Consider the following 57671-nt stretch of genomic DNA (forward strand, 5'->3'; position numbering starts at 1 on the left):
AAATCATGGGCATATTCAGCGCGGACACCAGGAGTCAGGCGTCCCCAAGTGTAGTCGATGGAGTAATTGGCGCGCAAACCAACCACGCCCGTGACAGTATCCACGGTCTGATCACCGTAGGTCAGCCGGTAGATGCTATCGCCGCCTTCAGAATAAGCATCAAGCCAGGAGCGCGACATTTCCATCCGGCCATAGGGCGAGACCAGCCACGTCTCTTGACGAAATTCATAAGCAGCCGTCAGCGATCCGAACAGCTGATGGCCATCCCGTTTGCCGTCGGTCAAGCTGCCATCCGCCGTGATGAAGCGCGTTGAATCAAAATCCAGAATGCTGCCGCCGACAAGCGCATCGATAAAGAAATTGTCGATCGGCTTGAAGCTACCATAGACAGCGGCGCTGTAAGCATTGGCGCGGCTTTCCGTGCCATTGTCGCCGATATCTGTACGATCCCGCCCATAACCGACACCGAAGCCCGCCACGAAGCGTTCCGAGAACCGGTAGTCGATGCCGCCACTCACGCCGACAAGCGTATAGTCCAGATCGAGCTTGCCGCTATCGCGCTGGCCGAAGTTCACAAAGCCGCTGCTCCAGAATGCCAATGGTCCAAGGTCTGGATCGATAGTCGGCGCAGGCTGCTCCGGCTCTTTCAAACCAATAGCCTTGCCCGGAAAGCTATCGCGCTTTTCGGGGGCATAGCCGAGGGGTGAAATCCCTGCCGATGATGCTGACGAAGAGGGATTGGCCGGGTCTTCCGGTTGCTGCGCGGACGATGAACCACCAAGTCGCACGCCGAGGCTGGACTTCCGCCGGTCGCCTTCATCATGCAACTGCTCAAGCCGGTTTTGGAAATTCCGGGTTTGAACCTGTGCAAAGCGTCGTGCGGCACTTGTCTGTGCGTTCAACAAACCGATCACTTCGGGATCAAGCGTTGGATCGGGGAAAACCATGGCCGCACGGTTGACCACAACCGTGTAGCTGCGATTGGCCCCACTTGGCGCAGTTACGACAATCGAAACCGTGTTCGAACCAATAGCCAGTCCTATGGGAGCGCTTGAATTTCCCGACGCAACACTGCCCCCTGCAACGGTTACGCGCGCGGAGGGCTCGGAAACCGTTGGGGCGAAGCTTATGCTCTCGACCGTGTTTTCAACATTGAGAGAATAGCTGAGCGTCTCTTTGTCAAATGCCGGGTCCAGCGATCCAGAACTGGGAACGAGGCTAGCAAGCGTTGCATCCGCTGACGCAGCTCTTGTGACATTGACCGTATAGCTGCGCGTCGTTCCATTTTGCGCTGTGACAACAACCGTCAGGGTCGTGGTACCGGTGCCGAGCGACAGTGCAGCGCTCGCACTACCGGATAGTACGGTTGCCCCATTGACCGCAATGGTGGCCGTCGCGTCTGCTGATGTGGGCGTCAATTGGAGCGACGATGTATCTGTGGGGACCGTCAACGAATACGTGGCTGTGCTCGGCGAAAATGCAGGGTCCAGAGTTCCGGCGCTGGGAGCCAGCCCCACGAGATCGGCATTGCCCGACTGCGCGCGGATGATATTGACAGTGTAGGTTTTCGTCGTGGTTCCATTCTGCGCGGTTACAGTTGTCGTGACCGTATTGCTTCCAACGGCCAGATTAATTGCAGGGGTGGCCGTTCCATTGGGTATAGTTGCCCCGTTGATGACAACCGCACCCCTCGTATCCGAAAGCGTTGGGGTAAAAGTAAATGTCTCGACGTCGTTTGCTACATTCAGCGTATAAGAGGTCGTGTTGGGGTCAAAGGCAGGCGCTAACGTTCCGGCACTGGGAATGAGGTTCTGCAAATTCGCATCGGCTGACTGCATTATCGGTACATTCAAGACATTGGATGCAATATTGCCAATTCCGTCGGCATTTGTGACAGCTCCCGCAGGGAGACTTACCATAACCGATCCGCTACCCGAAACAACAACGTGAAGCAAATAGACCAAACTGGTCCCCGTCGGCACCAATATAGGGGTCGCTCCGACAGTACCCGTTGTTGACAAAATAAAGTCATTTTCTGAAAGCCCCGTCACTCCCTCAGAAAAAGTAACCACGAGCAGCTGGACATTATCGAAAGGTGACGACGAATTCGTGATGCTCAATGTGGGCGTGTTTACATTGACAAGTACACCGTTCGTCGCGCCAACATTAACAAATGTGCGATTGGCTGACAGCCCGCCGATGGCTTGAATGGCGCCGCCATTCAAGTCTATCGCTGAGCCAAGACTAATCCCGTCTGCATCCTTATCGCCAGACTGGACAGTATAGGAAAAAGTTAGAACGTTAGTTCCGCTTCCTGATTGATAAAATGCACTGCGTGTGGTTGCGCCGATAAGAACAGGTATAGACGGCAGCCCTCCCACATTTACAATTTCATCAAAAGTTACTGAGAACGTCAGCGTATCGCCGGTTTCGTAGTAGCCAGACGCAGGAACACTCACGGAAGTTACCTGCGGAAACACATCATATATTGTGAAATAAGCAGTGCCTTGTGAAGACCCTCCGGTCGTTCCACCGGTTTCTGTCACCACGAAATCGAATGAATCAACGCCCGTGTATTCAGCAATAGGCGTATAGGTAAAACTTCCACCGGCATTAAGCACAACAGTTCCCCTCGAAGGAGCCGTGACGAGGTTGAACGTAAGCACGCCTCCGCTCCCCGTGGCTGTCAGTGTGCCCGGCACTGCTGTATTTTTCGGACCACCGAAAGAGTTCGAGGAGATAATCGGGGCAGAATGCGCCGATATCGAACAGAACATTATTGCGTAAAGCCCCAGCAACATCGCACAAAAATAACGCCATCCCGACGCGCCAAGCACCCCCGCCAGTGTCCCCGACCGCATAACGTCCCCCTTGCCCCGAATTGCTTATTTTATTTGTCACTAAAATGTATTTACGACAAGAGATCATCGAATAGACATACAGAAACATTTAACAAAATACGGCACATGTCGTATTTTACATTGCCTTCAGAAAACAATTTTCAACATTGCATGGAAACCCGAGTATTACCGCACGCATGAGTGGAAAAAACTGCGCGCGCGTCCTGTCAGAAACCCTGATCAATCGATCATTATTTTTGACATGACATTGCTCTGCGCCGGGAGTAACTGCTCGTTGAATAATAACGGGTTTGGCGGGTCATTATGTCAACGGGCATGCAGGAAACGAAGCCGCTGGTTGGAATTGCGCTGGCATCGGCGGGCTATGCCTGCTTTGCCCTGCAGGATGCCTTGGTAAAATGGCTTGTCGCCAGTTATGCCGTGCCGCAAATCCTCTTCATGCGCAGTCTGGTCATTGTGGTGATTACCGGCGTTCTGGTGCGCCATTATCGCCACCCGTCGATCATGCACAGCCCCTATCGCGGAACACTTGTGCTGCGCGCCGGGCTTATGCTGTTCGCGTGGCTTTTGTTCTATATTGCAGCCAAGTTTCTCGGTCTTGCCGAACTGACCACACTTTATTTCTCCGCGCCCATTATGGTCATGTTCCTGTCCATTCTCGTTTTGAAGGAGCGCATTGGAACCGGGCGCTGGATCGCCTGTTTCGGCGGCTTCGTCGGCGTTCTCGTCGCGGCCAACCCCGGCCATTCGCCAAATCTGATCCCCGCCATCATGTGCGTGGTGGCTGGCTTTTGCTGGGCATGGAGCACGATCCTGATCCGGCTTGTCAGCCGCAGTGAAACAACGCTGACCCAGATGTTCGCAACGAGCCTGATCTTCGGCATCGCCTGCGCCGTTTCCTTTCCCTGGATCTGGCAATGGCCCGACGCCATGGGCTGGGCGCTCATGTTTGGTCTCGGACTGATCGCCACGCTTGGCCAGTATCTTCTTTATGAAGGTTTCCGCCACGCGCCCGCATCCGCACTTGCACCCGTCGAATATACCGGCCTGATCTGGGCCTTTGTCTACGGCTACGCGATCTGGGCAGAAGTCCCCGCAACGAACGTTTTCGTCGGCGCTTTGCTGATCGTCGCTTCCAGCTTTGTGCTTGTCGGGTGGGAACGCTACGAAATCACCATGAAGCGCAGACGCGCAGTCTGACAGGTGTGAGACACAACCGGCCCCGCACTAACTGCCGAGAACATAGAGCCAGAACGACATAGTGACTGCTGAAAGCAGTGTGCCAATGAGAATGGCGTTGGCCGCCACACCGGAGGCGCGATTATAATAGGTCGCGAATATATAGACATTCACACCGGCGGGCATAGCCGCGAGCAGCACGCCATACCGCGCGGTTTCCACCGGCACCTTCAGCACCCAGATCATCAGGACATAGGCCAGCGCCGGATGCACCATCAGCTTGATGATCGATGCAATGAGGGCCTGTTTCCAGTTTTCCGAGAGCTTGAATTGGGTCAGCGCACCGCCGATGCCGAACAGCGAGACTGGCACGACCGATTGCGCCATCATCGAGAAAAATGCATCCGCAGGCTCTATAAGCTGAAGACCGAGGCTCGAGCCAATAATGCCAGCGGCAATACCCCATATGAGCGGGTTGGAACCAATACGGCGCAGAGCAACAACGATTGTCTTGCTCAAAACCTCACCGTCGCGGCGTACCAGCTCCATCGTCATCATGCCGACCGTCAGCAGGATAGCCCCGTGCAGACCGATGATCGACAAAGTGACCGGCAGCGCCTGATCGCCATAGGCACGCGTCATGATCGGCAAGCCGATCAGCACTGTGTTGGTGAATGTACCGGTGAAACCGACAGACACGCTCTCGCCCGGACGGTTTGCATAGACTTTGCGGGCAATCGTTATGCCAAGCACAAAGCAGATAATCGCCGCCACATAAAACGGCCCGATGATCTTGAGATCGAAGGCGGAACGAAAGTCGCTCGTGGTAATCGAGTAAAACAGCAAACAGGGCGTTGCAAAATTATTCACGAAGGAGATGAGACTGCCAACACCAGCAGCCGGGAATAAACCCGCCTTCACCGCAAGAAATCCAAATGCCATAAGTGCGAATATCGGCGTAATAACGTATATGATATCGATCATTTCAAGACTTCATGGCCATTCTATTGCGCATTTCCCTTATCTTTACCAAATAATATTATTTTCTCAATAAAGGAATATGAATATTATCTTCGATAAATTTAAAGGCTTAGAAAAGAATTTACACGCAACTTTCTCCCAACTTTGGCCTGATCTTGCAGATCAACAGCGGCGGCAACCATCATCAATATTTAACTATATGCGACGCTTTGCACATTTGACCGACAACCGCCCCGTCCTGTCAACATAATATAAAGGCTTCCTGATACTAATATCGCCTCAAGCAGGGGTTGTAGACCTTCAAGAGCTGACATAGGCAAATGGTGCGCCGGATGAAGACGCTTCCGTCGATCTGTGCACCAAACGCGGGGAAATGAATCATGAATGAATCTATTCGGGAACTTCTGACCAAAGTTGGCGGATTGCCCATAGCCGTGACCGACATCGCAGACGATGCCGATCTTTATACGGCTGGCCTGTCGTCCTTCGCCTCGGTACAGCTGATGCTTGGCCTTGAAGACAAGTTCGACATCGAATTTCCGGACCAGTTTCTCAATCGCAAGTCTTTTGCGAGCATCAGCGCGATTGAACAGACGATCACCACCATCCTCAAGGATAATGAGGCCGCGTAATGAATGCAGGCGGGGGGAATAGTCTTTCCGAGCGTGTCGGTCGCGTAGCAGCCATCGCCGGAAAATTTGCCGATAGCGTCGACAAGGAAGGACGCTTTCCGCAGGAAGCCATCGATGCGATGAAGGCCGAGCGCCTTCTCGGTATTCAGGTGTCGCGCGATCTGGGCGGCGAAAGCGCCGAGATCGACCAGATTGCAGAACTGTGCTGCATTCTGGGACAATCCTGTGCTGCAAGCGCGATGATCTTCGCGATGCACCACATCAAGCTTTCCAGCCTGGTAGAGCATGGGCAATCGGTTGAATGGCATCGCAACTTCATGCGTGACGTCGCGGACGAGCAGTTGCTGCTCGCCTCGGCGACGACGGAAGGCGGCATTGGCGGCGATTTGCGCAATTCCATCTGCGCGATCGAAATCGACGGCGACACCTGCCGTCTGGAAAAGAACGCCACGGTTATTTCCTATGGCGTCTATGCTGATGCCATCCTGATCACGTCGCGTTCACACAAGGATGCGGCCTCGTCCGATCAGGTCATGACCGTTTTCCGGAAAGACCAATACACGCTGGAAAAGACCAATGAATGGGACACGCTCGGCATGCGTGGCACCTGTTCGGAAGGCTTTGTGTTCCGGGGCGAAGCGGACAAGGTGCAGATCCTGCCGCATCCGTTTGCCGAGATCGCCGCGCAGTCCATGCTGGCCCAGTCCCATACATTGTGGAGTTCGCTCTGGTATGGCATCGCCGTCGATGCCGTGAACCGCGCACAGGCTTTCGTGCGCGCCGCAGCACGCCGCAATCCAGGCGCACCGCAGCCGGGCGCTTTGCGCGTCGCCGAAGCCTCCAACATGCTGCAAATGCTGAAGTCGGAAATCGTCGCCTGCCTCAAGACCTATAAGGACGCGAAGCACGATGCGGACAAGCTTGCTTCCATGGGCTTTGCCATCGCGATGAACAATCTGAAGGTCGCTGCCTCGCAGACGATCTTGCAGGTCATCAACCACGCCATGCTGGTGTGCGGCATCATGGGCTACAAGAACGGCACGCCCTACAGCCTTGGCCGTCATTTGCGCGATGCGCATTCGGCCCAGCTGATGATTTCCAACGAGCGCATCCTCGGCAACACTGCCACCATGCTGCTCATTCACAAACAGAACACCAGCCTCTTGGGATAACGCCATGGACGCGCAAAGATCTTTTCTCAACCGGCTTTTCGATGCCGGACTGCTGATTGAAACCGGCGTGGACGGCCTTTACGGACGCTCCGGCCAGTTTGAAGATGTCATCGTCGCCTTCGAGCGCCTCGTTGATCGCACCGGCGGTGCTGATGGCGCGGAAACGATCCGCTTCCCGCCCGGCCTCAATCGCGCTTACTTTGAAAAAAGCGGCTATATGAAGAGCTTCCCGCAGCTGGCCGGCACGGTGCACAGTTTCTGCGGTTGCGAGCTGGACCATATCAACCTCATCAAATGCATGGATTCTGGCGAAGACTGGACGCTGGAGCAGAAGGCAACGGACATCGTCCTGACACCCGCCGCCTGCTATCCGCTCTATCCAACGATTGCCAAGCGTGGACCGCTGCCGCAGGGCGGCGGCCTCTATGACCTGCAATCCTATTGCTTCCGTCATGAACCTTCGGTGGACCCTGCCCGTCAGCAGCTGTTCCGCATGCGCGAATATGTGCGCATGGGCACGGAAGCCGATGTGATGGAATTCCGCCAGCTCTGGATCGAGCGCGGCACGGACATGATGAAGAAGGTCGGCCTGCCCGTTGAAATCGACGTGGCGAACGATCCCTTCTTCGGACGCGCAGGACGCATGCTGGTCAACAACCAGCGCGACCAGAACCTGAAATTCGAGCTGCTGATCCCGATCACCAGCGTCGAAAAGCCCACCGCCTGCATGAGCTTCAACTATCATCAGGACCAGTTCGGCGTGAAATGGGGCTTGTCGCAGCATGACGGCGAAGTTGCGCATACGGCTTGCGTCGGCTTCGGACTGGAACGCATCGCGCTGGCGCTGTTCCATCATCATGGCCTCGACGTCAAAGCCTGGCCGGAGAGCGTGCGCAACGAATTGTGGGGTTAAAGCATAATCCGACCGGAGTGAAACGAAGGTCGATAAGATTGCGCTTAAAATAGAAGGGATTAGAGCGCAGATCTGACGCAATCAGATCGGAACGCGCTCTAAAGCGACATGCAGGCAGTCTTTCCGCATATCTCGCCAGAAGGCTACGCGCCGCATGCGCTGCATGCGCAGACACGCATTTGGCCTGAAACCAATTGCTATGTCGATCTCTGGATCGAAGTGCTGGCATCGCTTCGGGTCGCTCCCGAAGCCATGCTGGGCTTTACCCTGACGCAGGATTTCGAGGGCGACCAGTTCACCTTCTTCAAGGTGCCGCTGGAAGACCTCGAAGCGCTCTACGGCGTGCGGGCGACAGAACTTGCCATCTTCGACAGTGTGGAAGGCCATATCGCGGAACAGATTGTACGCGGGCGGCTGTGCATGGTCGAGATGGACAGCTATTTCATGCCTGATACGCATGGCGTGAGCTATCGCACCGAGCATGGCAAAACCACCATTGCGATCAACCGCATGGATGTAGAGAACCGTTCGCTCGATTATTTCCATAATGGCGGCTTCTACCATCTGGAGGGCGAGGATTTCGACGGTGTTTTCCAGCGTCATCTGACGGAAGCCGACCTGCCCTTCCTGCCCTATACGGAATTTGCCAAATTCCCGAAGGATGTGCCCAGTGAAGCGCATCAGCAGCGCGTAGCGGAAATTCTGCTGCCACGCCACTTTGCGCGCAGACCCAAGGATAATCCGATCCGCGCTTTCGCCACCGTGTTTCCGGCACAGGTGGAAGCGATTGCCGAACGTCCCTTCGGTTTCTTCCACAAATATGCGTTCAACACGCTGCGCCAGCTCGGCGCGAATTTCGAACTGGCCGCAAGCCATCTGCATTGGCTGGGCGAAGGCAAGCGTTTTACCGCTGCTAGCGCCGACGCTATCCAGATCGCCGAGACGGCCAAGGCGGTGCAGTTCCAGCTTGCCCGCGCAGTGATGCGCAAGAAGTTCGATACGCTGGCAAGCGCGCTGGTGCCTGCCGCCGATGCATGGGACCGCATGACAGGAGCGCTCGAAACAGAACTTGGTCGCGATGCTGCCTGAACCAACTGCCACGAGCCGCCCGCTCACTGAGGGCTGGCGGCTTTTCCTGACCGCAGCCAATGAGGCCGCGACACCGGGCGATGTCTTACGCAATGGGGCATATCGCGATGCGCCGGTTCCGGGCACGGTGGCGGAAGCACTTGAAAAGGCCGGACATTTCAGCCGCACTGCTCCGACACCGCTGAACAATCAGGATGCGTGGTATTTTCTCGACCTCTCTGAGCCGCCCGGTGAGGCAATGCTGCATTTTGCTGGCCTTGCCACGATCTGCGAAGTCTATTTGAACGGCGCTTTGGTGCACAAGAGCGACAGCATGTTCCTCGCCCACGACCTGCCGGTCACGCTGACGGGTGCGGATGAGCTGGCGCTCTGCTTTCGTGCTCTCGGTCCCCGGCTGGAGCAGAAGGGCCCGCGTGCACGCTGGCGCACGCAATTGATGAACACGCAAGGCTTGCGTCTTATCCGCACGACAGCGCTTGGTCATATGCCGGGCTGGTGCGCGGAAGTTCATGCCGTGGGGCCCTGGCGTCCAGTGGCGATCAGCCGAGCCGATGCAGAAGCTGTTACCGACATTTTCATCCAATCCACGCTTCATGAAAATGGCGACGGAGTACTTACCGTCAGTTTTACCTACGCGGGCAAGGCTGAAAATCTGACCCTGCATTGCGCAGGTTCGCAGATCACCTGTGACAGACAAGCAGACCATCGCTGGCAGGCGAACCTGACCATTCCCGCTGTGGAACCGTGGTGGCCGCATACCCATGGCTCGCCGACGCTCCATGATGTGGAACTGTCCATCGACGCCAAGAAGCAGCCGCTTGGACGCACCGGCTTTCGCCGTATCGGCGTTGATCGCGGACCTGACGGGAAATCATTCGCGCTGGTGATCAACGGCGAGAAAGTCTTTTGTCGCGGCGCGGTCTGGAGTTCTGCCGACATTGTCCGCCTGCCGGGCGCACGCGCCGACTATCAACCGTGGTTGCAGCTCGCGCAGGATGCGGGCATGAACATGCTGCGCATCAGCGGCATTACGGCCTATGAAACCCCCGACTTTTATGCCCTTTGCGATGAACTCGGTATCATGGTCTGGCAGGACTTCATGTTCGCCAATTTCGACTATCCGGTGAAAGACGAAGGCTTTGTCGCCAAGGTGCAGGATGAAGCACGACAGCTTCTTTGCGCCATCCGCCATGCACCCTCGTTAACGGTGTTGTGCGGCGGCAGCGAGATTTACCAGCAGGGCGCCATGATGGGCCTGCCCGAAACGATCTGGAAAGGCGCGCTGACAGAAGAAATTCTGCCTGCCATCGTGCACGAATTCTGCCCAGACATTCCTTATGTGCCGAATTCGCCCTGCGATGGGGCGCTGCCCTTCATCAGCAATGAAGGCGTCAGCCATTATTATGGCGTCAGCGCCTATTGCCGACCACTGGACGATGCGCGCCGCGCCGAAGTGCGCTTTGCGACCGAAAGTCTGGCTTTCTCCAATGTTCCAGAAGCGCGCACGCTCAAGGCGCATTTAGACGTGCCCGCAGTCCATGATCCGCGCTGGAAAGCCCGTGTTCCACGTGATCGCGGCGTCTCGTGGGATTTCGAAGACGTGCGCGATGCCTATCTGGAAATGCTTTATGGCTACGACCCTGCCCGCTTGCGGCGGGAGGACATGGAGCAATATCTCCATCTTTCCCGTGCCGTCACGGCGGAAGTGATGGAGGCGACCTTTGCCGAATGGCGGCGTCCGGCAAGCACCTGTTTTGGCGCTCTGGTCTGGACATTTCAGGACGTGTTGCCCGGCGCTGGCTGGGGCGTGGTCGATGCGACCTGCGAACCGAAACCCGCATGGCATGGGTTGAGACGCGCCTTTCGCCCGGTGCAGGTTGCCTTGACCGACGAAGGCGTCAACGGGCTGGCCATTCATGTTCTGAACGAACAACCCCATACCGACGATCTGACACTGGAACTTGCCTGCCTGCGCGGCGGTGTACAGCCGGTCGTGAGCGGTCGCCGCGATCTTTCGCTCTCGGCACGTTCAGCCGTCACAATACCGGCGACCGAATTGTTCGGCGCATTTTTCGACACGACTTATGCCTATCGCTTCGGCCCCCCGGCCCATGACGTGACGGTTGCCCGGTTAAAACGTGGCGACGCCACGCTTGCGGAGGCTTTTCATTTTCCGCAGGGGCGCACCAGAGCTTTTCACGACGCCACAATTGAATGCAGTGTCGTGGAAGACGGAAACAACTGGTTTCTCGATCTCAGCACATCCGTGCTGGCGCAATCGGTCAGCATCGACGCGGAAGGCTGGAGAGCCACAGAAAACTGGTTCCATCTCGCTCCCGGCGAGACGAAACGTGTGGCACTTCTCCCCCGCCATGATAGCGAAGGCAAACCGTCCGGCGAAATTCGCATTGCCGGATCGGCGCGAACCGTCTGGTTTTAACCAGCGTTCAAAGCCAGCGAGCGGACAGCATCGATATAGACCGTGCGCGCATGTTCCGGCGTCAGATTGTGATCGGCGTCGGGAATGACCGCAACCTTCACATTGTCGAAGCCCTGCACCTTGTCGCCCGCCTGATCGAAATAGTAATTGAAATGCTCGCGACCAGTGTCTTTTTCGGCATAGACCAGCGTCAGCGGCACCTGCCGCAACTTCAATTCATCGAAAGCGGAATAGATCGCCCGGCCTTCAACCGTGCGACTGCGCAGGAGCTTGCGCGCCAGCCCAAGCACCCGCCCACTGACACCCCGCACAAGATTGCGCAGGATGGCGCGAATATCGAGTTCTCCACGGAACAGACGTTTGAACGTATCGAGACGCATGGCGCGGCTGCCATAGTCTTCCAGCGTGCGATTGCCTTCCCGGACGACATCATCGACTGAAAGCTCTGGCGACCAATAGAATGTCACCGGATTGACCAGCACCGCGCCCGATACCCGCTCGTCCAGCACCGCACAGTGCAGCCCAAGAAACGCGCCGCTGCAACGCCCGGCCAACACCGGACGCCCAAGTCCAATCCCGTCCAGATAATCGAGCGTATCGGCCACATCGGCCTCCGGCGCGTGCGTATAAAGCACCTGTTCCGGCATGCCCGGATTGGGCGGGCTGTCACCAGCATTGGCAATATCGAAGCGGAGCGACGGCACGCCATCTCGCGCCAGCTTGCGCGCCATATCAACGGTGGTCCGCCCCCACCCGACGCGCCGATCATACGAGGAAGAGAGGAACAGGACCGTCTTTCCCTTCCTTTCTCCCAAGGGCTCGCAAAGCACACCCGACAAACGGTTGTGCGCGCCGAATGCGACCGGCGTTTCGACGAAGCCGTCGCCCGCGATCTGCCCGCCAAGACCGCTTTCATCGGCACTATTCCGGGCCGGTCTGGAACCGGCAAGCGCCACCGCCCAATCGACCAGTCGATCCGCAACATTTAAAGGCAATCGCGAAATAACCGGATTGGAAATCAGCTTGTCGTAATCGGTGAAGGCTTCCACCGTAACTTCCGCGCCCAGCTTTTCGAGATGCTCTGCCAGTTCCGCATCATTCGGACGGTCGATCCTTGCGAGCAGAAGGCATTTGTCCGCAGGCTTTTCTGGCAACGAAAGAAGATTGATCTTCTTCACTTCAGTCGCAATTTCGGGCGTCATCGTCAAAGACGCGATGGAAACCGCCCCTTTGATCCGCTGCGTATCGGGAAGGCCCAGATCGGCATCGACCATGCTCGACCACACCGCCAACTCACGCGTGTAAAACCGACCGGAAATCACCGGAGACAACAGCGCCAGCGCTTCCAGACCTTCGATACGCGGCCCGGTTTCGGCGGCGACCGCCGCGCCAAGGCTCTGTCCAATGACCACGACGCGGCTTGCGCCCGACAAAAGCCGCGCCTTGTCCGCCGCTTCGATCAGCGTCTTTCGCCAGAGTTCCAGCCCAGAGGAAAAGTCGATGTCATCGCGCCCGTCGCCAGTGCCCGGCCAGTCAAAGCGAAGCGACGCAATTCCACGGCTCGACAGCCTGTCGGCGATGATGCGCCAGAATTTCCGTGTGGTGCAAAGCTCTTCCAGCCCCCAGGGGCTTGCAAACACGACAACCGTATCGAGACATGTGCCGGAAGCGCGTTGAAACAGTCCCAGAGTGTCAGAAAAGACAATCGGGCTGGCCGCCGCCATGCCACCCAGGGGCTTGGAAGATGAAATACTCTCCGCGCCGTCGCCCATGCCCGATATCCCCCGTTATATAAACAATATCTGCAATAACGGAATTTAAGCGAGGAACCAAGAGGGCACAGCGAATACCTTAAAACGACTAAACCCTAGGATGTAAATCATAAGCTTATTTTACAGACCATCACGACATCTCAACACCTGCGAAAAGCGCGTTTTCCCGCCAAAAACGTTGTAATAGCAGGCGCTTTATTATAACATTCTTGTGAAAGTTTCCACTTGCCCACAATCTTGATATTCGCGTTAACCGCTAATCAGTAATTGCTATGCAACCAAAGGATCATCAAATTCGGGCTTGGGTTTTTAGAGGCTAAGATGTGTTACGCGACTATGATGCGCCGATGTGCGTTGATACGATCTGGGCATATCGGCCGCTCGGTTCCTATCGAGTCTCTGCATTTGTAATGACCACCTAAGCAGCCAGGTTTTTCTGTCGGATCGTAACGGACCGACTTTAAAGCCAAGCCGATCACTTTGGGCAGTTCAATGCCCTGACCTCGTTTAATAGGGCTATCGGGGCCAATCCACTCCATGATTACCGTTCTCAATTGTATTGCCACGCAGCATGAAGCGTGGCTGACGACGTTGGCAGCTTTGATCTGCCTCGTCGGTTCAGCGATCACGCTTAATCTCGTCCGCAAAGCAGCGAAATGCCATGGCGCGGTTCGCTATGGCTGGCATTTTCTGGTGGCCATCGCGTCGGGCTCGACCGTCTGGAGCACGCATTTCGTCGCCATGCTGGCCTATGAGCCGAGCGCGCCGGTGGTGCTGCTGCCAGACTTGACCATCCTGTCGCTGGTGATTGCCGTTGTCGGCACCGGGATCGGCTTCGTGGTCATGACCGGGGGCTTTCCGCGTTTCGCCCCGGTCATTGGCGGCGCTATGGTCGGCGCTTCGATTGCCGCCATGCACTATATCGGCATGCTGGCTTATCGCGTCGACGGGCTGATCGAATGGAACATGGATTACTTCTATGCGTCCATCGTGCTTGCCGTATTGTTCGGCTCGCTGTCCGGTCAGGTTCTGATGCGCTTGAGCTATCCAACCTCGTATCGTCTGGCAGTTTTGACCTTCACGATCGCCATTGTCAGCCTGCATTTTACCGGCATGGCCGCAATGACCGTCACGCCGATGAACTATCTGCAAGAAGCAGCACTGGCCGACAAGTTCGCTCTTGCCGTTTCGGTCGGCGGCGTCGGTCTGCTCGTGCTTTGCACCGCGCTTGCCAGCTATCTGATCGACAGTCACGTCCAGTCGTCCAACTTGCGGCAGCTGCAACATATTGCCCGCCATGACTCGCTGACCGGATTGCCAAACCGCACCCAGTTTGTCGAGCGCCTTAACCGCGAGAAGATCAATGCCGATAACGGCCATTATCGTATCGCGCTGATCGGCATCGATCTGGACCGCTTCAAGGAAGTCAACGACCTCTATGGTCATGCTGCTGGTGACAGGCTGCTCTGCGAGATTTCCGCCCGCATGACCGAGCATCTGGAAAGCGGTGAGCTGATCGGTCGCTTTGGCGGCGATGAATTCGCAGCCCTGAAGACATTTGAGGACGAAGACGACCTGCGCAGCTTCATGTCACGCCTTAATACCGCGCTTTGCGATCTTGTAGACCTCGGCAATGCCGTTGTCCGCCCCGGTGCGAGCCTTGGTATCGCGATCTATCCGACAGATGCCGACGATGTGGAAAAGCTCTTGTCCAATGCGGACATGGCGATGTACCGCGCCAAGCAAAGCATCGAGGACAAGATTTGCTACTATGAAAGCAGCATGGATGAAGCGGCACGCAAGCGTGCAGCGCTGGCCCGCGACATTTGGACGGCCATCGACGAAAACCAGTTTTTCCTGAATTTTCAGGTTCAGCGCAGCATGAAGGATGGCGGCGTATCAGGATATGAAGTTCTGCTGCGCTGGCGTCATCCCGTGCAGGGTCTGGTTCCGCCAACCGTGTTCATTCCTATAGCCGAGGAATCCGGCGTCATCACCCAGCTTGGCGAATGGGTGCTGCGTGCGGCCTGCCGGGAAGCGGCAAGCTGGCCCGTTGCCCGCAGGATCGCGGTCAATATTTCCCCGCTACAGCTCAGCCATACCGGCCTTGTGGAAACGGTTCGGGATATCCTGACCGAGACCGATCTTTCGCCAAAGCTTCTGGAACTGGAAGTAACCGAAAGCGCGATCATTCGCGATCAGGCGCGTGCCCTGCAAATCTTGCGCGAAATCAAGGCACTTGGGGTCAGCATCGCGATTGACGATTTCGGCACCGGCTATTCGTCGCTGGCGACGCTGCGCTCCTTCCCCTTCGACAAGATCAAGCTCGACCGCAGCTTTGTCACCGATCTGGAGCAGAATGTGCAGTCGAAGGCTTTTGTGCGCGCCATTCTGGCGCTCGGTCAGAGCCTCGATATTCCCGTGCTGGCCGAAGGTGTCGAGACGCAGTCGCAGATGGATATTCTGCAAGAAGAAGGCTGCAATCAGGTGCAAGGCTTCCTGCTTGGCTACCCTGCACCCGCAATTCAGCTCGGCCTCAATGAAGAGGCTGAAGCTCAGGCGGCCTGACGCTGTTACACAGCAAACCGCAGGCGTCAGTCCTGCGGTTTCAAAGGTTCGGTTCAGAAGCAGCCCGGTGCTATTACCGCGGCCCGCGAATCTGCCTATAATCGCCGCATGCCCATTCGACACTTAAGCGAAACCATCATCAACCAGATCGCGGCGGGCGAGGTCATCGAACGACCGGCCAGCGTGATCAAGGAACTTGTCGAGAATGCCATCGACGCTGGCGCGACCCGTATCGAGGTTGTGACCGGCGGCGGCGGCAAGACGCTGCTGCGCGTCACCGACAACGGCTCCGGCATTCCCGCCGACGAGCTGCCGCTTGCGGTTTCGCGCCATTGCACATCCAAACTTTCCGACGACGTGCACGATATTCGAGCGCTCGGCTTTCGCGGCGAAGCCCTGCCCTCCATCGGCTCGGTCGCCAAGCTGACGCTGAAATCGCGTCCGCAGGACGCGGATGCCGGTTTCGAGGTTTCCGTTTCAGGCGGGCATCTCGAAGGCCCGCGCCCTGCCGCACTCAATCGCGGCACGATAGCCGAAGTGCGCGACCTGTTTTACGCAACGCCCGCCCGCCTCAAATTCATGAAGACCGACCGCGCCGAAGCTTCCGCCATCACAGATGTGTTGAAGCGCATCGCCATTGCCTTTCCGCATGTGCGCTTTTCGCTGTCAGGCACCGACCGCTCGCCATTGGAAATGCCTGCGACCGGCACGGGCGCCGATGCCACACTGGAACGCATCGGGCAGGTTCTGGGGCAGGATTTCGGTGAAAACGCGCTGGCCATCGATGCCGAGCGTGATGGTGTGCGGCTCGCAGGATTTGTCGGCATACCGTCCCACAATCGCGGCAATGCGCAGCACCAGTTCGCTTATGTGAATGGTCGCCCGGTGCGCGACAAGCAGATTTTTGGCGCGCTGCGCGGGGCCTATGCCGATGTCATTGCCCGTGACCGCCATCCGGTCGCCGTGCTGTTTCTGACGCTCGATCCGGCACTGGTCGATGTGAATGTGCACCCGGCCAAGGCCGATGTGCGCTTCCGCGACCCCGGTCTGGTGCGCGGCCTTATCGTCGGCGCGATCAAGCAGGCGCTTGCCCAATCCGGCATCCGCCCGGCAACCAGCGGTGCGGAAGCCATGTTGCAGGCCTTTCGCGCAGAAGGATTTCAGCCACAGTCCTCATCAGGCGCGCGCGCCGCATCCAGCAGCTTCGCCTCCACGAGCTGGCGACCGGATCGGCCAGCGCCTCGAAGCGAATGGTCGCCGCAGACCGCACATCCGGCGCATAGACCGCTTGATTTCGGCAGCGCATCCGGTTTCCATGAAAGCGAGCAGGCGACAATCGACGTCGTGAATATTCCGACTGCCGATGCGCGCGCAACGATGAGCGAAGCCCCGGTCGAGTTGCAGCAAAAGCCGCTGGGTGCTGCCCGCGCACAAATTCATGCCAATTATATTGTCTCGCAAACCGAGGACAGCCTTGTCATCGTGGACCAGCACGCAGCCCATGAACGGCTGGTCTATGAAGCGCTCAAAAACGCGCTGCATTCCCGCCCGATACCGGGACAGATGCTGCTGATCCCGGAAGTGGTTGATCTGCCCGAAGAGGACGCCGAGCGGCTGGCAAGCCATGCCGAAACGCTGGCCCGGTTCGGGCTGGGCGTCGAGCAGTTTGGTCCCGGCGCCATCGCTGTGCGCGAAACGCCAGCCATGCTGGGCGAAATGAATGTGCAGCAGCTGATCCGCGATCTCGCCGACGAGATTGCCGAGCATGAAACCTCCGATGGATTGAAAGCCATGCTCAACCATGTCGCGGCCACCATGGCTTGCCATGGATCGGTGCGTTCCGGACGCCGCCTCAAGCCGGAAGAAATGAACGCATTGCTGCGCGAAATGGAGGCAACGCCCGGTTCCGGCACGTGCAATCACGGACGCCCGACCTATATCGAGCTGAAGCTGAGCGATATCGAGCGGCTTTTCGGCAGGCGTTGATGTCTTTTCTTACAGCTGCTCATCCAGCACCGCTGGACGCCAAGGTCGGCACTTGCTAGAATCCAGCGCAAAGGTTTTACACATATGAACAGATTTGAATCGCCCCGCTCATCCTCCGAAGCTGTCCTGCGTTATCTCGACGGCGACTATGAAATCGTCAAGCACGGTTCCTATGTGCTTTGTGCCGTTACCGGCGCGCAAATTCCATTGGACGAGCTGAAATACTGGAGCGTTGCGCGGCAGGAAGCCTATGCAACCGGCCATATTTCCTTCGAGCGCGAGCTTGAGTTCAATCCGGAAATGCGCAGCCGCAAGAAGGCCTAGTTTGCTTATAACGACCGGCTTTTAAAGCGCTCGATCACCGTATCAAGGATATGATTGAGCGCGTCTGTGCGCTCAAATTTCAGATCGATATCGAGAACCGCCAGTTTCGACAGAAATTCAGCCGGTACACCGACCATCGTTGCCAGACGCACGTGGTCCTTCGCTGTGGTGATCAGGCCCAAACCGTTACGCCGGGCCGTATCGATCAGATCGCGAATTTCGTCAGGCTCGAAGCTGTGATGATCGGGGAACGAGCGTGTTTCCGCAATCGTACCGCCTGCCTGCGCAAGGCTGGCATAGAACTTGTCCGGATTGCCGATACCGGCAAAGGCCAGCCAGCGCTTCTCCGCCACCGTTGTCGTCGATGATGGAATGAGCTTTGCCTCATAGATCGGTCGTCCCGCTCGGGCCGCCTGACGGATCACGAAATCCGCCGCATCGCCCTTGCCGATCCGCAACAGGGCATCGGTCTTGCGCATCTGATCGGTCAGCGGCGCACGCAACGGGCCTGCCGGGATAACACGGCCATTGCCGATCCCGCGCCCCGCATCCACCACCAGCAGCGCAAAATCGGCATGAAGCCGGGCGCTCTGGAACCCGTCATCCATGATGATGAAATCGCAGCCGAGCGATTGCAGATGCTGCGCGGCCTTCACCCGGTCAGGAGAAAGTGCGACCGGCGCATGGCGTGCAAGCAATAGCGGTTCATCACCGACATAACGGGCGCTGTCATGCCCCGGGTCCACCACATGCAGGCCTTGATAGCTGCCGCCATAGCCGCGTGAGACGATGCCCGGTTTCAGCCCGCGTGCCTTTGCGCCTTTGGCAAAGGCAATTGCCGTCGGGGTCTTGCCTGCGCCGCCAACCGTGAAATTACCAATGCAGAGAACGGGCAGAGCAATTTTGGGCGGTTCAGAGCGGATCAGGCGTCGCCCGGCGATGGAGCCGTAAATCCAGGCGGCGGGGGCCAATGACCGGGCGCGCCAGTCGGGCTTTTCCCACCAGAATGGCGGCGCTTCGCTCGCCATATCAGATGCCGCCGTGGACGTAGGCAACCTCGTTGCGATTGCCGGGAAACTGCGCCTGCAACACAAGCGGCTGGATAAAAGGTTCCAGCGCGACAAGCGTGCGATCAAGCGCACCGCGCATATCCTTGACGGTGCTGACGCCCGCATTGATCATGCCGCGCAGATGCTGCGGATTGTTGAACAGGAAATTGATCGCCCCGGCGAGCATGTTCCGGTCCTTCACGATGCGCGCACCGCCATTCTTGATCAGGCGCTGGAAGGACTCGCGGAAATTCTGCACATTCTTGCCGGTCAGCACGGCTGTGCCCATCATGGCCGGTTCCAGCGGATTGTGTCCGCCTTCCTTGGTCAACGAATTGCCGATGAAAGCAATCTCGGTCAGCTGGAGATAAAGCCCCATTTCGCCAATCGTATCGCCCAGCAGAATATCGGTATCCGCCTCAATCGGCGCGCCAGTGCTGCGCTTGGTGACTTTCAAACCCTTTTCCGCCAGCATCGCCTCGATTGCAGGCGTGCGATCCGGATGACGCGGCACGATGATCGTCACGAGGTGCGGATAGCGTACCTTCAGCATCTGGTGCACTTCGGCAGCGATTGCCTCTTCACCATCATGGGTGGAGATCGCCGCCCAGCTACGCCGTCCGGCAATCTGCCGCTGTAATGTGGACAAGGCCTGCGGATCGGCAGGCGGAGGCGCGGTATCGACTTTCAGATTGCCCGAGACACTGACCGGACGCGCACCGAGCGCACGGAAACGATCGCCGTCGAGTTCCGACTGGGCCACGACATGGGCGAAATTTTCGAACAAGGCTTCGGCCAGCGCAGGCCGCTTCTGCCATCTGGCGAAAGAGCGATCCGACATGCGGCCATTGACCAGCACCTGCGGAATATGACGACCGCCGAGCGACAGCACCGTTGCGGGCCAGATTTCGGATTCGCAGCCAATGGCGAGGTCCGGCTTCCAGTGATTGAGGAAATGATTGACCGCCGGTTGCAGGTCGAGCGGCGCATATTGATGGATAACCTTGGAGCCCAGCTGATCGGCCACGAGCTTTGCGGACGTCACTGTGCCCGTCGTCATCACGATATGAATGCCGGTTGCGGCAATGCTTTCGATCAGCGGTGTAATGGCAACGCTTTCGCCAACGCTGGCGGCATGGGCCCAGATGACCGGTCCTTGCGGGCGGGCGACGGCTGACTTGCCATAACGCTCACCACGACGCTGCCGCTCTTCCTTGCCGCGAGATGCGCGATAGGCAATGTAAGGCCCCATGAAAGGATAGGCGGCGGAGCCGAACATGCGATAGGCTGACAATAGATTGCGCGCCCAGCGTTCGCTCATTTCGCTTTCTCCAATGCCGCATGGGCGCGCTCCGTGGCATCGTTCAGCAGGCGCGTCAGTTCCATGCGTTTTTCTTCCAGTTGCGTTTCATCGGCGTCGGCATCCACCCAGACATTGTCGGCGCGCACAACAACGGACCGTCCAAAAGGCAGTGGAATCGTCGTCTTGTCCCACGACTTCTCCAAAACATGGTTTCTTGAGAAGGCATAAGCAACCGGAATGATTGGTCGCCCGGACAATTTCGCCAACAAAATGATCCCCTCGCCCGCCTCGCGCGGCGTGCCATGGGGAATGTCGGCGATGATCGATGCCGACTGTCCTTTTTTCAGCGCGTTCTTCAAGGTGAGGAGCGCACGCGCACCGCCCTTTTCCGGCTTCGCACGCGAACTGCGTCCGCCGGAACCGCGCACCGTCATCAGCCCCAGCTTTTCCGCCACGCGGGCGTTCAGTTCCGCATCGGCGCTGCGCGAGAACATGGCAACAAGTTCGATCCCCTTGGGGCAGATGAACGGTCCCATGAGGTGCTGGCCGTGCCAGAAGGTCACGATGAAAGGATCGTCCTTGCCGACCAGCGCCTGCGGGTCGGCCGATCCTTCCAGACGTGTATTGGTATAATAGACGAGCTTGAAATAGCTCGTGATAAGCCAGACCAAAATCGTTTTAACGACAGCCGACTGCGTCAGCGGCCCGCGCACACGCTTCCAAAGACGCTTCGCAAAGCCGTCTTTTTTCTTGCGCCTGACGGGTTCTACCGCTGACTGGACCGGACGCTCTTCGCCTTCGGTTGTATGTTGGTCTGGACCGGGCAAACTGCTCAGTCCGCCTGCAGCGTCACACCTTCGGGATCGAGCAACCGATGCAGGTGCACGATGAAATAACGCATATGGGCGTTGTCGACGGTCTGCTGGGCCTTGGCCTTCCAGGCGGTCTTTGCGGATTCGTAGTTGGGATAGATGCCGACGATATCGAGGTTTTCGAGATCGCGGAACTGCACGGTCCCGAGCTTCGACAGCTCGCCGCCGAACACCAGATGAAGAAGCTGCTTTTTGTCGCCTTCGACACTCATGACAATAATCCCTGAACAATTTTGGTTCGCGGCATGATTAACCCAACGGTCACTCCGCGACAACACTCAACATTTCACGCAGCAAATTCCCGCTGGCCGCGACAAGAGCCCCATGGCTCCGCGTCGGACCGCCATAAATGAGCGGAAGAGCATCGTTTGTCAGAATAGCCCCGCCCGACTCACTCAAGATGAGATCGGCTGCAGCCAGATCCCAATCATGCGAATTTGGCCGAATGAAGGTGCCCGCGATCTCGCCCCGCGCCACCATCGCAATACGATAGGCGAGCGACGGCACATAGGCGTGCAGCTTGACCCTGTCACGCCATTTTTCCGGCAGCGCGGCGGTCATGTTGCGCGCCGAAGCGATGGTGACCTTCTCGCCTTCCGGCGGCAATTTGACGTGGATCGGCGCATCGTTTTGCACCGCGCCAAGTCCGTGCCCGGCCTCGATCAGTTCTTTGCGAACCGGGCATTCCAGAACCCCGGCAATCGGCCTGCCATCCTCGACAATCGCGATGCTCACGCACCACTGGTCCTGACCGGCAATATAAGCGCGGGTGCCATCGATGGGATCGACGACGAAAGCCCGCCGCCGCTTTGCCTTGGCGCGCTCGTCGCCGGTTTCTTCGGAAATCCAGCCATAATCAGGCCGCGCCGTCAGAAGCACGTCTTTCAGATAGCGATCAACTGCAAGATCGGCCTCGCTGACCGGCGAATGACCATCCTTCAACCAGACTTCAGGCGAGCGCCCGAAATAACGCATGGCAATGCGCCCGGCTTCACGGGCTGCATCGCGCAACAGCGCCAGTTCGTCACGCGTTTCGCTGTGTTTGTCAGTTTCCGGCAAGTGTCATGCCTTCGATTACGAGGGTCGGCGCGGTCATCCCGAAATTGCGGTCGATATCCGACGCCGGTGTCAGATTGAGGAACATGTCCTTCAGGTTCGACGCGATGGTGACTTCGCTGACCGGATAGGCAAGTTCGCCATTTTCGATCCAGAAGCCGGAAGCGCCGCGGCTATATTGCCCGGTGATCATATCCACGCCCTGGCCGAAAACTTCAGTCACATAGAAACCCGTGCCGACAGCGCGGATGAGATCTTCCGGCGATTGTGTGCCCGGCTCAATGGCAAAATTGGTCGAGGCAGGCGAAACACCGGAACCCGAACGCACACCGCGCCCGTTGCCAGTCAGGCCCAGTTCGCGTGCGCTGGAACCAGACAACAGCCAGTGCTTCAGCACGCCGTCCTCAACCATGGTCAATGGCTGGCCCTCAATGCCTTCACCGTCGAAAGGACGGGACGATGATCCGCGCATGCGCAGCGGATTGTCCGTCACCGTGATGCCCTGCTTCAATATCTGCTTGCCCAGACTGTCGCGCAGAAAGCTCGTCTTGCGCGCAACCGATGCACCATTGATGGCGCTGGCCAGATGCCCGGCAATGCCCCGCGCCAGTCGCGGATCATAAACCACCGTGACCGGTCCCGTCTTCGCCTGCCGTGCGCCGAGCCTGCGCACCGCGCGCTCCCCGGCGCGACGCCCGATGGCGTCTGGCGTATCGAGATCGGCAAAATGCAGCCGCGAGCTGAAATCATAGTCGCGCTCCATCTTGGTGCCTTCGCCAGCAATGGCCGAAACCGACCGTCCGAAACGGGTGGCGGCATAATGACCGGCAAAGCCGGTGGAGGTGACAAGCACCAGCCCGCCGAGGCTGCGCGATGCGCCCGCGCCGCCGGAATTTGTCACACCCTTGACCTCACGCGCAGCTGCTTCTGCCGCCAGCGCATCCTGCGTCAGACGTTCGGTATCGATTTCGGTCGTGTCGTAAAGATCAAGATCGCGCGGCGACTTCACCAGCAGCGCCGGATCGGCAAGCTGCTCATAGGGGTCTTCCGGCGCAACACGCGCCATGGCGACGGCGCGCTCCGCCAGACGGTCGGGATCGGCGCCCGCATTGGCCGAAACACTGGCGATCCGCCGTCCGACAAAAACGCGCAGCGCAAAATCGTCGCTCTCCGACGATTCGGTTCCCTCAACCTTGCCAAGTCTCACCGAGACGCTGACAGAGCGGGCACGCATCACGACAGCGTCAGCATGATCGGCGCCCGCACGTTCGGCAGCTTTCACCAACTGGGCCGCACGCTCGACCAGCTTTTCCGACGAATTATCTGAAATCATTGCACAATCCCGCTTTGGCAAGCTCGCCTCCGCCTGACCGGACATTGCAATGTGCAACGGGTCGTGACCGGGACTTGCTAAAAAAATATCGTCAATTTGGTCGACATCGGGCTGATTGCAGCCATATCTTGTTTCTATATTGCCGAAATCGAGGGGCATCAAGGCAGGCCCGTCCACATTTCTCCAAATCCTCAAGTCGCGAGACCCGTCCGTCTCCGAACCACAAGAGCGCGCAGCATGATTCCGACCGGTGGAAATCTCTACCTACAGGCCCTAATGATCCTTGGCGGCGCCATCATCGCCGCGCCACTGTTCAAGCGTCTGGGGCTTGGCACAGTGCTGGGCTATCTGGCTGCCGGCATCACGATCGGACCCGTCGCGCGCCTTATCGCCGACGGTGAGGAATTCCTGCACTTTTCCGAACTTGGCGTGGTGTTCCTGCTCTTCATCATCGGCCTCGAACTGAAGCCGTCGCGGCTCTGGGCGCTGCGTCATGCGATCTTCGGGCTGGGCGCGGCACAGGTTCTCTTGTGCGGCGCGGTTCTGACGGGGCTCGGAATCTATCTTGCGGGGCTAAACCCGGAAGCTGCCATTATCATCGGCTTTGGCCTCGCCCTGTCTTCGACAGCCTTCGCCATGCAGGTGCTGGAAGATCGCGCCGAGACCAACCAGAAGCACGGGCAGCGCGCTTTCGCGATCCTGCTGTTTCAGGATCTCGCCATCGTTCCAATTCTGGCGATCATTCCCGCCCTGTCGCCCAATGAACCGTCGCAGGCAAGCGCAGGTTTTCACCTAGCAACCGCCGTTGCCGCCATTGCCGCGCTCGTCGTTGCCGGGCGCTATCTGATCAATCCGATGTTCCGGATCATCGCCAATACCGGCGCGCGCGAAGTGATGATCGCTGCTGCCCTGTTTGTCGTGCTGGGTTCTGCGGGACTGTTGCAGGCAGCTGGTCTGTCCATGGCCATGGGCGCGTTCATCGCTGGCGTGCTCCTGGCGGAGTCCTCCTATCGCCACGAGCTGGAAGCCGATATCGAACCGTTCCGCGGTATTTTCCTCGGTCTGTTCTTTGTCGCCGTGGGCCTGTCGCTCAATCTCAGCGTGATTCTCGAATATTGGAAGACGATCCTTCTGGCCGTGCCGGTTTTCATGGCGGCGAAGATCGCCGTCATCTATGTGCTCTGCCGCATCTTCCGGTCCAGCCACAATGATGCCGTGCGCATCGCCTTCCTGCTGCCGCAGGGCGGCGAATTCGCCTTCGTATTGTTCTCGGCAGCTTCCGCCGCCGCAATCATCTCAAGCGCTCTTGGCTCCGAACTGGTGGCAGCTGTCACCGTGTCCATGGCGCTGACCCCGCTTTCCGTGGCCATCGGCTCGAAGCTTCTCATCAAGGACAAGCCCGTCGATGAAATCGAAGAGGATTTCGAAGGCGCAGGGTCCGACGTGTTGATGATCGGCTTTTCCCGTTACGGCCAGATTGCATCGCAGATCCTGTTGGCTGGCGGCATCGACGTGACGGTGATCGACAAGTCGCCCAACCGTGTGCGCGCCGCTGGCAAGTTCGGTTTCCGCATCTATTTCGGCGACGGCACCCGCAAGGACGTGCTGGAAGCTTCCGGCATACGCAAGGCCAAGATCGTTGCGGTCTGCACCCATAACAAGGAAACGACGAACCATATCGTCAATCTGATCCAGTCGGACTATCCGGATGTGCGTCTGTTCGTGCGCTCCTATGACCGCGAGCATACTTTACAGCTGCGGGCGCAGGGCGTGGAGTACGAACTGCGCGAAACCTTCGAATCTGGTCTGCTCTTCGGGCAGCGCGCGCTGGAAGGTCTGGGCATGGCGGAGAACAATGCCTATGCCATCCGCGAAGATGTGCGCCAGCGCGACGAGGATCGCCTGCATGTGCAGGCCTCTGAAGGCATCATGGCCGGACGGCATTTGTTGTTCAACAAGCCGGTTACGCCTGAACCTCTGGTCAAGCCAACGCGCGAAGGTCAGCGTATCGACAAGACGGTCGATGCGCCGTCACCTGCCGCCAATGATGATACGATGGAAGATGCAATCCCCGCCGAATAAGGTGGCAGTCTAAGACAGAGTCGGAAGATTATCGCCCTCGATAATGCGATCGAGGGCCTGTTTCAGCTCTTCGCGAACACCGACGCTCTGGGCAAGTATCTGATCGAATTTCAGGAAATCGAGCAGCCCGATCCGGCCGACATCCGGTCGCAGGAAAATATGCGGTGGCCGAATGCGGAACTTGTTCTCGATGATCGAGCACATGGTCAGCTGGTTACCGCCGATAACCGCTTCGAATGTCGTCGGCATATAATCGTCGTCACCGGGCGGCGCGCCTACGACATCAATGCCGATGACGATATCCGCCTTGTCGAAAAGCAGATCGAACGGCACCGGGTTGAACAGGCCGCCATCGACCAGAATGCGGCCATTGCGGCGCACAGGTGCGAAGACCGGGGGGATGGCACAGGAAGCGGCGATTGCAGAACGCAAATCGCCATCGACGATCTGAACTTCCTTCGCGGCGTGAAAATCCGCCGCGGTGATGCTCATCGGAATCTTGAGGTCTTCGACCTTTTCCGGCAGCGATGCGGGCAGGAACACATCGATGATTTTCTCGATGTTGAACTGGCTGACGCGAAAGCCGCCCTTCAGCAATTCGACCCAGCGGGATGGACGCGTCTGCCACATGCGGCGCGCCACTTCCGAACGACGATTGAAAATCGCCGCCATATAGTCGTGTATTTCCTTGCCGCTCATGCCGTTGGCCATGCCAGCGCCGACAATCGATCCGATGGACGAGCCGGCAATGGCGACAGGCTTGATGCCCAACTCATCGAGAGTTTCGATGATATGCAGATGCGCAATGCCCCGCGCTCCGCCACCGCCGAAAGCGACGGCAATGCGGGGCGTGGATGGCATGGCGTTATCCAAGCGAGTTCCTCAACTCTTAGCGGGTCCATAAATCAATATCGCCGGTTCGGCTTCGAGCAGCTTCTTGGCAATGGCCTTGACCTGATCGAGCGTCACGGCATCGATAAGCACCGAACGCTTGTCGATATAATCACGCGGTAGTCCCGCATCCTGCAAGCTGACCAGCGTTTCAGCAATGGCTCCCGAAGAATCGAGATTGTTCACCGCATAAGATCCCTTGAGGAAGCTCTTTGCGGCAGCAAGCTCTGCTTCCGTCGGACCGTCACTCGCCATGGCAGCCACCTGCTCGCGAATGATCTTGAGCGAGTCCTGCGCCTTTTCCGGGCGCGTCGCCGTTGAGATCGCCAAAGCGGACACGTGGTCGTGCAACACCAGCTGCGAAGAAACCGAATAGGCGAGACCGCGCTTTTCACGCACTTCGGCATAAAGCCGCGAGGTGAAGCCGCCGCCCAGAATGTGGTTCATCAGATAAGCGGCAAAGAAGTCCGGATCCTTGCGCGGGATTGCCGGATAGACAAACCGGATCGACGTCTGTGGCATATCGAAGGAAAGGCTGGTGGTGGTGCCGAGAGCCAGTTTGACATCAGGCACCGGAACCAGTTCCGCCGCTGCGGGCAGATCGCCGAACACCTTGTCGAGCATCACGCCAAGATCCTTGGCGTTGATGGAACCGACCACGCCGACGATCAGCCGGTCGCGGGCAAAATTCTTGCGATGGAACGCCACGAGATCGTCACGGGTTATCGCCTGAAGCGATTTGACCGTGCCTTCATCTGGCCGCGCATAGGGATGGTTGCCATAAAGCACTTCGGCAAAACGGCGCGATGCGATGGTGCCGGGATTGCGCTGCGCCGCCTCAATGCTTGCCACGACCTGACTGCGAATGCGATCAACGGCAGGCTGGTCGAAGCGCGGCTTGTTCACCGCTAGCGCCACCAGATCGGTCACAGCATCGCGGTTTTCGGCCAGCATGCGAACACCGCCAGCAACAGCATCCTGCGTGGCGGTGAAGCTCATTTCCGCGCCCAGATTATCGATCCGTTCCTGAAACGCATCGGAATCGAGATCACCGGCGCCTTCGTCGAACAGACCGGTCATCAGATTGGCGAGGCCTTCCTTGCCAGCCGGATCCTGCGACGTGCCACCCTTGAAAGAGAAGCGCATGGAAACCAGCGGCACCGAATTGTCCTCCACCAGCCAGGCGCGGATGCCCTTTGGCGAAACGACTTCCTGTATCTCGATGGCGCGCGCCGGCAGCGCGCAAATTACGAGAAGCGCCATGGATGCGACCAGAGCGCTTGCGAGCGAACGCGGACCGCGAGAGGCAAAAACGCGTTTGAAGTTCAGCATGATCATGGTCTTCACTGGATCGCTCCCTCTGCACCATTGCCGCTGGCACCGTTTGCGGGCGCGTTGGGGTTCTCACGGGCATTTTCCGGCTCGGCATTCGGTGGCAGAAGATAACTGGTCACCGACTGGTCCTTGACGAGATATCGCTCCGCCACGTCACGAATCTGATCGACCGTCACGGACTTGATGAGATCCGGCCATTTCTGGATATCTTCAACCGACTGGCCGACCGAAAGCGTCGAACCATAAATCCGCGCCATGCCAGCCTGGCTGTCACGGGCAAAAATCACCGCCTTCAGGAAGCGATTGCGCGCCTGATCCAGCTCGGTCTGGGTCACGCCGTCCTTGACGATCCGCGCCAGTTCGGCTTCCACCGCCTTCTCGACATCGCCAAGCGTTGCGCCGTCGCGCGGCGCACCATAGACGGAGAACGTGCCGTCATCGAGCGCGTCACCGCTATAGGTCGCCCCCGTATTGGCGGCGATGTTGTTCTTGACGATCAGCGTCTGATAGAGGCGCGAACGGGACGAACCGCCGAGAATTTCACCCAACAGATCAAGTGCCGGCGCATCACCCGGCTTCACATCGGGGAACCGCTTTTCATTGGCATAGGACGGAACCAGCCAGGACATGCGGAACGACGGCGTGCTGATGCGCGCATCATGCAGCGTCACCACGCGGGCCGCGTGTTTTTCGGGTTCCTGCGGGCGGTCGCGCGGCAGAACTTCAGCGCGCTTCGGCACATTGGCCCAGGTCTTGAGCGTCAGTTCACGCACGCGTTCCGGCGTCACGTCACCGGCGATGACCAGCGTGGCGTTGTTCGGGGTGTAATATTGCTGATAAAAGTCGATGGCGTTCTTGAGGCTCAGCTTTTCCATTTCCTGACGCCAACCGATAACCGGCTTGCGATAGGGGTGGTTGTAGAAGAGCACTGCATCGGTGTTTTCGCTCAACATCGAACCCGGGTTGGAATCGACGCGCATGCGCCGTTCTTCCAGAATGACCTCACGCTCGGTCGTCACGGCCTCTTCGTTCAGAACCAGATTTTCCATCCGGTCCGACTCGAAACCCATGATCATTTCCAGCGCTTCTGGCGAAACCCGCTGGTAATAGGCGGTGTAGTCATAAGAGGTGAAAGCGTTTTCCTCGCCGCCGATCGATGCGACCTTGGACGAAAACTCACCTGCCGGATGGTTCTTCGTGCCCTTGAACATCAGATGTTCAAGGAAATGCGCGATGCCGGAAACGCCAGCCACTTCGTCAGCCGAGCCGACGTGATACCAGATCATCTGCGTCACAACCGGCGCGCGATGATCGGGAATGACCACGACTTTCAGGCCATTGGGCAAGGTGAAATTGCTGACACCATCGGACTGGGTGATTTCAGGCAAAGCGGCCTGATCGCCTTGCGCTTGCGGCGCAGGGGCCAGCTTAGCGGCATCAGTTTGGGTGGCTGGTTGATTTTGAGCTTCAACGGAGCCGGTTGCGAGCGGCAAAGCCAGCGCGAAACCAAGAGCGGTCGATAACAATAGGCGTCGGAGGGAGGTGTTATTCACCAAGCGACATCTCCAATCGGTTTCATTTCCGCCCGGCCTTTCCGGGCGGCATGCTTCAAATCAATATCGGCGATGCTATCGCCGAACAGAAAGAACGCGGCGGCAAACACCGCTGCAAATCATCTCAATCGGCTTTGAGTTGGATGAGCCGAATGATTGTGCCGCCATAGTTGCGCTCGTCAAGCACAACAAATTGTTCGTCAAGCTCAAGCGAAGCTTCAGCTGCCTCTTCAAGCACCAAAAGTGCGTCAGGATTAAGCCAGCCGCCCTGAAGCGCCGACAAAAATGCTTTTTCTCCCATGCGCCGTCCATAAGGCGGATCGGCGAAGATCAAATCGAATGGCTCCATCGTGCCGACAATGCCAAGCTGGCAGGCGTCACGACGGAGAATCTTCGTATGACCTTGCAGGCCAAGCACCTCGACATTCTGGCGCAACAGCCCACGGCCCTCCGCAGATTCCTCCACGAAGGTCGCATAACGCGCACCGCGCGAAAGGGCTTCAAGACCGAGCGCGCCGGTGCCTGCGAAAAGGTCAAGCACACGCGCACCTTCCACCTTGTCGGGGAAGCTGTGCGCGAGAACATTGAACAAGCTCTCGCGCGTGCGGTCCGTGGTGGGGCGAATGGCGTTGGTGGACGGTGTTACAAGCGGGCGACCGCGAAACTTACCGCCGACGATCCGCACCGCCGCCTCCCGATCTGCCACCGCCGCCTGGCTTACCGCCAGTGGGCTTTCCGCCGGTCGGCTTGCCACCCGGACGTCCGCCTGGCTTACCGCCCGATTTACCTGCTGGCTTACCACCATCAGGTCCACGCCGTGGACCATCGCTGAAACCGCGTGGACCGGCACCGCTGCGTGCGCCCGAACGCGTATCGCGATCGGAACCGCCGAAGCGACCCTCGCCGCGTGCACCGCCCGGCTTGTCGGACTTATATGGCTTGTCGGATTTGAACGTCTTGCGACCCTCAAAACCACCCTGCGAGCGCTCACCGGAAGCGGCATCGCGCAGTTCGGCACGCTCGCGCTTGCCGGGACGACGTTCCTTGTGACCGTCCTCACGCTTTTCGCGCGTTTCCGGCCGTCCGCCTTCAGAACGGGAACCTTCAAAACGCGGGCCCTCAGAACGAGCGCCGTAAGAGCGGCCTTCTGCGCCCGGCTTTCCGCCAGCACGCGGACCGCTTGAACGCGGGCCTTCCGAACGCTTGTTGTAACGGCGTTCGCCGCCCTCGTCGCGACTCTGCTCTGCATCGTCCGAACGACGCGGACGCACCTGCATATCACCGCTGAACTTCGCGCCGCGATGCGGCACCTGATGTTCGACGCGGGCAGGCTTGGCAGCAGCCTTTTCACCCTTTGGACGCGCACCGGGCGCCATCCAGACATTGGCGTTGCCCCGACGGCGTGGTTCAACCTTCTCCGTCTTGTCCTCGCGTCCGCGACGACGTTCCGGACGGCTGGAAATCCATTCGCGCTCACGTGGTGCGCGGCGGGTTTCGCCTTCCTGCTCCGGTTGGGCTTCTTCCATCTCACGACGAGTGCGACCCTGCACGGCGGCATTGGAGAACTCGTTGAAGATCGGCGCGTCGAAATCGGCACCGGAATCCTCAACCAGCTTGTCGCCAAGCTGGTCGCGCAGCGTGCGACCCTTGATTTCGCGCACAGCACCTTCTTCAAGATCACCCAGCTGGAACGGGCCGAAAGACACACGGATCAGGCGACCGACGGTGAGACCGAGTGCGCCGAGAATGTTCTTCACTTCACGGTTCTTGCCTTCGCGCAGACCGATATTGATCCAGACATTCGCGCCCTGAACGCGTTCAAGCTCGGCTTCGATGCTGCCATAGAACACGCCATCAACAGCGATGCCGTTCTTCAGTTCATCGAGCTGCGGCTGCGTAACCTTGCCATGGGCGCGCACGCGATAACGGCGCAGCCAGCCGGTGGACGGCAGTTCCAGAACCCGCGACAGCCCGCCATCATTGGTGAGCAGCAGAAGTCCTTCGGTATTGATGTCGAGACGACCAACCGACAGCACACGCGGCATTTCAGCTGGCAGTGCATCGAACACGGTTGGGCGTCCTTCCGGATCGCGATTGGTGGTCACGAGACCAGCAGGCTTGTGGTAAAGCCACAGGCGGGTACGCTCGGCCTGCTTCAGCGGCTTGCCGTCGACGGTAATGACGTCAGTGCGCTTCACATTGACCGCAGGGCTATCCAGCACCTTGCCGTTTACCGCAATACGCCCGGCGGCGATCATCGTTTCCGCTTCGCGGCGCGAAGCGATGCCGACACGCGCCAGACGCTTGGCGATACGCTCGCTCGTATCTTCTTCGACTTCCACATCGCGCGGGGCACCCCGGCGCGGACCAGCGCGGCGTGCATCGTCCCGGTCGCCATCATCGCGGCGCGGACGGCTGTCGCGACCCGGGCGGTCCGAACGGTCAGACCGCTCGGGACGATCAGAACGATCAAATCGTCCCGAACCACCTTTGGGGCCACCTGAGCGCCCGCCGCCGACGCCACCGGGGCGTCCGTTACGGCCATGAGGCGGCTTGCCGCCCTTGTTATCGTCGTCTTTAGTCATCTGGTATTGGCCTCTCAGCAGCGTTTCCGTGTCACCTTGCACCGTCGAAAGCAGGCAAAGGAATGTCTGGAACGAAAACGCCGTATAAATCTGTTCGCAAATCGGTTTCGATTTCGAGAATTATGCAGTAACAAATCGCTCCAGTGCTTGCGAGCGAAATTTCCCGATCCATGCAATGAAATGGAGTGCACATGAAAAAGGCGGACTCCGCAACCGTTACCGACATAGCAACGCCGATGAATGCCGCGCTGGATGAAGCGCGTGCCGCAGGTGCGCGCGGCGAAGTGCCGATTGGCGCCGTCGTCGTGCATGAAGGGCAGATCATCGCCCGCGCCGGAAACCGCACGCGGGAGCTCAACGACGTGACCGCCCATGCCGAGGTGCTGGTCATCCGCCAGGCCGGTGAAGCATTGAGTTCAGAACGGCTGATCGACTGCGATCTCTATGTGACGCTGGAACCCTGCGCCATGTGTGCTGCCGCGATCTCTTTTGCGCGCATCCGCCGCCTTTATTACGGCGCCTCCGACCCCAAGGGTGGCGGCGTCGAGCACGGCCCTCGCTTCTACACTCAGCCGACATGTCATCATGTGCCAGAGATCTATCCGGGCTTCTCGGAAGGCGAAGCGCAGAAAATCCTCAAGGATTTTTTCCGCGAGAAACGCTAGCCCCTCGGTTTATGCCCCGTCATATGACGCAAGGTGTCGTCACGCAGTGCGAAATGGTGGAAGAGCGCCATGAATACGTGGCAAACGACGACCGCCAGCAAAGTCCAGCCGAGCGGCCCGTGAAGCGTGCTGCCAATGCTGTTCAGCGTTTCGTTCTGCACGCCAGCCGGATCGAAGATCGGCATGCCGAGGAAAGAAAAGCTCCGCCCCCTACCATAGGCGCGGATCAGCGCCAGCGCCGGAACGGCAAACATCAGCGCATAAATGGCCAGATGACCGAGCAAAGCCGCCTTGCCCATCAGGCCGTCCTTATGCGGGCGACGACCGATATTGGAAAGGCCCCAGACGCCGCGCAGCAGAACCAGAACCAGCAATGCAAAGCCGAGTTGCTGGTGCGCAGACCAGAAAAACGTGAAAACCGCGCTATCCCGCGCCAAGACACGCAGAATAGCCGACATGAACTGCCATAAAAACAGCAACGCCATCAGCCAGTGAAAGCTGCGGGAAACCACACCATAACCGTTGCGGCTGTCCCAGATCGTGTTTGCGCTGCTCATTGAACTATACCTTTGAACCCAATGCCCTATCATGCTGCATACAGACAAGAAGTCTTTGATCGAAATCAAATAGAAGTCATAATGCTCAAGATGACAAAAATGTAATGTATTCTCTAAGGGTACTGCCTACCCGCTCAGAAAACCTTCATTACTATACTCAAAATAAAACAGCCATAGCGCTTATACCGCCATGGCTGCTTAAACTAATATAGAGAACTTCCGGAACTTAGTTCCAGGGCAGATAATCGCGCCAGCCCTTGGACTTGCCAGCGGCCTTCTTGCGCTCGCGTTCCTTCTGCGCCTCGTCCTGCCCCAGTTCGCCGGTGGCGGCGGTGGATGCCGGTTCACGATAGGCCAGCGGCGGCTCGCTCAGATATTTGCGGTTCGTGGCCGAACCCTGCGCCTGCTGTGCACGCTCTGCCTTGATGGCCGCCATTTTCTGCGGATCAACGGTTGGCAAACGGGAATCATATTCTTCGCGACGGCTGTTGCCACCCGGCAGTGCAGTCTTCAGGTTGCTTGCAACCGGACCATCAGCCTCAACCGGCGAGACGAAGTTCGGATTGTCGCGGTTGGCGGTGATTTCATCGCGCAGACGCTTGCGGCGCTGTTCCGGCGATTCCGGCCAGTTCGCACCGCCAGCACTTGCAACGCTTTCCTGCGGCGCAGGCAGCTGGCCCTTATCGCCCGGAGAAGGACGCACAAGATCAGGACGCGGCTTGTAGTCGATGCGCTCTTTCTTGTTCTTGCCCTGACCGAAGCTCGCCATATTGGAAACGTCGTCGAAGAGCTGCGCGCCCGACGACTTGTCCGTTCCATAGGTCGGCGAAGACATGCAGCCTGACAGCGAAAGACCCGCTACAGCCGTCATAAGTATCAGAACTCGTCCGTCAATCTTCATTAGCGCCACTTCTTTTACGCCTGTCGATTCTTTGTTCGCGAGGCTTGCTCCAGCGTGCCTTGCCTCAAAAAACCGGCAACTCCAAGGCAGATCGTGAATTTATTCGAGGACTGCCTTGTACATGAGAGGAACCCATGCGGCAATCCGGCATTAACCGCTATTTCACCATGTTCACGCGCGAGACCGCAACCCCTGTCGCACAAACAAACAATCCGCCCCGGATGAAACCGGAGCGGATTGCGATCTCTGTTATCAGGCTTCGAGCTTGCCGAGCGCCTTCAATTCGCGCAGTGCTTCGGCATCGCGCGCCGACACTTCCGGGAATTCCGGATCGGAACCCACATCCGTGGTATAACGCCACGAACGCGCGCATTTCTCGCCTTCGGCGCGAGCAGGCACGACGGCCACACCCTTCACATCACCAAGCTTGAAAGCGCCTTCCGGTGCCGCTGCATCGCTGAACGCAATGCCGCTGGTGATGCAGATTTCCGCAAAATCGAGACCGTCGAGCGAATCGCTCAGGCTCTTGTCGGAAATGTGGACCACCGGCGCTGCTTCCAGCGATGAACCGATGCGCTTGTCTGCACGTTCCAGCTCCAGCGCGCCGGTCACGACACGGCGAACCGCGCGCACCTTGCGCCACTTTTCGGCCAGCACGTCATCACGCCATGCGGCAGGCGTCGGGCGGAACTGCTCGGCATGGACCGAAACCGACTGCGGATAGCGATCAAGCCATGCTTCTTCCATGGTGAAAGGCAGCATGGGCGCCAGCCAGGTCGTCAGGCGGTCGAAGATTTCACGCACGGTCTGCAACGCAGCCTTGCGGCGAACGCTCGACGGCGCGTCGCAGTAAAGCGCATCCTTGCGGATATCGAAATAGAAGGCCGAAAGCTCGACATTCATGAAATCGATCAGAGCGCGGGCGATGCGCTTGAAATCGAATGTGTCATAGCCGGTGCGCACAACCTCATCCAGCTCCGTCAGACGGTGCAGCATCAGGCGCTCAAGTTCCGGCAGATCGGCATGAGCAACGTTTTCGCCTTCGTCATGCGCCAGCGTGCCCAGCATCCAGCGGATGGTGTTGCGCAGCTTGCGATAAGCGTCGATATTGGTCTGGATGATGCTCTTGCCGAGGCGCTGATCTTCCCAATAATCGGTCGTCATGACCCACAGACGCAGGATATCCGCGCCGGATTCCTTGATGACATCCTGCGGCGTTACCGTATTGCCAAGCGACTTCGACATTTTCTTGCCGTGCTCGTCCATGGTGAAACCATGGGTCACGACGGCATTATATGGCGCACGACCGCGCGTGCCGCAGCTTTCCAGAAGCGACGAATGGAACCAGCCGCGATGCTGGTCCGAGCCTTCGAGATAGACGTCTGCCGGCCATTTCATGTCCGGGCGGTCTTCCAGCGTGAAGGTGTGGGTCGATCCGGAATCGAACCACACGTCCAGAATGTCGCGCACCTGAACCCAAGGCTCATTGGCGCGGTTGCCGAGGAAACGCTCGCGCGCGCCTTCGGCAAACCATGCATCAGCGCCTTCGGCCTCGAAAGCATCGAGTACACGCTTGTTGACCGCATCGTCCTGAAGGATGTTGCCTTCCTCATCCACGAAAACGCAGATCGGCACGCCCCAGGCGCGCTGACGCGAAAGCACCCAGTCCGGGCGACCTTCGATCATCGAACGCAGGCGCGTCTGACCGGCAGCCGGGACGAAGCGTGTGTCGTCGATGGCCTTCAGCGCGCGCGAGCGCAGCGTGGTGCCGTCACCGAGGTTCTTGTCCATATAGACGAACCATTGCGGCGTGTTGCGGAAGATGACCTGCTTCTTCGAACGCCAGGAATGCGGATAGGAGTGCTTCAGGCGGCCGCGAGCGAAGAGCTTGTCATTGGCGATGAGCTGATCCATCACCGACTTGTTGGCGTCGCCCTTCTTGCCGTTATCGTCGATCACGCGTGCGGCGCCGCCTTCGCGGTCCGGACCGAAGCCCGGCGCGTCCTTGGTATAATAGCCGTCGTCACCGACCGGGAACGGGATGCTCGGATCAATACCGCGTGCTTCCAGTTCACGCACATTGTTCATCCAGGCTTCAAAGTCTTCACGACCATGGCTTGGCGCGGTATGGACGAAGCCCGTACCCGCATCGTCGGTCACATGATCACCGTCGAGCATCGGAACCGCGAACTCATAGCCGCCCGCAAAGCCCTTCAACGGATGGTCGAGCACGATCCTGCCAAGCTCATCAGCCGAAATACCGCGCAGGCGCTTGAACTGGAGTTTTGCCTTGGCGAAGCTTTCTTCAGCCAGCTTGTCGGCGAAGATGAGCTTTTCGCCCGGACGAGGGCCAAAATCGTTCTCGGCTTCCGTGACTTCGTAAAGCCCGTATTCGATACGCGACGAATAGGACACGGCGCGGTTGCCGGGGATGGTCCAGGGGGTGGTCGTCCAGATCACCACATGTGCTTGGCCAATATCGTTTTCATATTCAAGAACTGCCTCAAGATACTCGGGATCATCCACTTGCGTGAATGCATCAATACCATGATCTCTTGGGGCGACCGGGAACTTGACCCAGATCATATCCGACTCGACGTCGTGATATTCGACTTCCGCCTCGGCAAGCGCCGTGCGCTCGACAACCGACCACATCACCGGCTTGGAGCCGCGATAAAGCTGACCGGAAGCCGCGAACTTGAGAAGCTCGCCAGCGATACGCGATTCAGCGTGGAAGTTCATCGTCGTATAGGGGTTTTCGAAATCGCCGAGGATCGCAAGGCGCTTGAACTCATCCGTCTGGACCCTGATCCAGTTGGCGGCAAATTCACGGCATTCCTTGCGGAATTCGTTGATCGGCACTTCGTCCTTGTTCTTGCCTTCGGCGCGATATTTTTCCTCGATCTTCCATTCGATCGGCAGGCCGTGGCAATCCCAGCCCGGAACGTAGTTCGAGTTATAGCCGCGCATCTGGAACGAGCGGGTGATGACGTCCTTGAGGATCTTGTTCAGCGCATGGCCGATATGGATATTGCCGTTGGCGTAGGGCGGGCCATCGTGCAGCACATAAAGCGGGCGGTCTTTCGCCTGCTCGCGCAGCTTCTTGTAAAGGTTCATCCCCTCCCAGCGCTCGACAAACAGCGGTTCGCGCTGCGGCAAGCCCGCACGCATCGGAAATTCTGTCTGCGGCAGATTGAGGGTTTTAGAGTAATCGATCTTGGTCGTCTCAGTCATGATCGGTATTCGCCTGTGAAGCCTCGGCCAGAAATGGCGGGCATGTGGATCAACGATAACAGGGGGACTGTAAGAGCACAGCCGGTCGTTCCCGGACCTCCGCGCCAGATATTGCCTGGCAAAACAGCCATTCAGGCAAAGCGGGAGGCCGGGCCAATAATTCGTATGGCCGTCATGATAAGCCGAAAATCCGTCATCATGGGCACGCTTTTAGCAATGAGCTTTGCAGGAATAAAGAGGCCAGGGGAACAAAGACGCAATAAAACTGCATCCCTGCCCCTGAAAATCTTCACAGTAGCGTCCGCTTCATGCGGTCTGACACGTGGTCAAGCCGCAGAACCACATTAATCAAGTGAGAAGTCGAAACGATAGGTTGCAGACACGCCAACCATGAACTGGTCGCGTGAGCCGCGCTCCTTGACGATGCTCGAATCCTTGGCCGGGCCTTGCAGGCGGGTATATTCGCCGAACAGGCTGGTATCGATCTTGTCGGTCGCCTTCCAGTTGATAGCGCCGCCGAAACCGGCCGATTTGAAACCGCCACCCGGATTGTACTCCGACAGGCCGGACGCTGCCGATTCCTGCGCATCGACGCCGTAATAGGTCTTGAAGTAATCCTTCGACGCGAAAGTCGCACGCGGACCCGCCGAAACACGGATAACCGGCGTCACATCATAAAATGCGTCGGCGGAAATATCGGCAACAACGCCCTTATGCGCGCGGATACCCTGACGTACTTCGCCGCGTACACGCAGCCAGTCGGTTGGATAGACCTCGGCAAAGCCACCCACTTCACCGCCGAACTTGGTGTCTTTCAGGCCGTGAATATCATCGTCGCGTTCGAACAGCAGCTTGCCTGCCAGACCGGCGCGGAAGCGGTTGTTGTCGATCAGCGCGAAGGAAACATTGTCGTTGCGCGAGGAAAACCGCGTCGCTTCGCCCTGACGGCCAAGCGAGATCAGCGGCTGCGCAGAAAAGCGATATTTGTTCGAGCCTTCGAACTTGGGCGCGACCAGCCCGGCAGCGCCGACCTTGAGATACCAGTCGCCAGACCAGAAATGCTTGCGGGCCGGCTGAACCGTTTCCGCCGCATAGATATCTGTCTGCTGCACATCGGCGGCATAAGCAATGGAACCGGTGACGGGAATGAGAGTGCCTGCAACGAGGGCCAGTGAGAGAATACGCAAAACAAGATCTCCGACAAACAGCACCTCGAAACTTCGCAAGGTGTTTAACACTCTCTGTCGGAAATACGTAAAATTTGACTTAAATCTTAGGTAGAAAAATAATCCGCTACACTTCACTCAAAGGAAAGAAGACGGTCAAGCTCCGACAATGGGCGAGCACCGGCCAGCAAGGCGCGGGCTTCTTCCTCGTCGCGCTTCATCTGCTCGATCAGCGGGTCCAGCCCGTCGAATTTCACTTCGCCGCGCAGAAAGCCGAAGAACGAAACACAGGCAACTTCGCCGTAAAGATCGCCGGAAAAATCGAACAGGAAGGTTTCGAGAAGCGGCGAGCCATCGCTATCCACCGTCGGGCGGCGGCCAAAACTGGCAACACCGTCATGCAGGCTGCCATCCTGCCTGCGGAAACGAACGGCATAAATGCCGTGTTTCAGGCTGGTCTGGGCGCTGACCTTCATATTGGCGGTGGGGAAGCCGAGCGTGCGCCCTAGCTTCTTGCCGTGAATGACCTCGCCGCAGACGGCATAGCGATAGCCAAGCAGTCCTGCCGCTCCGGCAACATCGCCATCGCACAACAGATTGCGAACGCGTGTGGACGAAACGAGATTATTGCCTTCATCGGTGAAAGCATCCACCAGCGTCACGTGGAAACCAGCGCCCTCGCCTGCCTGCAGGAGAAATTCCGGCGTGCCGCGTCGACCCTTGCCGAAGTGAAAGTCGTAGCCGGTCACGACGCGGCTGGCATGAAGCTTTTCGACCAGAATATGCTGCACGAAGTCTTCCGCCGACCGGCTGGAGAATTCGGCAGTAAAAGGCTGCTCGACAACCGCGTGAAAGCCCATGTGCCGCAGGATCGATGCCTTTTCACGCGCGTCGGTAAGCCGGTCGATCGGCTCGTCCGGCTTGAAGAAACTGCGCGGATGCGGCTCGAATGTCAGCACGACTGCAGGCAGGTTTTCCTTGGCCGCGATTTCCAGCGCCCGCTCAAGCACGGCCTGATGTCCGCGATGAACACCATCAAAATTGCCGATGGCCACCACGCAATTGCGCAGACGCTCCGGCAAGGCGTCGGTTCCCGAAAGGCGTTGGAAATCAGAATTCGTCATGGTGTGCCTGAGTCTTGACTTGCTTCAGTCCGGGCTTGTTCGATCATTCCCGCATTGTACGAAATTATCAGACGAGTGCGTAAAGCTCCGCCACCGGACGATGCCCGTGCTTCTCCAGAAACGCTTCCATCTTTGCAAGATCGACGGTTCCGTTATCCGCATAATCGGCAGCATGCACGCCGCCAGAAATGTAGAGCACATCGAGACCGAAACCGGCAGCGCCCTTCACATCGGTCAGCACGCCATCACCAATGCCGAGAATGCGGCTCTTGTCGACAGGGCCGCCGCGAACTTCCTCGGCGGCATGCAGCGCGGCCTCATAAATCGGGCGATGCGGCTTTCCGGCGATCAGCGTGCGACCGCCCAACTGGCTGTAATCACGCGCAAGAGCGCCCGCACACCAGACAAGACGTGGACCGCGCTCGACCATGATGTCGGGATTGGCACAGATGAAAGGCAGATTGCGCGAACGCAGACGCTGAAGCAGGTCGGCGTAATCGGCGGGCGTTTCCACATCGTCATCGGCAAGGCCGGTGCAGACGACGCCATCGGCCTCGAATTCTTCCACCAGCTCCACACCCAGCCCGTCATAGATCGACAATTCGTTTTCGCGACCGATATGCAGAACCTTGCGCGGACCTTCAACGATCAGATCGCGGGTCACGTCGCCGGAGGTGACGATGCGGTCATAGGTATCCGCCGGTACGCCCAGCGTTTCCAACTGCGCTTCGACACCCGGATGCGGGCGCGGAGAATTGGTAACGAGAATGACCGTGACGCCCTTGGCGCGGGCGCGCTTCAAGGCAGCGACAGCAGCCGGATGTGCGGCGACGCCATTATGCACCACGCCCCAGACGTCGCAGAAGAACACGTCATACTGGCCGGTCAGGTCGTCGAGGCTTGCAAGCTGCTTCATAGTCTTCCTCTTGATATTCCATTTTCGAGCTGGAACGCCGCCCGCATATGCAAGCCGCATGCGCTCCATCTAACGCAGCCTATCAAAACTGTCACGAGCTTTACCGCCAATAAGCCGAGAAAGCACCGCGTCCAAATACCCCATAAGAGATGACTCAATAAGCCATCGAGCAGATTCACCGATCATTTACCGCACTTCGTGACCGACTGTTAGAAAGATGCTGCTAGGAACAGCGCACAACCTTTCAGTTTAACCAAAAACAACACAACCTTTCGGGCGGGCGTGGATTTGAATAATTGGAGCGGACCAGCAAGGCGGCTTTTCGTCGCCTGCATGACAGGCGTTGCGCGCAAGGCCAATTTCGGAAGCCTTTCCGAAAGAACAAACCGATTCCACAGCGATGAACGCGGCAATTTCGCCATGATGACGGCGATATTGCTGGTGCCGCTGTTGCTTGCTGGCATGGTCGCCATGGACGCCACCAATCTCATGCGCACCCGCAACAATGTGCAGGCCGCCCTCGATGCTGCAGCGCTGGCGGTCGGCAAACGCTTTTCGACCGGCGCAAGCGAAGCCGACATGCAAGACTATGGCAGCAAGGTCTTCAATGTGAACCTGACCGCACTTTCCGCAGACCGCGTCGCATTTGCCATCAAGTTTCCGCAAACATCGAACGATAACCAGCAGATCGAAGCCACGGCCAACTTCCAATATACGTCTCTGTTCGGCTCCATAGCAGCGCAACTGACCAATTCCGCAGACGAGTGGGACAACAAGCAATATGCGATGAGTTCCTTCGTGCGGCTCAAAAACACCGTCGAAGTCGCGCTTGTGCTCGATAACTCAGGTTCCATGAATGACAATGGCGCCGGCTCGAACACGCAGCGTCTGCAACTGCTGAAAGACGCAGCAACACAGCTTGTCGACACCATGGCTGCACAATCGGCGCTGATTACGCGCGTTGAAAAGCCAGTGCAGTTCTCGCTGGTGCCTTTCGCGGGCTCCGTCAACATCGGACCCAGCTATCTCAAAGAAACATGGATGGACCCAAGCGGAACCTCGCCAGTCAATCTCGAGAACTTCACGCTTCCGGTTAAGATCGACAGCACGCGCAGTATTGTCGAAAACCCGACAGGCAGCGGCCTTTACTTTAAGTCCGGTACAGGCTGGGGCACAGACAATAACAAGGCTTTCTCCCGCGCTGTTCTCTATGCCGATCTCGCAAAGCGTTCTACCGCCTCGTGGATTCCGTGGGCAGGATGCGTTGAGGCGCGCCCGGGCACCCTGGCGCTGGACGTGACCCCCCCATCCGTCGGCAAGCCGGAAACCCTGTTCGTGCCAATGTTTGGCCCGGCGGAATATTACGATGCCGACAAGAACGGAAACCCGACCAACCTCACGCTGAACAGCTGGTGGACAGACGACACCAGCTTGACGGGCCTGGCCCGCCAGAATGACCTCAAGAAATATTATCTGAACAATGTGCTGTCAAAGCAGTCTTCTGGTGGTGGGCCAAACTATAGTTGCACGACCACGGCCATCACGCGACTGACCGACATCTCCACCGATGCAGGTAAGACGACGATCAAGACGGCGATCAAGGCCATGCAGCCAAATGGCGGTACGAATGTGCCCGAAGGCATGGCGTGGGGATGGCGCACACTTGTACAGGGCGCGCCGTTTACGGAAGGCCGCCCATCGACCGACCGCGGCAACGACAAGGTCGTCATTGTGCTCACCGACGGTGCCAATACCTATTACACGTACAATTCGCTTGCTGGATCGAACAGGGATAAGGCCAGCAACCTGTCCTACTATTCGGCGCATGGTTATACGAGCCGCACCACGAAGGGCTACAGCCAGACCCGTCTGTTTCAGGAAAGCGGCGTGTCTGTCTCGCAGGACAACAGCGTCTATACCAAGGCGATGAATGCCCGCTTCAACAAGGTTTGCAACAATGCGAAAGATGCCAATATCATCGTTATGACCGTTGCGGTGGACCTGAACACCAGCAAGACGGACGAGAAAGCCCAGATCGAGCTACTGAAAACCTGCTCGTCTGACTCTCGCGTCCGTCTCGACGGCGGCAAGCCTGCCAAGCTGTTCTGGAACACCACCGGTGGCAATCTGTCGGAAACGTTCCGCCAAATTGGCGATGAGCTGTCAAACCTGCGTATCTCGGGTTGATCCTGCAAACCAAGCCACCATATGCGGAGCGGGCCACCTGGCCCTCCGCATATCGGACCACCTGATCCCTTCGCGAACGGTGCAAATTAACCATCATTCGCCTGTCAAATTTTTCAGGCAATCTTGACATTAAAAGATCAGGCCTCTATCTCAGAGGCACGTTAGCACTCTGGAAGAGAGAGTGCTAACAGCGCGGATCGGTTTGATCCGCATAACAGGGTTCAACGTCTATAACACCAAGGGTTATACCATGGCTGATATCAAGTTCCGCCCGCTTCATGACCGCGTCGTCGTTCGTCGCGTTGAATCGGAAGCAAAGACCGCTGGCGGGATCATTATCCCAGACTCCGCTAAGGAAAAGCCGCAGGAAGGCGAAGTTGTCGCTGCTGGCGCCGGCGCTCGTGACGAAGCTGGCAAGCTGGTTCCTCTGGACGTCAAGGCTGGCGACAAGGTTCTGTTCGGCAAGTGGTCCGGCACGGAAGTCAAGATCAACGGCGAAGACCTGCTGATCATGAAGGAATCCGACATTCTCGGTATTGTCGGCTAACGCCTCCGGCTGGGTATCGTCGGCTAATTTCATTTAGCCCGGAGCGGTTTCGCTCCTACCTCAAAACCAATTCACCATACCTGACCGGGATATTCCCAGGAGAGTAAAATGGCTGCAAAAGACGTAAAATTCGGTCGCACTGCGCGCGAAAAGATGCTGCGCGGCGTCGATATCCTCGCTGACGCTGTAAAGGTCACGCTCGGCCCGAAAGGCCGCAACGTTGTAATCGACAAGTCCTTCGGCGCTCCGCGCATCACCAAGGACGGCGTTTCGGTTGCCAAGGAAGTCGAACTGGAAGACAAGTTCGAAAACATGGGCGCACAGATGCTGCGCGAAGTGGCTTCCAAGACCAACGACACTGCCGGTGACGGCACCACCACCGCGACCGTTCTCGGTCAGGCTATCGTTCAGGAAGGCGCCAAGGCTGTTGCCGCTGGCATGAACCCGATGGACCTGAAGCGCGGTATCGACCTCGCAGTTTCGGAAGTAGTTGCAAACCTTCTCGGCAAGGCCAAGAAGATCAACACCTCGGAAGAAGTTGCTCAGGTTGGCACGATCTCCGCTAACGGCGAAGCCGAAATCGGCAAGATGATCGCTGAAGCGATGCAGAAAGTCGGCAACGAAGGCGTCATCACGGTTGAAGAAGCCAAGACCGCCGAAACCGAACTCGAAGTCGTTGAAGGCATGCAGTTCGACCGCGGCTACCTGTCGCCGTACTTCGTCACCAACCCTGAAAAGATGGTTGCTGACCTCGAAGACGCTTACATCCTTCTGCACGAAAAGAAGCTCTCGAACCTCCAGGCTCTTCTGCCGGTTCTCGAAGCTGTCGTTCAGACCTCCAAGCCGCTCCTCATCATTGCTGAAGACGTTGAAGGCGAAGCTCTTGCTACCCTCGTCGTCAACAAGCTGCGTGGCGGCCTGAAGATTGCTGCTGTCAAGGCTCCTGGCTTCGGCGATCGCCGCAAGGCCATGCTCGAAGACATCGCGATCCTCACCGGTGGTCAGGTTATCTCCGAAGATCTCGGCATCAAGCTCGAAAGCGTTACGCTCGACATGCTCGGCCGCGCCAAGAAGGTGTCGATCTCCAAGGAAAACACCACGATCGTCGACGGTGCAGGCCAGAAGGCCGAAATCGACGCTCGCGTTGGCCAGATCAAGCAGCAGATCGAAGAAACCTCTTCGGACTACGACCGTGAAAAGCTTCAGGAACGCCTTGCCAAGCTCGCTGGCGGCGTTGCCGTGATCCGCGTTGGCGGTGCAACGGAAGTTGAAGTCAAGGAAAAGAAGGACCGCGTTGACGACGCCCTGAACGCAACCCGCGCTGCGGTTGAAGAAGGCATCGTTGCTGGCGGCGGTACCGCTCTGCTCCGCGCTTCGGTTCAGATCAAGGCCAAGGGCATCAATGCTGACCAGGAAGCTGGCATCAACATCGTTCGTCGTGCGATCCAGGCTCCGGCCCGTCAGATCACGACCAACGCTGGTGAAGAAGCTTCGGTTATCGTTGGCAAGATCCTCGAAAACGGCGCTGACACCTTTGGCTACAACACTGCCAACGGCGAATATGGCGATCTGATCGCTCTCGGCATCGTTGATCCGGTCAAGGTTGTCCGTACGGCTCTGCAGAACGCAGCTTCGGTTGCTGGCCTGCTGATCACCACGGAAGCCATGATTGCTGAACTGCCGAAGAAGGATGCAGCTCCGGCTGGTATGCCTGGCGGCATGGGCGGCATGGGCGGCATGGACTTCTAAGAAGTCCATAAAGCACTACTTTAAAGAGAACCTCCGGCTTCGGCCGGAGGTTTTTTTATGTCTAAAGACCCAAAAGCCATCCTTGATTGGCGAATACTAAGCCAAACCCACAGACCAATAATGAGCCCGCGCATATGAAGGAGAGTGGTTAATCGGCACTTTTCTCATTACGTTACGTAACTATCTGTGATTTATAAAAAATTTACCGTTTAACCCCTTTGCCGATGTTAAAATTCTATTTTAGAAAGTTCTCATTGACTTGAGGCAACCAATCATGGTCAATCCCGGTTGACATGAGATGGACTTCCAGTTTGCCCCCGCACCCCGGAAGTCCTGTCTCAGGCAACAGGAAAGGCAGGCTTCGGCCTGCCTTTCCACTTTAAGGCGTATTTTCACAAATTTCTGGCCCGTAGATTTTCGAACGAAATTCAGCTCAAGCTTTCGCTCGACTGCTTCAGCTTGCCTCCCGCCGATTTTGCCCTATCGTTATCGCAATGTGAGAGAGGACGGAAAATCATATGCGCAAGGAACTGCCAATCGATACTGCCCCCAAGGATGGTCGCAAGATTACCGTCGTGTGGACTGACGAAGACGATCAGCGCAATGAATCGATTGCGCAATATCGTTCGCTCGCCCAATTGAACGCTGGCGGCGGACAGTGGGATGAAACCGATACCGGCTGGTGGACATTCACCGACAGCAAGACCCAGCGCAAGATCGAGCCGACCGCGTGGATCTCCGAAACCGAAGGCGGTGACGACGAAAACGAAGACAACTGACCGGCGCAGAAATTCACGCTCAAATAAAGTTGAATTTCCTAATCATATTTTGTCAAATAGCTCCGTAAGGAAAAGACGGAGCTACCAATTCGTTGGTAGTGCTATATTCATTGCGTCAGAGCCCGATACGGGCCGAAAGCTAGCCGGAGACATGAAATGACCGCCACGCGTACCGAAACAGATACTTTCGGACCGATTGATGTTCCCGCCGACCGCTATTGGGGCGCACAGACACAGCGCTCCTTGCAGAATTTCAAGATCGGCGGCGAGCGCATGCCTCTCCCGCTCGTTCACGCGCTGGGCGTCGTCAAGCGCGCCGCAGCCGAAACCAATATAGCACTTGGCAAGCTCGACCCGGTTCTGGGTCAGGTCGTAGCCGTTGCGGCTTCCGAAGTGATCGAAGGCAAGCTTGACGATCATTTTCCGCTCGTCGTCTGGCAGACGGGTTCCGGCACACAGTCGAACATGAACGCCAATGAAGTGATCTCCAATCGCGCCATCGAACTGCTTGGCGGTGAGAAGGGTTCGAAAAAGCCGGTTCATCCGAACGACCACGTCAATATGAGCCAGTCATCCAATGACAGCTTCCCGACGGCGATCCACATCGCCACGGCGGTTGAAGCAGTCAATCGCCTTTACCCGGCACTGGAGCATCTGACCAAGGCGCTCAAGGTCAAGGAAGAAGCCTTCAAGGACATCATCAAGATCGGCCGCACCCATACGCAGGATGCGACGCCGGTCACGCTCGGTCAGGAATTTTCCGGTTATCGTGCAGCGCTTGAATATGCGCGTCATCGCATCGAGCAGTCCCTCGCCGATGTTTTCCTGCTCGCGCAGGGCGGCACGGCAGTGGGCACTGGCCTCAATGCCCCGATCGGTTTCGACAGCGGCTTTGCTGATGCGGTCAGCGAAATCACCGGCCTGTCGTTCAAGACAGCGCCGAACAAGTTCGAAGCGCTGGCCAGCCATGGCGCAATTCTCAACTTCCATGGCAGCCTGAACGCGCTGGCGGCTGATCTGTTCAAGATCGCCAACGATATCCGCTTCCTCGGTTCCGGCCCGCGTTCGGGCCTCGGTGAACTGTCCCTGCCAGAAAATGAGCCTGGCTCGTCGATCATGCCGGGCAAGGTGAATCCGACGCAGGCGGAAGCCATGACCATGGTGGCAACGCAGGTCTTCGGTAACCAGACCACAGTGACGGTCGCCGCCAGCCAAGGCCATTTCGAGCTGAACGTGTTCAAGCCGGTCATCGCTTACAATGTCCTGCAATCGATCCGCCTGCTCAGCGATGCCATGGTTTCCTTCGCCGATCACTGCGTGGACGGAATTGAAGCCAATGAAACCCGCATCAAGGAACTTCTGGATCGTTCGCTGATGCTGGTGACCGCGCTGGCACCTGCAATCGGCTACGACGGTGCAGCAAAGATCGCCAAGACCGCGCATAAGAACGGCACAACCCTGCGCGAAGAAGCGTTGGCGAGTGGGCTGGTGAGTGCTGAAGACTACGACCGGCTCGTCCGGGCGGAGCGCATGATCGCGCCTGAGTAATCAGGCGTGCATGATCGTCTATATGCAGTGAACAAACTGTCGAGAATTATACGGCTTTTCTTGACAGTCATTAGTCGATAATTGATGGCTCAGTTCAACAGGAGATAACTCCCTCATGTCTTCGATTACCCCACAGTCCAACGGCGCTGTAACGCTCATCGCCCGCGTGTTCCTTTCGATCCTCTTCATCATTGCCGGGTTCGGCAAGCTGACGGCTCTTTCCGGCACGGCTGGCTATTTTGCGGGCCTCGGCCTTCCGCTTCCGATGGTTACGGCTGTGGTTGTCGGTCTCGTTGAGTTTGTTGGCGGCATCGCCATTCTGGTCGGTTTCCAGACCCGTATCGCGGCAGCAATCGTCGGCCTGTTCACCATCGGTGCAACGCTCGTTGCACACATGAACTTCGCTGAAGGCATGAACGCCCTGATGGCACAGAAGAATCTGGCAATCGCTGGCGGCCTCTTCCTGCTTGCTCTGCATGGCGCAGGTTCGCTGTCGATCGACGCCAAGCGCGGCTGATCGAAACAAGCCGTCCCCGCCGCTGTTTGCATCGGCTGCGGTCCGTATGAAATGAAAAAAGCCGCGCCCGGTGTTTCAAACTGGCGCGGCTTTTTTCGTTATGTTTTCCACAGTGCGCGCGTGTTTTACACGAACACACAATTTTTATCAGAATCCTCTTTTCAAAATGCCCCACCCATAGTTGTGTAGCCAGAGCGCTTCCCAACACCGGCGCCGTTTATTTCAGCGTTTAAGGGCAAGTACTCCCCAAACGATCAATTGCATTCAAGTTTCCTCCCCAAGCATAGATTGTAGAGAAAAATGACTGTTTCCTCCGCAGCCAGCAGCCAGTCTCCCACTGGCTCAACCCCTATTGGAAATTTCGGTTTCGCACTCACCAGCCTGACCGTTCTATTCTTCATGTGGGGCTTCATCACCAGCCTCAACGACATCCTGATCCCGCATCTGAAGAACGTCTTCCAGCTCAACTATACCCAGTCGATGCTGATCCAGTTCTGCTTCTTCGGCGCATATTTCATCGTTTCGCTGCCCGCCGGAGCGCTCGTGAAGCGGATCTCCTATAAGCGCGCTATCGTCGTCGGCCTTGTGGTCGCCGCCATCGGCTGCGCCCTGTTCATTCCGGCAGCTTCCTACCGGGTCTATGGGCTGTTTCTTGGCGCACTCTTCGTGCTGGCGTCCGGAGTCACGATCCTGCAAGTGTCTGCCAACCCCTATGTCACGATCCTCGGCAAGCCGGAAACGGCTGCAAGTCGCCTGACGCTGACACAGGCATTCAACTCGCTCGGCACGACGCTTGCCCCGCTCTTCGGTGCAATGCTGATCCTTTCAGCTGCAACCGGGGCCGTCAACAGCGCCACCGAAGCCGATGCCGTCAAGTTCCCCTATCTCTTGCTGGCACTCGCCTTTGTCGTTCTTGCCATCGTCTTCGCTATCCTGAAGCTGCCGGATGTCGAAGCGGAAGAAAGCACCGTCGCGGATGAAGGTTCTGCCTGGCAGTACCGGCATCTGGTGCTGGGCGCCATCGGCATCTTCGTCTATGTGGGCGCGGAAGTCAGCGTCGGCAGTTTCCTCGTCAACTTCCTGAGCGACCCGAGTGTGGTTGGCTTGTCGGAAACCGATGCTGCGCATCACGTCGCCTATTTCTGGGGTGGAGCCATGGTTGGCCGCTTCATCGGCTCGGCAGCCATGCGCTATATCGATGACGGCAAGGCGCTGGCCTTCAATGCTGTAGCAGCCATCCTGTTGCTGCTCCTCACGGTCGCGACAACGGGCAACGCCTCGATGTGGGCGGTTCTGGCAATTGGCCTGTTCAACTCGATCATGTTCCCGACCATCTTCAGTCTGGCACTGCATGGCCTTGGCAAGCACACCAGCCAGGGCTCGGCGATCCTGAATCTGGCCATTGTCGGCGGTGCGATCATCCCGCTAATACAGGGCGCGCTGGCCGATACGGTCGGCATTCATCATGCCTTCCTGATGCCGATCATCTGCTATGTCTATATCGCCTTCTATGGCCTCGTCGGCAGCAAACCGAAACGCTAGACCTGAAAATGACAAAAGCCGGTCTGAACCCAGACCGGCTTTTTCATTGAATGTCGGACCATAACAGAGGCGTCAGGCCGCAAGACCCTTGCGGATACGCTCGGCAATTTCCGCGATACGCGCATTGCCATGGCTGCGGCGCGCAGAAACGAGGCAGGCCTGCGAACGCAGGATGACGCCATCTTCCAGCACCTTGAGGCGATTGGCGCGCAGAGTGGAACCGGTCGACGTAATATCAACGATCATGTCAGCAGAACCTGCCGCCGGAGCGCCTTCGGTCGCGCCAAGGCTTTCCACGATGCGATAGACCTGAATGCCGTGCTTCTGCGAGAAGAACTGCTGCGTCAGACGCCAATATTTGGTGGCGATGCGCAGGCGACGACCGTGACGCTGGCGGAAATCCGCTGCCACATCATCAAGATCGGCCATGCTGGTCACATCGCGCCAGACTTCCGGCACCGCGACGACGACATCGGCGTGACCGAAACCCAGTTCCGCCTCGATGGCCACGCGCTCATCGGCATGGGCCAGTGTCTCGCGCACGAGGTCTTCCCCCGTAACGCCCATATCGACGCTTCCGTAACCCAGCTCGCGGGCAATCTCGGAAGCCGACAGGAACAGAATATCGAGATCGTCTTCGCCTTCAACGCGCGCGCGATAATTGCGGTCGTCATCCGGCAGGATCACCTTGTATCCGGCCTTTTCGAGAACGGCGAGCGTCTGCTCCTTCAGCCGACCCTTGGACGGCAATGCCAGTGTGACGCTCATTTCGTTGCTCCCGCCAATGCCTGAAGCCGGTCCAGCCAGATGGAGAAGCCGACGCCGGGAATATTTTCGGAAGCGCCAAGCATGGTCAAAAGCCGGTCGTAACGACCGCCACCTGCCAGAACCGCATCCTTTTCCACGCCAGCAGCGCGAATTTCATAGACAAGGCCGGTGTAGTAATCGAGCGGACGACCGAACGAGGCGTCATAGACGATATCGCTGGTCTTGATGCCAGCCGCGGCAATCGCTTCGGCCCGGGCTTCGAACTTCTGAAGGACCGCACCAAGATCGAGCGCATTTTCGGATGCGAAAGCGCGCAAGGTGACCGATGCGGAATCCAGCGTGACATGGGTTTCCAGAAACTGCTTGAGCAGATCGAGCGCCGAAGCGGGGAAGCGCGTGGCGGCCAGATCTTCCTTTTCGATCAGGCGGCGGGCGATTTCCGCAGGCGAACGGCCAGCACCCGGCGAAATGCCAGCTTCCAGCATTTCGGTTTCCAGCATACGCGCAAGGCCGGTTTCATCGCCTTCGGCAACAAGAACGGCAAGCGTTTCCGGCAGCGGATCGCGCCGTTGCGCGCCCGTCAGTTCAGCCAGAGCCAGTTGCATGGAATGCGCATCGCCGAACGAGCGCAGCAGCTTCTTGCGCCAGCCCTGCGGCAGACCGAGCGCCTTGAGCATACCGGCGAAGACCGACTGATCGCCCAGAACGATATCAAGCCCGGCTTGCGGGGCGACGGAGCGAACACAGGACAGCGCATCGGCAATCGAGCGCGCATCCGAAGCCGCCTCATCGGCAGCACCGAGATCCTCGATCCCGGCCTGAAGAAACTCTGCCGCGCCATCACGACGCTGCCGGAACACTTCTCCAAGATAGGCGTAACGTTTCGGCGTCGCGGCATTGAGCGCAATATGGTTGCGACAGACGGGAATGGTGAATTCCGGCCGCAGGCACAGGCTGTCGCCGTTTTCGTTTTCGGTGAGGAAAATACGACGGCGCAGATCCTCGCCTGCCATGTCCAGAAATGGATCGGCAGGCTGGATCAGCGGTATTTCCACCAGATCGGCATCGCGCGCATCAAGCTCTGTGCGAAGCGCGTTGAAAACCGGCGATGTGCGCGTTGCGGCCATGGTTCCGATCACTTTGCGGCTTGAGCGCGGTCCTGCGCCTGACTGCTGAGAATTTCCCGAACCGCTTCGACCAGACCGTCTTCCTTGACGGTGATCTGCGCCGGGCGGCTCTCGCGCCAGGTCACATTGTCCTCGATCTCGGCAGAAAGACGCTTGCCTTCGACCAGATCTTTGATCTGCACTTCACCGGCTTCGCGCTCCTGCGAGCCCTGAATGATCACGCATGGCGCTTCACGACGGTCGGCATATTTCATCTGCGCCTTCATGCCGGAACCACCGACATACATTTCGGCGCGGATTCCCTGCTGGCGCAGATCCGAGACCATCTTCTGATAGCGGCCGAGGCTTTCCGTGTCCTTGTCCATCACCAGCACGACAACCGGGCCGACGACATCGGACACATCCAGCTTGCCGAGATTTTTAAGCGCCGTCATCAGGCGCGAAACACCGATGGAGAAGCCCGTTGCCGGAACCGGCTCGCCACGGAAACGCGACACGAGGCCGTCATAACGACCACCACCGCCAACAGAACCGAACACGACCTTCTGGCCGTCTTCATTGGTCACGTCGAACAGAAGTTCGGCTTCGAAAACCGGGCCGGTGTAATATTCAAGACCACGCACCACGGACGGGTCGATCTTCACGCGGCCATCATAACCGCCTGCCGAAAACAGCGCCTGCATGTCGGCGAGTTCGGTCACACCTTCCTCGCCCTTGGCATTGCCCGCAACGACAGCGCGAAGATTGGCAATCGTATCGGCACCCGTCGCACCACCGGCGGCGGTGAAAGCCAGCACCTTTTCAATCGCCGCATCGGCCAGTTCTGCGCCCTTGGTGAAATCGCCGCTTTCGTCGAGGCGGCCTTTGCCAAGCAGAAGGCGCACGCCTTCGGGGCCGAACTTGTCGAGCTTGTCGATGGCGCGCAGTACGTTCAGGCGCTTCGCGGCATTGCCCTCGCCTTCAAGGCCGATGGCATCCAGCACACCGTCCAGAACCTTGCGGTTGTTGACGCGGATCGCGTAATCGCCACGACGAATGCCAAGACGCTCCAGCGTATCAGCCATCATCATGCACACTTCGGCGTCAGCGGAGACGTTCGGCGCGCCAACCGTGTCGGCGTCGAACTGCATGAACTGACGGAAGCGGCCCGGTCCCGGCTTCTCGTTGCGGAACACCCAGCCATTGCGATAGCTGCGATAAGGCTTTGGCAACGACTCGAAATTCTCGGCCACGTAGCGCGCCAGCGGCGCAGTCAGATCGTAGCGCAGCGACAGCCACTGCTCGTCGTCGTCCTGAAAGGAGAACACGCCCTCATTCGGGCGGTCCTGATCCGGAAGGAACTTTCCGAGCGCGTCCGTATATTCCACCAGCGGCGTTTCCACCGGCTCAAAACCATAGAGGTCATAGACTTCGCGGATCGTCGCCATCATCTTTTCGGCGGCGCGCAAGTCGTCCGGAACCCGATCGACAAACCCGCGCGGCAGCCGCGCCTTCATCTTGTCCGCTTTATCGGCCATTTTTCCTGCCTGATCGCTAAGTATATACAATATATGCCGGAAGAACCGGCAAATACTCGAAAACCGAGTGTTGCCGGTTTCCTAACCGATCAGGCTCGTTGCGGCAAGTGCAGGAAGCGTGTTCAGCGTGCGGCAATGGCGACGGCGGCGCCCGCCATCATGCCAGCGCTGGTCCGATTGGCGATGCGCATCATGCGCGGGCTGCGCAAAACACGCCGCGCCTGCGCGGCCAGCACCACCCAGGCTGTGTCCACTGCCGCCAGCACGACAAACATGACAGCCAGCAGTTCTGCCCAGCCAACCAGCGAAACATGGGTGATATCCACGACCGTCGGCAGAATGGCGATATAGAAGACCATGATCTTCGGATTGCCGAGCGTGACTGCGAGTGCGCTGAGGAAAAGCTTGCGCCCTTCACCCTCACGCGGAATGGCGTTTTCATCCGCTTCTTCATCGACCGGCGCGATCCACATTTTCCACGACAGATAGATCAGATAGGCGACGCCTGCATATTTCAGCACCAGAAACGCGGCATGGAAGCTGTTGGCCAAAGCCGACAGGCCCCAGACGGCAAGCGACAGCCAGACGGCGTCACCAAGCCAGAGACCGAACATGAATGGAAAGACGCCCTTGTGCCCACGGCTGATGACGCGCGCCACCAGCGCGCCGACATTCGGCCCCGGCGTGCCTGCGGCTACGACCAGAATACCCGCGAAAGCAATGAGCGACGTCAAATCCATGGCTGTTCCTCCGAATGAACCCTGCTTTTCGCAGAAAGATCGCCGGTTATCAATCTCCGGTTTATTGGGGGCGCTTGAATGCCAGCCGCAGCTTTTCGACATGGGCGCGGCAATGGCAGCCTTCTATATGGTCGTTGACCAGACCCATGGCCTGCATGAAGGCATAAACCGTGGTCGGCCCCACAAAGGACCAGCCGCGCTTTTTCAAATCCTTGGAGATGCGAATGGAAGTATCGGTTTTCGGATTGGCAATTAGTGTCGGATAATCCACGACGACGGGGCGGTCCTCCGCACCCGGCTCAAACGACCAGAAATAGGCCGCGAGCGAGCCTTTTTCCGCGACGAGTTCAATAGCGCGGTTTGCATTGTTGATCGTGGATTCAATCTTGCCGCGATGACGCACAATGCCCTTGTCGGCCAAAAGACGCTCGACATCCTTGCCGTCATATTGCGCCACACGGTGGAAATCGAAGCCATCGAAAGCGGCGCGGAAATTCTCGCGCTTGCGCAGGATGGTGAGCCAGGACAGGCCCGACTGGAAACCTTCAAGGCAAATCTTCTCGAACAGCCGATAATCGTTGGAGACCGGCACGCCCCATTCATTATCATGATAGGCGAGATAGTCCGGCAATATGCCGGGCCAGAAGCAACGGGTCTTGCCATCTTCGCTGACGATCAGACCGGTTTTCACTTCGGCAATATCACTCATTTCCCGCCTCCAATTTCCTGCTCATAGCCTTGTTCGAAAACTGTTTCCCACTTTTCGGGGGCATGCGCAAAGCTTCATCGATCATTAAACATGTGACGCAACCTGACGCTAACCACAACTCTACTTAGAGTGTCGCCTGCGCAGAACACGCGACCAAAATTTACCTTTCCGATTCCATTGGGGCGCACAATCCCATCATGAAATTAGGAGCTGTTCTCCTGACAGGACGTGTCAGGAGCCGCAGCCGGGCAACAGCGCCAATGGACCCAAACAGGTAACGCAACCGGGATGATGGCGCAAAGAGGGACGGATCTGGACCATGCAACCACGTCATCTTCTTTTGATCGGATCGCTTGCAGCGATTGCTGTTTCCATCGTCAGCACCGGCATGGCTTTCGCCAATGACCGTTACGCGACCTTGCCGCCGGTGGCTGTCAGCCCCGACCTATCCGCACCGTGGGTAGCACAGCTGCATGGCCAGCCGGCACGCATGCGCCAGATGCCGGACGGCACCGTCCAGCAGCCGGTGCGCCGCACCACGGTCAAGCAAAAGCAGAAGTCCAAGGCGAATTATCGTCAGGTTTCCTACCAGCGCCCGGCAAGCAATCCAGCTACAGCTCCATCCAAGCATCAGATCGACCCGGCCTATCTGCCACAGAGCGTTTCCTATTCCGGAAGTGAAAAGTCCGGCACGATCGTGATCGATACCAGCAAGCGCTTTCTCTATCTCGTCCAGTCAGACGGCAAGGCCATGCGTTACGGCGTCGGTGTGGGGAAGCAGGGTTTCAGCTGGAAAGGTTCACAGCGCATCAGCCGCAAGGCCGAATGGCCGACCTGGACACCGCCCAAGGAAATGATTGCCCGCGAGCGTCGCAAGGGCCGCATTCTGCCCGCACGCATGGATGGCGGCGTCAACAATCCGCTCGGCGCACGCGCCCTTTATCTCGGTTCAACACTTTACCGTATTCATGGCACCAACCAGCCATGGACCATCGGCAAAGCCATGTCTTCGGGTTGCATCCGCATGCGTAACGAGGATGTGACCGATCTCTATGAACGTGTTCCCATCGGCACCCGCGTTGTCGTTCGCTGATCCGTTCCGGAACAGTTTTACAGTCAAACGAAGCCGCCCTCTCCGCAGGGCGGCTTTTTTACATTCATAATACTGAAACATTGGTTTTTTTGATGAAATCAACCTGCCACAGGCCCAAAAACAACCTGAAAAGGCTTTTGCTTTTCCCGCGAACACCCATATGCTGCCAATGATGATTTGAAAAAACATGGACGGCGCCGCCAGAGGGCGGCCACAAATGCGGCTGTATTGGAATTATGAACCGGTGTCGCATTTGGATGGAGGGAAAGGATAGATCATGACCGTACCGACCGTAAAACTAAACGACGGCAACCATATTCCGCAGCTCGGTTACGGTGTCTGGCAGGTGGGCAATGATGAAGCGGTTACAGCCGTCAGCGAAGCGCTGAAAGCGGGCTACCGGCACATCGACACCGCCGCCATCTATGGCAATGAAGAAGGCGTGGGCAAAGCCATCAACAATTCGGGCGTTGCACGCGGCGACATCTTCCTGACGACCAAACTCTGGAACAGCGATCAGGGCTATGAATCGACGCTGAAAGCCTTTGCGACCAGCCTGAAGAAGCTTGGCACGGATTATGTCGATCTTTATCTGATTCACTGGCCGATGCCTTCCAAAGACCTGTTCATGGAAACCTGGCGCGCCTTCATCAAGCTGAAGGAAGAAGGCCTCGTGAAGTCTATCGGCGTGTCGAACTTCCGCACGGCCGACCTTGAACGCCTGATCAAGGAAAGCGGCGTAACGCCTGTTCTCAACCAGATCGAGCTGCATCCGCAGTTCCAGCAGGACGAGCTGCGCCTGTTCCACGGCAAGCACAACATCGCCACCGAAGCCTGGAGCCCGCTTGGGCAGGGCAAGATTCTGGAAGACGAGAAGCTGAAGGCGATTGCCGCCAAGCACGGCAAGTCCGTCGCGCAGGTCATCCTGCGCTGGCATATCGAGACCGGCAACATCGTCATTCCGAAGTCGGTCACGCCTGCCCGCATCAAGGAAAATTTCGAGGTCTTCGATTTCAGCCTCAATGGGACCGATCACGATGCCATCACCAAGCTGGACAAGACCGATGGCCGCATCGGTCCCAACCCCGCGACATTCTCGGCGGGCTAATTCAAAACATATGACTGAAAAAGCCGGGCAATTGCCCGGCTTTTTTATCGCAGCAATTTCAGGCTGCCGGTCAATGAGCGAACCCATTTGGCAGGACCGGCGATCCCCACCCCATCAATGACCTCGGCGGAAAGATCGCGGTTCGGAAACGTGGTTTCATATTCGGCATAGACATGCATTGCCCGTGCAAAGGCCGGAAAGGCGACAACCGCCTTCCTGTCTTCATGTGCCACCGCTTTCAACAGGATCGACCGGATCGTTTCCGCGTCCGCTTGCAGGATCGGCACGGGACGGTCCGAGCTGATATCGATGGCGACGCCTGAGCGATCAACCAGTTGCCGCGCAGCGACATGAGGCAGTCGTGCGCCAAGTCCGATCGAGATGGCCGCGACTGTGTTTGCCAGCAGGCCTTGGGCCAGATCAGGGTTGACGATAACGGCAAGACGCAGATCTTCCTGCATGATGGCTCCAGAGTTACAGTGTTTCTGCGAGAGAAATACACTGCATCTTCTGGTCGATCCTGCCTTTCTTACCTCTTGATTGCCATGATAAGGTAGATTCTACCCTAAACTGACGACATTGAGGTGGATTTCATGAGCGCGTTGGAACCTTCCGATATTCGCATTCTCGAAGCTTTGCAGGAAGACGGTCGCCTGACCAATCAGGCGCTGGCCGATCAGGTCGGCATGTCCACCTCGCCAAGCTGGCGCAAGATGCGCAAGCTGGAAGAAGATGGCGTGATCGATGGTTATCGCGCTAGCCTCAATCGCAAGGCAATCGGCCTTGGCGTCATGGCTTTCGTGCGGATCAAGATTGACAGTCACAGCGAGCTGGAGGCGGAACAGTTTGCCGCCGAGCTGATGGGGCTCGACGACGTGATCACCTGCTACAGCATCGCTGGCGATGCTGATTTTCTGCTTCAGGTGGTCTCACGCGATCTCGACACCTACGCCGATTTCGCCATGTCCACCCTGCGCCGCCTGCCACGTATCAAGGAAATGCAGACGACCTTCGTTTTGAAGGAAACGAAAAGCTTCAAGGGCTTTCCGTTGCACTATGCCGCGTCAGTGAAGGCGGGAGCTTGAGAGCGCAACCGGCTTCGGCCCGCCATAAGCCCAGTCGATCAGCTCCACCGTATGAACAATCGGCAATTTGCTGCCGGTGGCTATCTGGGTCATGCAACCGATATTGCCTGTCGCGA

48 protein-coding genes (2 of these 48 cut by a window edge) are annotated in these 57671 nt (G+C 58.0%); 21 read left to right on the forward strand and 27 right to left on the reverse strand.

Annotation, left to right across the window (positions count from 1 at the left end):
• A protein-coding gene (locus tag FHW00_RS12975) for a cadherin-like beta sandwich domain-containing protein (protein WP_078338929.1) crosses the window boundary here: on the reverse strand, positions 1-2861 show its 5' portion. 220 nt of this gene lie to the left of the window's left edge; the window shows 2861 of its 3081 coding nt (coding positions 1-2861); the start codon lies at positions 2859-2861; its stop codon lies beyond the left edge, outside the window.
• A gap of 303 nt (positions 2862-3164) precedes the next feature.
• Between FHW00_RS12975 and FHW00_RS12980 the strand changes: the two genes are divergently transcribed.
• Positions 3165-4061 carry a DMT family transporter gene (locus tag FHW00_RS12980; RefSeq protein WP_078338930.1) on the forward strand — a complete coding sequence of 299 codons (897 nt, stop codon included), beginning with the start codon at positions 3165-3167 and terminating at the stop codon, positions 4059-4061.
• 27 nt (positions 4062-4088) lie between these two features.
• On the opposite strand, the gene FHW00_RS12985 is transcribed toward FHW00_RS12980, so the two are convergent.
• Entirely contained in the window at positions 4089-5024 is a 936-nt protein-coding gene (locus tag FHW00_RS12985; RefSeq protein ID WP_078338931.1) for an AEC family transporter, read from the reverse strand.
• Between the two features lie 377 nt (positions 5025-5401).
• Here FHW00_RS12985 and FHW00_RS12990 point away from each other — a divergent pair, with 377 nt between their 5' ends.
• From FHW00_RS12990 to FHW00_RS13010, 5 genes are all read left to right on the forward strand, one after another.
• Positions 5402-5653: an acyl carrier protein gene (locus FHW00_RS12990; protein ID WP_078338932.1), complete on the forward strand. Its 252-nt coding sequence runs from the start codon at positions 5402-5404 to the stop codon at positions 5651-5653.
• Entirely contained in the window at positions 5653-6825 is a 1173-nt protein-coding gene (locus FHW00_RS12995) for an acyl-CoA dehydrogenase family protein (protein ID WP_078338933.1), read from the forward strand. Before FHW00_RS12990 ends, FHW00_RS12995 begins: the two co-directional genes overlap by 1 nt.
• A gap of 4 nt (positions 6826-6829) precedes the next feature.
• Complete coding sequence (locus tag FHW00_RS13000) at positions 6830-7738, forward strand: amino acid--[acyl-carrier-protein] ligase (RefSeq protein WP_078338934.1); 909 nt, start codon at positions 6830-6832, stop codon at positions 7736-7738.
• 108 nt (positions 7739-7846) lie between these two features.
• The gene (locus FHW00_RS13005) at positions 7847-8827 is read left to right on the forward strand and encodes a DUF1839 family protein (RefSeq protein WP_078338935.1); all 981 of its coding nucleotides are present in this window, start codon (positions 7847-7849) and stop codon (positions 8825-8827) included.
• Positions 8817-11267, forward strand: coding sequence for a glycoside hydrolase family 2 protein (locus FHW00_RS13010; RefSeq protein WP_078338936.1), 2451 nt, complete (start codon positions 8817-8819; stop codon positions 11265-11267). Before FHW00_RS13005 ends, FHW00_RS13010 begins: the two co-directional genes overlap by 11 nt.
• Here FHW00_RS13010 and FHW00_RS13015 read toward each other — a convergent pair.
• The gene (locus FHW00_RS13015) at positions 11264-13039 is read right to left on the reverse strand and encodes an alpha/beta fold hydrolase (RefSeq protein WP_182514661.1); all 1776 of its coding nucleotides are present in this window, start codon (positions 13037-13039) and stop codon (positions 11264-11266) included. The two genes, FHW00_RS13010 and FHW00_RS13015, sit on opposite strands and share 4 nt — an antisense overlap.
• A 537-nt stretch (positions 13040-13576) precedes the next feature.
• Here FHW00_RS13015 and FHW00_RS13020 point away from each other — a divergent pair.
• From FHW00_RS13020 to FHW00_RS13030, 3 genes are all read left to right on the forward strand, one after another.
• Positions 13577-15607 carry a putative bifunctional diguanylate cyclase/phosphodiesterase gene (locus FHW00_RS13020; RefSeq protein WP_078338937.1) on the forward strand — a complete coding sequence of 677 codons (2031 nt, stop codon included), beginning with the start codon at positions 13577-13579 and terminating at the stop codon, positions 15605-15607.
• 108 nt (positions 15608-15715) lie between these two features.
• A complete protein-coding gene (mutL, locus tag FHW00_RS13025) occupies positions 15716-17593 on the forward strand; it encodes a DNA mismatch repair endonuclease MutL (protein ID WP_078338938.1) in 1878 nt (625 codons plus the stop codon).
• Between the two features lie 84 nt (positions 17594-17677).
• Entirely contained in the window at positions 17678-17917 is a 240-nt protein-coding gene (locus FHW00_RS13030) for a DUF2093 domain-containing protein (RefSeq protein ID WP_078338939.1), read from the forward strand.
• Positions 17918-17922: 5 nt separating this feature from the next.
• On the opposite strand, the gene lpxK is transcribed toward FHW00_RS13030, so the two are convergent.
• The 6 genes from lpxK to FHW00_RS13060 form a co-directional block, all read right to left on the reverse strand.
• Positions 17923-18945, reverse strand: coding sequence for a tetraacyldisaccharide 4'-kinase (gene lpxK, locus FHW00_RS13035; RefSeq protein ID WP_078338940.1), 1023 nt, complete (start codon positions 18943-18945; stop codon positions 17923-17925).
• A 1-nt stretch (position 18946) separates the two neighbouring features.
• Entirely contained in the window at positions 18947-20287 is a 1341-nt protein-coding gene (waaA, locus tag FHW00_RS13040) for a lipid IV(A) 3-deoxy-D-manno-octulosonic acid transferase (protein WP_078338941.1), read from the reverse strand.
• Positions 20284-20982 carry a lysophospholipid acyltransferase family protein gene (locus tag FHW00_RS13045; RefSeq protein WP_078339066.1) on the reverse strand — a complete coding sequence of 233 codons (699 nt, stop codon included), beginning with the start codon at positions 20980-20982 and terminating at the stop codon, positions 20284-20286. The genes waaA and FHW00_RS13045 overlap by 4 nt, the downstream gene beginning before the upstream one ends.
• A 119-nt stretch (positions 20983-21101) precedes the next feature.
• The gene (locus FHW00_RS13050; RefSeq protein ID WP_078338942.1) at positions 21102-21353 is read right to left on the reverse strand and encodes a DUF4170 domain-containing protein; all 252 of its coding nucleotides are present in this window, start codon (positions 21351-21353) and stop codon (positions 21102-21104) included.
• Between the two features lie 49 nt (positions 21354-21402).
• Positions 21403-22200: a 3'(2'),5'-bisphosphate nucleotidase CysQ gene (locus FHW00_RS13055; RefSeq protein WP_078338943.1), complete on the reverse strand. Its 798-nt coding sequence runs from the start codon at positions 22198-22200 to the stop codon at positions 21403-21405.
• Positions 22187-23530 carry a TldD/PmbA family protein gene (locus tag FHW00_RS13060; RefSeq protein WP_078339067.1) on the reverse strand — a complete coding sequence of 448 codons (1344 nt, stop codon included), beginning with the start codon at positions 23528-23530 and terminating at the stop codon, positions 22187-22189. Before FHW00_RS13060 ends, FHW00_RS13055 begins: the two co-directional genes overlap by 14 nt.
• Before the next feature lie 237 nt (positions 23531-23767).
• Here FHW00_RS13060 and FHW00_RS13065 point away from each other — a divergent pair, with 237 nt between their 5' ends.
• Positions 23768-25612 (forward strand): monovalent cation:proton antiporter-2 (CPA2) family protein, encoded by a 1845-nt coding sequence (locus tag FHW00_RS13065; protein ID WP_078338944.1) that lies wholly within the window; start codon positions 23768-23770, stop codon positions 25610-25612.
• Positions 25613-25621: 9 nt separating this feature from the next.
• On the opposite strand, the gene FHW00_RS13070 is transcribed toward FHW00_RS13065, so the two are convergent.
• The 5 genes from FHW00_RS13070 to FHW00_RS13090 all read right to left on the reverse strand — a co-directional run bounded on the left by FHW00_RS13070 (position 25622) and on the right by FHW00_RS13090 (position 31976).
• Positions 25622-26485, reverse strand: a complete 864-nt coding sequence (locus FHW00_RS13070) for a patatin-like phospholipase family protein (protein WP_078338945.1) — start codon at positions 26483-26485, stop codon at positions 25622-25624.
• A 9-nt stretch (positions 26486-26494) separates the two neighbouring features.
• Positions 26495-27835: a M16 family metallopeptidase gene (locus tag FHW00_RS13075; RefSeq protein ID WP_176168321.1), complete on the reverse strand. Its 1341-nt coding sequence runs from the start codon at positions 27833-27835 to the stop codon at positions 26495-26497.
• 11 nt (positions 27836-27846) lie between these two features.
• Entirely contained in the window at positions 27847-29391 is a 1545-nt protein-coding gene (locus FHW00_RS13080; RefSeq protein ID WP_078339068.1) for a M16 family metallopeptidase, read from the reverse strand.
• Positions 29392-29515: 124 nt separating this feature from the next.
• Complete coding sequence (rsmD, locus tag FHW00_RS13085) at positions 29516-30076, reverse strand: 16S rRNA (guanine(966)-N(2))-methyltransferase RsmD (protein ID WP_078338947.1); 561 nt, start codon at positions 30074-30076, stop codon at positions 29516-29518.
• Positions 30057-31976 (reverse strand): pseudouridine synthase, encoded by a 1920-nt coding sequence (locus FHW00_RS13090; protein ID WP_078338948.1) that lies wholly within the window; start codon positions 31974-31976, stop codon positions 30057-30059. Before FHW00_RS13090 ends, rsmD begins: the two co-directional genes overlap by 20 nt.
• Before the next feature lie 191 nt (positions 31977-32167).
• On the opposite strand from FHW00_RS13090, the gene FHW00_RS13095 reads away from it, so the two are divergent.
• Positions 32168-32641, forward strand: a complete 474-nt coding sequence (locus FHW00_RS13095) for a nucleoside deaminase (protein ID WP_078338949.1) — start codon at positions 32168-32170, stop codon at positions 32639-32641.
• Here FHW00_RS13095 and FHW00_RS13100 read toward each other — a convergent pair.
• The 6 genes from FHW00_RS13100 to FHW00_RS13125 all read right to left on the reverse strand — a co-directional run bounded on the left by FHW00_RS13100 (position 32638) and on the right by FHW00_RS13125 (position 40539).
• The gene (locus tag FHW00_RS13100; RefSeq protein ID WP_078338950.1) at positions 32638-33198 is read right to left on the reverse strand and encodes a cytochrome b; all 561 of its coding nucleotides are present in this window, start codon (positions 33196-33198) and stop codon (positions 32638-32640) included. The two genes, FHW00_RS13095 and FHW00_RS13100, sit on opposite strands and share 4 nt — an antisense overlap.
• Before the next feature lie 226 nt (positions 33199-33424).
• Entirely contained in the window at positions 33425-34099 is a 675-nt protein-coding gene (locus FHW00_RS13105) for a hypothetical protein (RefSeq protein ID WP_078338951.1), read from the reverse strand.
• A 252-nt stretch (positions 34100-34351) separates the two neighbouring features.
• On the reverse strand, positions 34352-37333 hold the full coding sequence (gene ileS, locus FHW00_RS13110; RefSeq protein WP_078338952.1) for an isoleucine--tRNA ligase: 2982 nt from the start codon (positions 37331-37333) through the stop codon (positions 34352-34354).
• 344 nt (positions 37334-37677) lie between these two features.
• Positions 37678-38430 carry a MipA/OmpV family protein gene (locus tag FHW00_RS13115; protein WP_235889716.1) on the reverse strand — a complete coding sequence of 251 codons (753 nt, stop codon included), beginning with the start codon at positions 38428-38430 and terminating at the stop codon, positions 37678-37680.
• Between the two features lie 203 nt (positions 38431-38633).
• The gene (locus tag FHW00_RS13120; protein ID WP_078338953.1) at positions 38634-39623 is read right to left on the reverse strand and encodes a bifunctional riboflavin kinase/FAD synthetase; all 990 of its coding nucleotides are present in this window, start codon (positions 39621-39623) and stop codon (positions 38634-38636) included.
• Between the two features lie 67 nt (positions 39624-39690).
• On the reverse strand, positions 39691-40539 hold the full coding sequence (locus FHW00_RS13125; RefSeq protein ID WP_078338954.1) for a TIGR01459 family HAD-type hydrolase: 849 nt from the start codon (positions 40537-40539) through the stop codon (positions 39691-39693).
• A gap of 282 nt (positions 40540-40821) precedes the next feature.
• Here FHW00_RS13125 and FHW00_RS13130 point away from each other — a divergent pair, with 282 nt between their 5' ends.
• The 7 genes from FHW00_RS13130 (at position 40822) to FHW00_RS13160 (ending at position 49408) form a co-directional block, all read left to right on the forward strand.
• Positions 40822-42726, forward strand: coding sequence for a pilus assembly protein TadG-related protein (locus tag FHW00_RS13130; RefSeq protein ID WP_445557932.1), 1905 nt, complete (start codon positions 40822-40824; stop codon positions 42724-42726).
• A 250-nt stretch (positions 42727-42976) separates the two neighbouring features.
• On the forward strand, positions 42977-43273 hold the full coding sequence (gene groES, locus FHW00_RS13135) for a co-chaperone GroES (RefSeq protein ID WP_078339070.1): 297 nt from the start codon (positions 42977-42979) through the stop codon (positions 43271-43273).
• A 108-nt stretch (positions 43274-43381) separates the two neighbouring features.
• Positions 43382-45022 carry a chaperonin GroEL gene (gene groL, locus FHW00_RS13140; protein ID WP_078338956.1) on the forward strand — a complete coding sequence of 547 codons (1641 nt, stop codon included), beginning with the start codon at positions 43382-43384 and terminating at the stop codon, positions 45020-45022.
• A gap of 518 nt (positions 45023-45540) precedes the next feature.
• On the forward strand, positions 45541-45801 hold the full coding sequence (locus tag FHW00_RS13145; protein ID WP_078338957.1) for a hypothetical protein: 261 nt from the start codon (positions 45541-45543) through the stop codon (positions 45799-45801).
• A 156-nt stretch (positions 45802-45957) separates the two neighbouring features.
• Positions 45958-47349, forward strand: a complete 1392-nt coding sequence (gene fumC / locus FHW00_RS13150; protein WP_078338958.1) for a class II fumarate hydratase — start codon at positions 45958-45960, stop codon at positions 47347-47349.
• Between the two features lie 115 nt (positions 47350-47464).
• Positions 47465-47866 carry a DoxX family protein gene (locus FHW00_RS13155; RefSeq protein WP_078338959.1) on the forward strand — a complete coding sequence of 134 codons (402 nt, stop codon included), beginning with the start codon at positions 47465-47467 and terminating at the stop codon, positions 47864-47866.
• 300 nt (positions 47867-48166) lie between these two features.
• Positions 48167-49408 (forward strand): sugar MFS transporter, encoded by a 1242-nt coding sequence (locus tag FHW00_RS13160; RefSeq protein WP_078338960.1) that lies wholly within the window; start codon positions 48167-48169, stop codon positions 49406-49408.
• Between the two features lie 72 nt (positions 49409-49480).
• Here the strand turns inward: FHW00_RS13160 and hisG are convergent, their stop codons facing one another.
• The 5 genes from hisG to FHW00_RS13185 form a co-directional block, all read right to left on the reverse strand.
• Entirely contained in the window at positions 49481-50176 is a 696-nt protein-coding gene (gene hisG, locus FHW00_RS13165; protein WP_078338961.1) for an ATP phosphoribosyltransferase, read from the reverse strand.
• Positions 50173-51303 (reverse strand): ATP phosphoribosyltransferase regulatory subunit, encoded by a 1131-nt coding sequence (locus FHW00_RS13170; RefSeq protein WP_113533891.1) that lies wholly within the window; start codon positions 51301-51303, stop codon positions 50173-50175. Before FHW00_RS13170 ends, hisG begins: the two co-directional genes overlap by 4 nt.
• Before the next feature lie 8 nt (positions 51304-51311).
• A complete protein-coding gene (gene hisS / locus FHW00_RS13175) occupies positions 51312-52820 on the reverse strand; it encodes a histidine--tRNA ligase (protein WP_078338962.1) in 1509 nt (502 codons plus the stop codon).
• A gap of 122 nt (positions 52821-52942) precedes the next feature.
• A complete protein-coding gene (locus FHW00_RS13180) occupies positions 52943-53560 on the reverse strand; it encodes a LysE family translocator (protein WP_078338963.1) in 618 nt (205 codons plus the stop codon).
• Between the two features lie 61 nt (positions 53561-53621).
• Positions 53622-54269 (reverse strand): DNA-3-methyladenine glycosylase I, encoded by a 648-nt coding sequence (locus FHW00_RS13185; protein ID WP_078338964.1) that lies wholly within the window; start codon positions 54267-54269, stop codon positions 53622-53624.
• Between the two features lie 319 nt (positions 54270-54588).
• Between FHW00_RS13185 and FHW00_RS13190 the strand changes: the two genes are divergently transcribed.
• Together FHW00_RS13190 and FHW00_RS13195 are read left to right on the forward strand one after the other, a co-directional pair.
• Positions 54589-55362 carry a L,D-transpeptidase gene (locus FHW00_RS13190; protein WP_078338965.1) on the forward strand — a complete coding sequence of 258 codons (774 nt, stop codon included), beginning with the start codon at positions 54589-54591 and terminating at the stop codon, positions 55360-55362.
• A gap of 277 nt (positions 55363-55639) precedes the next feature.
• On the forward strand, positions 55640-56470 hold the full coding sequence (locus FHW00_RS13195) for an aldo/keto reductase (protein WP_078338966.1): 831 nt from the start codon (positions 55640-55642) through the stop codon (positions 56468-56470).
• Between the two features lie 44 nt (positions 56471-56514).
• Here the strand turns inward: FHW00_RS13195 and FHW00_RS13200 are convergent, their stop codons facing one another.
• Positions 56515-56931 carry a DUF2000 domain-containing protein gene (locus tag FHW00_RS13200; protein ID WP_078338967.1) on the reverse strand — a complete coding sequence of 139 codons (417 nt, stop codon included), beginning with the start codon at positions 56929-56931 and terminating at the stop codon, positions 56515-56517.
• 132 nt (positions 56932-57063) lie between these two features.
• Between FHW00_RS13200 and FHW00_RS13205 the strand changes: the two genes are divergently transcribed.
• Positions 57064-57555 (forward strand): Lrp/AsnC family transcriptional regulator, encoded by a 492-nt coding sequence (locus tag FHW00_RS13205; protein ID WP_078338968.1) that lies wholly within the window; start codon positions 57064-57066, stop codon positions 57553-57555.
• On the opposite strand, the gene glcF is transcribed toward FHW00_RS13205, so the two are convergent.
• Positions 57535-57671: the 3' portion of a glycolate oxidase subunit GlcF gene (glcF, locus tag FHW00_RS13210; RefSeq protein ID WP_078338969.1), read on the reverse strand. 1174 nt of this gene lie beyond the right edge of the window; 137 of the gene's 1311 nt are visible here — the last part of the coding sequence; its start codon lies off the right edge, out of view; its stop codon occupies positions 57535-57537. The genes FHW00_RS13205 and glcF overlap by 21 nt on opposite strands.

Origin of the sequence: Ochrobactrum sp. P6BSIII (assembly GCF_014138065.1) — a bacterium.
In the GTDB taxonomy this organism is placed as follows: Bacteria; Pseudomonadota; Alphaproteobacteria; order Rhizobiales; family Rhizobiaceae; genus Brucella.

Coding starts and splice junctions, on each gene's coding strand:
- FHW00_RS12980 (WP_078338930.1), top strand. CDS start 3,165: ATGTCAACGGGCATGCAGGAAACGAAGCCGCTGGTTGGAATTGCGCTG.
- FHW00_RS12985 (WP_078338931.1), bottom strand. CDS start 5,024: ATGATCGATATCATATACGTTATTACGCCGATATTCGCACTTATGGCA.
- FHW00_RS12990 (WP_078338932.1), top strand. CDS start 5,402: ATGAATGAATCTATTCGGGAACTTCTGACCAAAGTTGGCGGATTGCCC.
- FHW00_RS12995 (WP_078338933.1), top strand. CDS start 5,653: ATGAATGCAGGCGGGGGGAATAGTCTTTCCGAGCGTGTCGGTCGCGTA.
- FHW00_RS13000 (WP_078338934.1), top strand. CDS start 6,830: ATGGACGCGCAAAGATCTTTTCTCAACCGGCTTTTCGATGCCGGACTG.
- FHW00_RS13005 (WP_078338935.1), top strand. CDS start 7,847: ATGCAGGCAGTCTTTCCGCATATCTCGCCAGAAGGCTACGCGCCGCAT.
- FHW00_RS13010 (WP_078338936.1), top strand. CDS start 8,817: ATGCTGCCTGAACCAACTGCCACGAGCCGCCCGCTCACTGAGGGCTGG.
- FHW00_RS13015 (WP_182514661.1), bottom strand. CDS start 13,039: ATGGGCGACGGCGCGGAGAGTATTTCATCTTCCAAGCCCCTGGGTGGC.
- FHW00_RS13020 (WP_078338937.1), top strand. CDS start 13,577: ATGATTACCGTTCTCAATTGTATTGCCACGCAGCATGAAGCGTGGCTG.
- mutL (WP_078338938.1), top strand. CDS start 15,716: ATGCCCATTCGACACTTAAGCGAAACCATCATCAACCAGATCGCGGCG.
- FHW00_RS13030 (WP_078338939.1), top strand. CDS start 17,678: ATGAACAGATTTGAATCGCCCCGCTCATCCTCCGAAGCTGTCCTGCGT.
- lpxK (WP_078338940.1), bottom strand. CDS start 18,945: ATGGCGAGCGAAGCGCCGCCATTCTGGTGGGAAAAGCCCGACTGGCGC.
- waaA (WP_078338941.1), bottom strand. CDS start 20,287: ATGAGCGAACGCTGGGCGCGCAATCTATTGTCAGCCTATCGCATGTTC.
- FHW00_RS13050 (WP_078338942.1), bottom strand. CDS start 21,353: ATGAGTGTCGAAGGCGACAAAAAGCAGCTTCTTCATCTGGTGTTCGGC.
- FHW00_RS13060 (WP_078339067.1), bottom strand. CDS start 23,530: ATGATTTCAGATAATTCGTCGGAAAAGCTGGTCGAGCGTGCGGCCCAG.
- FHW00_RS13065 (WP_078338944.1), top strand. CDS start 23,768: ATGATTCCGACCGGTGGAAATCTCTACCTACAGGCCCTAATGATCCTT.
- FHW00_RS13075 (WP_176168321.1), bottom strand. CDS start 27,835: ATGCTGAACTTCAAACGCGTTTTTGCCTCTCGCGGTCCGCGTTCGCTC.
- FHW00_RS13090 (WP_078338948.1), bottom strand. CDS start 31,976: ATGACTAAAGACGACGATAACAAGGGCGGCAAGCCGCCTCATGGCCGT.
- FHW00_RS13095 (WP_078338949.1), top strand. CDS start 32,168: ATGAAAAAGGCGGACTCCGCAACCGTTACCGACATAGCAACGCCGATG.
- FHW00_RS13100 (WP_078338950.1), bottom strand. CDS start 33,198: ATGAGCAGCGCAAACACGATCTGGGACAGCCGCAACGGTTATGGTGTG.
- FHW00_RS13105 (WP_078338951.1), bottom strand. CDS start 34,099: ATGAAGATTGACGGACGAGTTCTGATACTTATGACGGCTGTAGCGGGT.
- ileS (WP_078338952.1), bottom strand. CDS start 37,333: ATGACTGAGACGACCAAGATCGATTACTCTAAAACCCTCAATCTGCCG.
- FHW00_RS13120 (WP_078338953.1), bottom strand. CDS start 39,623: ATGACGAATTCTGATTTCCAACGCCTTTCGGGAACCGACGCCTTGCCG.
- FHW00_RS13125 (WP_078338954.1), bottom strand. CDS start 40,539: ATGAAGCAGCTTGCAAGCCTCGACGACCTGACCGGCCAGTATGACGTG.
- groES (WP_078339070.1), top strand. CDS start 42,977: ATGGCTGATATCAAGTTCCGCCCGCTTCATGACCGCGTCGTCGTTCGT.
- groL (WP_078338956.1), top strand. CDS start 43,382: ATGGCTGCAAAAGACGTAAAATTCGGTCGCACTGCGCGCGAAAAGATG.
- FHW00_RS13145 (WP_078338957.1), top strand. CDS start 45,541: ATGCGCAAGGAACTGCCAATCGATACTGCCCCCAAGGATGGTCGCAAG.
- fumC (WP_078338958.1), top strand. CDS start 45,958: ATGACCGCCACGCGTACCGAAACAGATACTTTCGGACCGATTGATGTT.
- FHW00_RS13155 (WP_078338959.1), top strand. CDS start 47,465: ATGTCTTCGATTACCCCACAGTCCAACGGCGCTGTAACGCTCATCGCC.
- FHW00_RS13160 (WP_078338960.1), top strand. CDS start 48,167: ATGACTGTTTCCTCCGCAGCCAGCAGCCAGTCTCCCACTGGCTCAACC.
- hisG (WP_078338961.1), bottom strand. CDS start 50,176: ATGAGCGTCACACTGGCATTGCCGTCCAAGGGTCGGCTGAAGGAGCAG.
- FHW00_RS13170 (WP_113533891.1), bottom strand. CDS start 51,303: ATGGCCGCAACGCGCACATCGCCGGTTTTCAACGCGCTTCGCACAGAG.
- hisS (WP_078338962.1), bottom strand. CDS start 52,820: ATGGCCGATAAAGCGGACAAGATGAAGGCGCGGCTGCCGCGCGGGTTT.
- FHW00_RS13180 (WP_078338963.1), bottom strand. CDS start 53,560: ATGGATTTGACGTCGCTCATTGCTTTCGCGGGTATTCTGGTCGTAGCC.
- FHW00_RS13185 (WP_078338964.1), bottom strand. CDS start 54,269: ATGAGTGATATTGCCGAAGTGAAAACCGGTCTGATCGTCAGCGAAGAT.
- FHW00_RS13190 (WP_078338965.1), top strand. CDS start 54,589: ATGCAACCACGTCATCTTCTTTTGATCGGATCGCTTGCAGCGATTGCT.
- FHW00_RS13195 (WP_078338966.1), top strand. CDS start 55,640: ATGACCGTACCGACCGTAAAACTAAACGACGGCAACCATATTCCGCAG.
- FHW00_RS13200 (WP_078338967.1), bottom strand. CDS start 56,931: ATGCAGGAAGATCTGCGTCTTGCCGTTATCGTCAACCCTGATCTGGCC.
- FHW00_RS13205 (WP_078338968.1), top strand. CDS start 57,064: ATGAGCGCGTTGGAACCTTCCGATATTCGCATTCTCGAAGCTTTGCAG.